Origin of the sequence: Mycobacterium sp. 1274756.6 (assembly GCF_001668625.1) — a bacterium.
Lineage (GTDB): Bacteria > Actinomycetota > Actinomycetes > Mycobacteriales > Mycobacteriaceae > Mycobacterium.
In genome coordinates this window covers 1-56,279 of the sequence record NZ_LZLJ01000094.1, presented here as the reverse complement: position 1 = coordinate 56,279, position 56,279 = coordinate 1, and the positions used below count along the sequence as shown (strand labels likewise).

Sequence of the window (56,279 nt, the reverse complement as noted above, 5' to 3'; positions counted from 1 at the left end):
CTCAACGAGTTCGGCGGGCATTTCATGATCACCCCGGAGATGCGGGCCGCCTCCGAACGCTTCGCCGAGCGGGCCCGCGGCAGGCGGGGCCGATGAACCTGCTGCTCTCGACTGTGCTGCCGAGCCGGGCCGGGCTGGCCGCCGCCGAACGCTACGACGACCCGCCGGAGCTGCGCGCCCTGCCCGAGGAGGAGCCGCTCATCGAACGCTCGGTGCCCAAGCGGCGCAACGAGTTCATCACGGTGCGGGCGTGTGCGCGGGCGGCGCTGGCGGAGCTGGGCCTGCCCCCGGTGCCGATCCTCAAGGGCGACAAGGGCCAGCCCCGCTGGCCCGCCGGGGTGGTCGGCAGCCTCACCCACACCGCGGGCTACCGCGGTGCGGTGGTCGCCCGCGACGGCGAGGTGCGCTCGGTGGGCATCGACGCCGAACCGCACGACGTGCTGCCCGGCGGGGTGCTCGACGCGATCAGCCTGCCCGCCGAACGCGACGCCATCGCCGCCCTGCCCGCCGGCCTGCACTGGGACCGGATCCTGTTCTGCGCCAAGGAGGCAACGTATAAGGCCTGGTTCCCGCTGACGCAGCGGTGGCTGGGCTTCGAAGACGCCCACATCACGTTTGAGACCGACGAGACCGGCAGCGCGGGCAGCTTCACCTCCGAGATCCTGATCGATCCGGCCGCACGCAGCGGGCCGCCGCTGACCGTGCTGCGCGGCCGCTGGTCGATCGGGCGGGGCCTGGTCCTGACGGCGATCACGCTGTGAACACGACCGGACCCGGGCTGGTGATCGTCGACAAGCCGGCCGGCATGACCAGCCACGACGTGGTGGCCCGCTGCCGCCGCTTCTTCGCCACCCGCAAGGTCGGCCACGCCGGCACCCTCGACCCGATGGCCACCGGGGTGCTGGTGATCGGGGTGGAACGCGCCACCAAGATCCTCGGGCTGCTCACCGCCGACGCCAAGGCCTACACCGCGACCATCCGGCTGGGCCAGACCACCAGCACCGAGGACGCCGACGGCGAACTGCTCTCAACAATCCCGGCGGGCCGGCTCGACGAGACCGCGATCGAGGCGGCGATCGCCGGGCTGCGCGGCGACATCGCGCAGGTCCCCTCGGCGGTCAGCGCCGTCAAAGTCGACGGCCAGCGCGCCTACCGACTGGCCCGGGAGGGCCGCGAGGTGCGGTTGGCCGCCCGCCCGGTGCGCATCGAGCGCTTCGAGGCGCTGGGGCTGCGCCGCAACGCCGACACCATCGACCTGGATGTCGCGGTGGAGTGCTCGGCGGGCACCTACGTGCGGGCGCTGGCCCGCGACCTGGGGGAGCGGCTCGGCGTCGGCGGGCACCTCACCGCGCTGCGGCGCACCCGCTCGGGCCGGTTCGGGCTGACCGAGGCCCGCACGCTGGAGCAGCTGGCCGACCAGCCGTCGCTGAGCTACACCCTGGATGCGGCCTGCCTGCAGGCGTTTGCGCGCCGCGACCTGACCGACGCCGAAGCCGAGTCGGCCGGACACGGCCGGGCGCTGGGTGCGGCCGGCATCGACGGCATCTACGCGGCGACGGCGTCCGACGGCCGGGTGATCGCCCTGCTCGAAGACGCCGGGGAGCGCACCCGCTCGGTGGTGGTGATCCGCCCGGCCACGCTGTAGGCCGAAGATACGTTCCGGACGGTATCCAACCGCGGTGGGTTAGGGTGGGCCGGCAGGCCCGCGCGGAAGGACCGACGATGGCGACCGGCGTCGAGGAGCAACGGATGCGACGCACCCAGGCCGAACGCAGCGCGGCGATGCGCACCCGACTGCTCGACGCCACCATCGACTGCCTGGTCTCCTACGGCTATGCCGGCACCACCACCCCGCGCATCGCGGAAACCGCCGGGGTCACCCGCGGCGCCCAGATCCACCACTTCCGGTCCAAGGAGGACCTGGTCGTCGCCGCCGTGGAACACCTGGCCCAGCAACGGGTGCAAAGCGCGGTCCGCGACGTCGGCCGGGTCCGCTCGAGCCCCGACCCGGTCGCGGCCGTGCTGGAATTCCTGTGGGAATCCCACCAGGGGCCGCTGTTCGTCGCGACCATGGAACTGTGGGTGGCCGCCCGCACCGACCCGGTGCTCGCCGGGCACATCGCCCGGATGGAGCCGATCGTCAACAGCACGCTGATCGCGGCGATCGCCCAGCTGCTGCCCGAGCACCCCGCCCAGAAAGAACTGCGCAACCTGGTCTACACCGCCATGGACGTGCTGCGCGGCATCCTGGTCGCCGGGTTCGTCGACGGCGACACCGACCGGGCCCGGCGGCGCTGGGAGCGGGCCTGCACCGACCTGCGCGCGCTGATGGCCGACCGGATCCCGCCGTTGTCGACCGGTCAGCCGGCGCGGAACAGATAGTCCTCGAGCCGGAAACTGCGGCTGCGCCAGGCCACCTCCAGCGAGGTCGCCGGGCGCAACGGCACGTCGCCGTGCTTGTCGAAGTAGTAACTGTTGGCCGCCGCGCAGCTGTCCTGCCAGAAGATCTGCCCGCGCCTGCGGCGCATCATCTCGGCGAAGAACCGGTCGTTGGCCTCCCGGGACACCTCGACGTAGTCGGCGCCGCGAGTGCGGGCATGCCGCAGACACCGCATGATGTGGTCGGTCTGGGCCTCGATCAGGTTGAAATACGACGACCCGTTGTAGCCGTAGGGGCCGATGATCGAGAAGTGGTTGGGGTAACCGGGCACACTGACCCCGTGGTAGGCCTGCAGCCGGTGCTCGTCCCAGAACGCGCCCAGCTCGGTGCCGTCCAGGCCACGCAGCGCATAGGTCGGCATGTTGTCGGGGTCCATCACCTTGAAACCGGTGGCGAAGATCAGCACGTCGAGGTCGTGCTGGGTGCCATCGGGTTGGGCGCCATCGTCCACCCGCACCCCGGCCTGGTTGATCGCGGTGATCGGGGTGGTCTCCAGGAACACGTTGGGCCGGTTGAAGGTGGCCAGGTAGGAGTTGTGGAAGCTGGGCCGCTTGCAGCCCAGCCCGTAGCGCGGGGTGAGCTTGTCGCGCACCTGCGGATCGCGCACCTGGCTGCGCAGATAGCGCCGGGCCAACGCGTGGCTGATCGGCAGGAACCGGGGGATCGCGCTTTGGTAGTGCGCGGGGATGGGGAAGGTGAACTCCACGAACAGCTGGGCGGCCAGCCATGAGCCCCACTGCGCGGCGGGCACCCGGTCGAGCAGCCACTGCGCCGGACGGGGCAGGGCCACATCGGGTTTCGGCAGGCACCAGATCGGGGTGCGCTGGAACACGGTGAGCTGCCCGACGTCGGCGGCGATCGCCGGGATCACCTGCACCGCGGAGGCGCCGGTGCCGATGATGCCGACCCGCTTGCCGCGCAACGACTGGTCGTGGTCCCAGCGGGCGGTGTGCATGGTGGCCCCGCCGAACTCGGTCGCGCCGGGGATGTCGGGGATGACCGGTTGGGTCAGGATCCCGCAGGCGTTGATCACGAACCGCGCCGTGCACCGGTCGCCGGTGGCGGTGGTCAAGCGCCACCGGCGGCGGTCGGCGTCGAACTCCGCAGCGGTGACGGTGGTGTTGAACCGCAGCCGCGGGCCCAGCCCGTATTTGGCGACGCAGTGGGTGGCGTAGGCCTTGAGTTCGTTGCCCGGGGCGTAGGTGCGCGACCAGTCCGCGCGCTTCTCGAAGGAGTACTGGTAGCAGAACGACGGGATGTCCACCGCGATGCCCGGATAGGTGTTCCAGTGCCAGGTCCCGCCGACGTCGTCGCCGGCCTCGAGGATGACGAAGTCGTCGAAGCCGGCCCGAGCCAACTTGATCGCCGCGCCGATACCGGCGAAACCGGCGCCGATCACCACGATCTCGTGGTCGAGGGACTCGATCTCGGGGTCGGTCGGAGCCTCGGCTCGGGGAGCGGGCATGGACCCTCGCTTTCGTCGCGACGTGCGCGCCGGTAGGTATCTACCGCGGCGCGCGGTGAGCCAACCCAGGCAATCGAAACTGCTGCCATTTGTCAATGGCAACGTCACGGTGTCGCGAACCGGTCGGTGAAGACGCTGCTCGCAACGGTTCTACACCGATTCGGGCGCCGCGGCCGGCGAACGCGGCGGCGCGACGCGCGGCCCCGCACCGTTTACACAAATACATTCCGGTGTGTATGTTTCATGCCACGGCGTCGCTGGACGTCTGGCCGCAACGGCGCGCCGGCTACCGGAAGGAATCGCATGGCAAACAGAGTGTTCGTGATCGGCGTCGGCATGACGAAGTTCGAGAAGCCGGGCCGCCGGCGGGGCGAGGACGGCTCGGCCTGGGACTACCCGGACATGGCCCGGGAGTCCGGCACCAACGCCCTGGCCGACGCGGGCATCGACTACACCGCGGTCGAGCAGGGCTACGTGGGCTACGTCTACGGGGAGTCCACCTCGGGGCAGCGCGCCCTCTACGAGCTGGGGATGACCGGGATCCCGATCGTCAACGTCAACAACAACTGTTCGACCGGTTCCGCCGCGCTGTACCTGGCCGCCCAGGCGATCCGCGGTGGCCTGGCCGACTGCACCATGGCGCTGGGCTTCGAGAAGATGAAACCCGGCTCGCTGGAAGCCTCCTACGACGACCGGGCCCAGCCGATGGAGAAACACATCCTGGCGCTGGCCGAGATCTCCGAGGTGCTGTTCCCGCCCGCGCCGTGGATGTTCGGGGCGGCCGGACGCGAGCACATGAAGGAACACGGTTCCACCGCCGAGCATTTCGCCAAGATCGGCTACAAGAACCACCAGCATTCGGTGAACAACCCGTACGCGCAGTTCCAGGACGCCTACACCCTCGAGGACATCCTGGCGTCGCGGATGATCTACGACCCGCTGACCAAACTGCAGTGCTCACCGACCTCCGACGGCTCCGGAGCGGCGATCCTGGCCTCCGAGCGGTTCGTCGACCGGCACGGCCTGGCCGACCGGGCCGTGGAGATCGTCGGACAGTCGATGACCACCGACTTCGCCTCCACCTTCGACGGCACCGCCAAGAACCTGATCGGCTACGACATGAACGTCCAAGCCGCCCGCCGCGTCTACGACCAGTCCGGGCTGGGGCCGGAGGACTTCCAGGTCATCGAGTTGCACGACTGTTTCTCGGCCAACGAACTGCTGCTGTATGAAGCGCTGGGGCTGTGCGCCGAGGGCGACGCACCCAAGCTCATCGACAACAACGACACCACCTACGGCGGCCGGTGGGTGGTCAACCCGTCCGGTGGGCTGATCTCCAAGGGCCACCCGCTGGGCGCCACCGGCCTGGCGCAGTGCGCCGAGTTGACCTGGCAACTGCGCGGCACCGCCGAGAACCGCCAGGTCGAAGCCGTCACCGCGGCGCTGCAGCACAACATCGGCCTCGGCGGCGCCGCCGTCATCACCGCCTACCAGCGCGCCGAACGCTGATCCGACCCATCACCCTCGATCCACCACCTCGACTCCGAAGGAGAAACCCATGGGACACATCGAAGCCACCAGACAACTCTCGGTCAGCCCGCAGGCGCTGTGGGACACCATCAGTGACCTCGCCGGCTGGGACAAGTGGTTCACCATCCACGAGAAGTGGCTGGCGGAACCGCCTGCGACGCTCAGCGAAGGCGACACTCTGGTCGCCAAGATCGTGATGCTCGGCATGGCCAACAAGATCGAATGGAAGATCGAGCAGGTCGACGCCCCGACGACCCTGCGGATGTCCGGAACCGGGATGGCCGGGGTGAAGTGCAACTTCGAATTCTCCGTCACACCGGCCGGCGACGGGTCGGAGTTCACCGTGGCCGGGGACTTCGAGGGCGCCCTGATCAAGGGTGCGCTGGGCAAAGCGGTGGAGAAGGACGGGGCCAAACAACTCGACAAGACCCTGGCTCAACTCGAGGCGCTGGCCGCCCAGGCGGCCTGACCGATGACCGATTCCGCACTCGACCAGGACCTCGCGTTCGACGACAGCGCCCTGAACACCTGGTCCGACGAGGACCGTTTCGAGGTCACCGCCGAACGCATCGTCGCCTACGCCGAGGCGACCAACGACCCGATCGCGGCGCACCGGGCCGGCGACATCGCCCCGCCGGTCTTCGCGATCGTGCCGGTCTTCGAATCCCTGCTCGTCCCCGCCGTCGAGGTCGCGCCGGTGGAGTTGATCCCGCGCGTCGTGCACGGCGAGCAGGACTTCCGCTTCCACCGCCCGATCCGCCCGGGGGACCGGCTGGTCTCCCGCGGCCGGATGACCGGCTATGAGGGGCTGGAGAACGGCACCCGCGCAGCCATCCACCTGGAATGCCGCACCGAGGACGGCGAACTGGTCAACGAGCAGTATGTGACGTGTTTCTTCCGCGGGCACAACGCGGGCAAGAAGATCGGCGAGTTGAGCCCGCCGCACAAGTTCGATCCCACGCTGCGCGAGCGGCCTCCGGCGGCCCACGTGGTGCAGCACGTCGACGACGACCAGACCTTCCGGTACGCACCGGCGGCCGGTGACCCGATGCCGATCCACCTGGACGAGGAGGTCGCGCGAGACGCCGGGCTGCCCGGCATCATCGCCCACGGGCTGTGCACGATGGCGTTCACCTCATGGGCGGTGCTCACCGAGGTGGGCGGCTCAGATGTCAACCGACTCAAGCGGTTAGCGGTCCGGTTCGCCAAGATGGTGCTGCCGGGCGACGACTTGGAGACCGCGATCTGGAAGGTGGGTTCGGCGGGCGGCGCCACCAGGTACGCCTTCGAGACGGCCCGGGTGGGCGCCGACGAATTCGCCATCACCGACGGCCTGGCCGTCCTCACCGACTAGACACCCGACCAGACACCGTCGCAACACACAAGGAGACAAGCCATGGGAGCTTTGGAAGGGCGCGTCGCGATCATCACCGGCGCCGGTCGCGGCATCGGACGCGAGCACGCGCTGCTGTTCGCCCGGGAGGGCGCGGCCGTGGTGGTCAACGACCTCGGCGGCGACAACACCGGCGAAGGCGCCGACGCCGGGCCGGCCCAGCAGGTGGTCGAGGAGATTGTCGCCGCCGGCGGGCGGGCGGTGGCCAACACCGACAGCATCGCCGACTGGGACGCCGCCGCCGGCCTGGCCGCCCAGGCGGTCGCGGAGTTCGGCCGGCTCGACGTGCTGGTCAACAACGCCGGCATCCTGCGCGACGCGTTCCTGGCCGGCATGACCGAATCCCAGTGGGACGCCGTCATCGACGTGCACCTCAAGGGGCATTTCGCGATGCTGCGCCACGCCGCGGAGTACTGGAAAGCCCAAGCCAAGGCCGGTGATCAGCCCAACGCCGCGGTTATCAACACCGCCTCGGGCTCGGGGGTGACCCTGCCCAACGCCGGACAGGCCAACTACGGCGCGGCCAAGGCCGGGATCGCCGCGCTGACGCTGATCGCCGCGGAGGAACTCGACCGCTACGGGGTACGGGTCAACGCCATCGCCCCGATCGCGCGCACCCGGCTCACCCTGGCCACCCCCGGCATGGGTGCGCTGATGGCCGAACCGGACGACGGGGAACTGGACCTGTTCGCCCCGGCCAACATCTCCCCGCTGGTGGCCTATCTGGCCACCGAGAAATGCCCGGTCACCGGGACGGTCTTCGCCGTGCAGGGCGGGGCCATCTCGCGGCTGTCCGGCTGGCATGACACCGAGACCATCGAAACCGACGGGCTCTGGGAGATCGACGACATCGCCGCCCGGCTGCCCCAGTAGCGCCGGCCGGAACGACGACAGGAGAACGACGAATGTTCGAGTGGTCCGAGACCGACATCATCATGCGCGACACGATGCGCGCGTTCATCGACAAGGAGATCCGCCCACACCTCGACGACCTGGAGACCGGTGCGCTGTCGCCGTACCCGATCGCGCGGAAACTGTTCAGCGAGTTCGGCCTCGACGTGATGGCCGGCGAAGCCGTCAAGAACATGCTCGAGAAGCAGCGCGCCAAGGCCGACGGCGCCCCGGCCGCGGAGAAGTCGGAGTCCGGCGGGCTCGGTGACATGGCCGGTCAGCTGTCGATGGCCGCGGTGCTGGTGGCCGAACTGTCCGGGGTGAGCATCGGGCTGCTGTCCACCGTCGGGGTGAGCCTGGGGCTGGGCGCGGCCACGATCATGAGCCGCGGCACCCTGGCGCAGAAGGAGCGCTGGCTGCCCGAGCTGATGACGCTGGAGAAGATCGCCTGCTGGGCGATCACCGAACCCGACTCCGGTTCGGACGCCTTCGGCGGCATGACCACCACGGTGCGCCGCGACGGCGCGGACTACATTCTCACCGGGCAGAAGACGTTCATCACCAACGGCCCCGACGCCGACGTACTGGTGGTCTACGCCAAACTCGACGACGGTTCGGGCACCGACCGCCGCAACCGCCCGGTGCTCACCTTCGTGCTCGACGCCGGCATGCCGGGGCTCACCCAGGGCAAGGCGTTCAAGAAGATGGGCATGATGTCCTCGCCGACCGGGGAGCTGTTCTTCGACCGGGTGCGCCTGTCCCCGGATCGGCTGCTCGGGGAGACCGAACAGCACGGCGGCGGTGACGGCCGGGAGAGCGCGCGGGCCAACTTCGTCGCCGAGCGGGTCGGCATCGCGCTGATGGCGCTGGGCATCATCAACGAATGCCACCGGCTCTGCGTGGATTACGCCAAGACCCGCACCCTGTGGGGGCAGAACATCGGCCAGTTCCAGCTGATCCAGCTCAAACTCGCCCAGATGGAGGTGGCCCGGATTAACGTGCAGAACATGGTCTTCCAGACGCTGGAGCGGCTGCAGGCCGGCAAGATCCCCACCCTGGCCGAGGCGTCGGCGATGAAGCTGTACTCCTCGCAAGCCGCCACCGACGTCGCGATGGAGGCGGTGCAACTGTTTGGCGGCAACGGCTATATGGCCGAATACCGGGTGGAGCAGCTGGCCCGCGACGCCAAATCACTGATGATCTACGCCGGCAGCAACGAGGTGCAGATCACCCACATCGCCAAGGGGTTGCTGACGGACTGACCGGCGCGGTGCGGAGCACAACGATGAGAACGCCGTTGCGCGGGCGGGTAGTCGCGATCACCGGCGGCGCACGCGGGAGCCCGAGTGCGCGGTAAAGCGGTCCTGGTCACCGGTGGCGCGCACGGCATCGGAGCCGCGGTGGCGCGTGAGCTGTCCGTGCTGGATGCCCGGGTGGCGGTCGTGGACCGCGACCCCGCTGCCGCGCCGGGCCGGCGGTCAGCGGTTACCTGGCGGCCAAGGCCGGGGGGCCGTGGGGTTCAGCAGTAGAGCTCCTCGAAGCGGGCGATCGAACGCTCGATGTCACCTCTGACGGCTCGCACCGCGGCGGCCCCGATGGGCCCGAACAGCGGACGACCACCCATGTCGATGCGCACCGTGAACCGTGACCGCTCACCCGCGGCCGCGACGCGCAGGGCCAACGCATATTTGGTGCCACCCACCCCTGCGCCGGTGATCTCCAGCAGGGTGGGCGGATCGACCTCGCGGACCGTCCAGGTGACCCGGTTGCGCATTCCCTTGGCGCCGGCGACCCCCACCAACGTCGTTCCGACGGTCAGCTCTTCGGGCAGCTCGCAACGCCACCCCTGGTGCATCGTCAGCCAGTCGCTCAGTTCGGCCAGATTCGAAGCGTGGCTCCACACCCGATCGGCCGAGAGCGGCAGTTCGCGGGAAAGCTCCAGTTTGGCCACCCCCGAATCGTAAGGCAGCAAGCGTCGCTGCGACCGCAGCTCGGCGACCGAACCGTGCGCTGTGCACCGGCGGCCGGCGGCGGAGCCGACCGGTTGCGGTGTCGCGGGCCGGTCGGCGCGCGGCCCGCCACGCGGGATGCGAGGATGGAAACCATGACAGATATACCCAGCGCAGGCTCGATCCCGGTCTCGGAGGTGACCGGCGATCCGGTGGTGCGCGTCGCCGCCGACGCCACCGTCGCCGATGTCGCCCAGGCCATCATCCACGGCGAGGTGGGTGTGGTCATCGTCGGCGCCGACGAGCGGCCGACCGCGCTGGTCAGCGAGCGGGACGTGGCGGCGGTGGTGGCCGCTGGTGACGACCCGGCCACCGTCCGGGCGATCGACGTGGCCAGCAAGCACCTCATCTGGTGTGACGCGGACACCACGATCGACCAGGCGGCGGTGCGGATGATGAACCACTACATCCGCCACATCCTGGTGGAGCGCAGCGGGGTGCTGATCGGGATCGTCTCGGCGCGCGACCTGCTCGGCGTCTACGGCGCCGACGCGAAAGCCAACCCGCTGTAGGCGAAAAAGGCCTACACCACCCAGATCGCTTGCGCGGCCGGGCTGCCCAGTTCCACCGTGGAGCGGCTGCCGTCGGCGGCGGTGATCGCCACCGACGTCATGCCGGCGAACTCGCGGCGGGTCACCACCTGCAGCCGGGAGTCCAGGTTGATCCCCACATCGGTGAAGTAGCGCAACATCTCCGGGTCGGCGTCGGAGATGCGCGCCACCGTCCCGGACTCGCCGTCGGCGCAGTCCCACAGCAGGCGGGCCGGGGCGTCGGGCACCTGACCGTCGGCCGCCGGGATCGGGTCGCCGTGCGGGTCGCGCTGCGGGTAGCCCAGTTTCGCGTCGATGCGGGCCATCAGCAGATCCGAGACCGCGTGCTCGAGCACCTCGGCCTCGTCGTGGACCTCATCCCAGCTGTAGCCGAGTTCGTTGACCAGATAGGTCTCCAGCAGCCGGTGCCGGCGCACCATCGCCACCGCGGCGCGCCGACCCGACTCGGTCAACGTCACCCCGCCGTACTTCTCGTGGTCGACCAGGCCCTGGTCGGCGAGCTTGCGGATGGATTCCGAGGCGGTGCTCGCCGACACCCCCAACCGGTCGGCCAGCAGCTTGGTGCTGACCCGCTCGGGCGCCCACTCCTGCGCGGTCCAGATGACCTTCAGGTAATCCTGGGCGACCGTCGTCAGCGCACTGCTCGGATCCTCGGTAGCCACACCGCTGAGTGTAGGCAACCGGGCGGCATCGTAGGCTTGCGACGTGCAACGGTGGCGTGGGCAGGATGAGATCCCCACGGACTGGGGGCGATGTGTGCTGACCATCGGTGTGTTCGACGGGTTGCACCGCGGCCACGCCGAGTTGGTCGCGCGCGCGGTCGAATCCGGTCGGGAACGCGGTGTCCCGACGGTGCTGATGACCTTCGACCCGCACCCGATGGAAGTGGTCTACCCCGGCAGCCACCCCGCCCAGCTGACCACCCTGACCCGGCGCGCCGAACTGGCCGAGCAGGCCGGGGTCGACGTGTTCCTGGTGATCCCGTTCACCACCGACTTCATGAAGCTCACCCCGGAGCGCTACATCCACGAGCTGCTCGTCGAGCGCCTGCACGTGGTGGAGGTGGTGGTCGGGGAGAACTTCACCTTCGGGCGCAAGGCCGCCGGCGACGTCGACACCCTGCGCCGCGGCGGGGAACAGTTCGGGTTCGCGGTCTCGGCGGTGTCGCTGGTCACCGAGGAGCATCAGAAGGAGAGCGTCACCTACTCGTCCACCTATATCCGGGCCTGCGTGGACGCCGGCGACATGGTGACCGCCGCCGAGGCGCTGGGCCGGCCGCACCGCGTCGAGGGAGTGGTGGTGCGCGGTGAGAGCCGTGGCACCGACCTGGGTTTTCCCACCGCCAACGTGGCGCCCACCATGCACGCCGCCATCCCCGCCGACGGGGTGTACGCCGCCTGGTTCACCGTGCTGGGGGCCGGGCCGGTGACCGGTTCGGTGCACCCGGGCCGGGCCTACCCGGCGGCGGTGTCGGTGGGCACCAACCCGACGTTCTCCGGGCGGGAGCGCACCGTGGAGGCGTTCGTGCTCGACGAGTCGGCCGACCTGTACGGCCAGCACGTCGCGGTGGACTTCGTCGACCGGGTCCGCGGGCAGCAGAAGTTCGCGTCGGTGGACGCGTTGATCGCCGCGATGACCGCCGACACCGAGCAGGTGCGGGCCCGGCTGGCGATTACCTAGCCGGGCCGCGCCGCTGTTAGACTCCCCGGCGGCGTGCGCTGCGGGTCGCGGTGGCCGCGCCGAGAAGACCGTGATCGCGAACCCTACCGATGGAGATATCGTCGTGGCGCTGACCGCCGAGCAGAAAAAAGAGATCCTGGCCGAGTACGGCCTGCACGAGACCGACACCGGCTCGCCGGAGGCGCAGGTCGCGCTGCTGACCAAGCGCATCAAGGACCTCACCGAGCACCTCAAGACCCACAAGCACGACCACCACTCGCGGCGCGGGCTGCTGCTGCTGGTGGGCCGGCGGCGCCGGCTGCTCAAGTACGTCGCCGACGTCGACGTGGCGCGGTACCGCACGCTCATCGAACGGCTGGGGCTGCGTCGCTGACCCGCCGCGCCCGGCCCGGCATCCTGGCCGCGGCGCTGCTCCTGGCCGCCGGAACCGTCGGCTGCGCCGACACCGCCGCGGTCGCCGACCTGCGGGTCGGGGACTGCGTGAACCTCGGCGGCACCGCCGACCGGCCCCACGCGGTCGCGGTGGAGTGCGGCAGCCCGGAATCCAATTTCAAGGTCGTCGCCAAGATCCCGGCCACCCCGGCGGCGGGGGAGGCCTGTCCGGTCGACGTCGACTCGACGTTTTCGATGCGGGACGCGTTCAACCGCGCCGGCGGCACCGCCTGCCTGGACATCGACTGGGTGCTCGGCGGCTGCATGAGCGTGGACCCGGCGAGCAACGCCGACCCGGTGCGGGTGGACTGCCACGACGCGTCGGTGCGGCCGCGGCAGCGCGCCACCGAGATCCTCACCGCCGAGGCCGGCGCGATCGGCGCCGACCAGTGCGGCACCGGGCTGGGCTACACCTACACCGAACGCCGGTTCACGGTGTGCGTGGAGAACCTCGGCTGAGCGCCGAGGCGGCCGCGGGCCCGATGACGGGGCCCGGAGTGTAGAGTAAGGACGTTCTGCGTCGGTTCGGCGCGGGACATTCGGTGCGGTGTGCGCAACCTGTGTGCATCGTTCCGGCGTGTCACATCGGTGCTGCCGGCCCGGATACGGGCGGTCTTCGGTAGTGGCTGCCGGGCTCCCCGCGCGGGCAGGTCGGCCGCTTCGATCGATGGCCGCAGCCGCTATCGGGACGTCAGCCGAGGCCCGGCCGTGCGAGCGGGCGTGGCGGCGCGAAACCCCATCAGAATCCAGAGAGGCTGTACGGACGTCTATGTCTGTCGCTGAAATCGACCCCGGCGTGTTCGAATCGACCGCCACCATCGACAACGGGAGCTTCGGCACCCGCACCATCCGCTTCGAGACCGGCCGGCTGGCCCAGCAGGCCGCGGGCAGCGTCGCGGCCTACCTCGACGACGAGACCATGCTGCTGTCGGCGACCACCGCGGGCAAAACCCCCAAGGACCACTTCGACTTCTTCCCGCTCACCGTCGACGTCGAGGAGCGGATGTACGCCGCCGGGCGCATCCCGGGCTCCTTCTTCCGGCGCGAGGGCCGGCCGTCCACCGACGCGATCCTGACCTGCCGGCTCATCGACCGGCCGCTGCGCCCGTCGTTCGTCAGCGGGCTGCGCAACGAGATCCAGGTCGTCGTCACCGTGCTGAGCCTGGACCCCGACCAGCTCTACGACGTCGTCGCGATCAACGCCGCGTCGGCCTCCACCCAGCTGGCCGGCCTGCCGTTCTCCGGCCCGGTCGGCGCGGTGCGCGTCGCGCTCATCGACGGCACCTGGGTGGCGTTCCCCACCGTGACCCAGCTGGAGCGGGCCGTGTTCGACATGGTGGTGGCCGGGCGCACCCTCGACGACGGTGACGTGGCGATCATGATGGTCGAGGCCGAGGCCACCGACAACATCCTCGCGCTCGTCGAGGGCGGCGCCCAAGCGCCCACCGAGACCGTGGTGGCCGAGGGCCTGGAGGCGGCCAAGCCGTTCATCGCCGAGCTGTGCAAGGCCCAGCGGGCACTGGCCGACGCCGCCGCCAAACCCACCGGCGAATACCCGCTGTTCCCCGACTACGGCGAAGACGTCTACTACTCGGTGGCGTCGCTGGCCAGCGACGAACTGGGCAAGGCGCTGAGCATCGCCGGCAAGGCCGAGCGCAACGCCCGCACCGACGAGATCAAGGCCGAGGTCGCCGAGCGGCTCGCCGGCACCTACGAGGGCCGGGAGAAGGAGATCGGCGCCGCCTACCGCGCGCTGACCAAAAAGCTGGTCCGCCAGCGGATCCTGACCGACCACTTCCGCATCGACGGCCGCGGTGTCACCGACATCCGGGCGCTCGGGGCGGAGGTCGCGGTGGTGCCGCGGGCCCACGGCAGCGCCCTGTTCGAGCGCGGCGAGACCCAGATCATGGGCGTCACCACCCTCGACATGGTCAAGATGGCCCAGCAGATCGACTCGCTGGGACCGGAGACCTCCAAGCGCTACATGCACCACTACAACTTCCCGCCGTACTCGACCGGGGAGACCGGCCGGGTCGGCTCGCCCAAGCGCCGCGAGATCGGCCACGGCGCGCTGGCCGAGCGGGCCCTGATCCCGGTGCTGCCCAGCGTGGAGGAGTTCCCCTACGCGATCCGTCAGGTCTCGGAAGCGTTGAGCTCCAACGGATCCACCTCGATGGGCTCGGTGTGCGCCTCCACCCTGTCGCTGCTCAACGCCGGGGTGCCGCTGAAGGCGCCGGTGGCCGGCATCGCGATGGGGCTGGTCTCCGATGACGTGGAGCTTGAGGGCGGCGGCACCGAGCGCCGCTTCGTCGCGCTGACCGACATCCTCGGCGCCGAGGACGCGTTCGGCGACATGGACTTCAAGGTCGCCGGCACCCGGCAGTTCGTCACCGCGCTGCAGCTGGACACCAAGCTCGACGGGATCCCGTCGCAGGTGCTGGCCGGGGCGCTGTCGCAGGCCCGGGAGGCGCGGCTGACGATCCTGGACGTGATGTCCGAGGCCATCGACGAGCCCGACGAGATGAGCCCGTACGCGCCGCGGGTCACCACGATCAAGGTCCCGGTCGACAAGATCGGTGAGGTGATCGGGCCCAAGGGCAAGATCATCAACTCCATCACCGAGGAGACCGGCGCCCAGATCTCGATCGAGGACGACGGCACCATCTTCGTCGGCGCCACCGACGGGCCCAGCGCGCAGGCCGCGATCGACAAGATCAACGCGATCGCCAACCCGCAGCTGCCCAAGGTCGGGGAGCGGTTCCTCGGCACGGTGGTCAAGACCACCGACTTCGGGGCGTTCGTGTCGCTGCTGCCCGGCCGCGACGGTCTGGTGCACATCTCCAAGCTGGGCCGCGGCAAGCGCATCGCGCGGGTCGAGGACGTGGTCGGCGTGGGCGACAAGCTGCGGGTGGAGATCGCCGACATCGACAACCGCGGGAAGATCTCGCTGGTGCTGGTCGACGAGGACGCCGCGGAGACCGCCCCGGCCGATGCCGCCACGACCGGCAGCTGACGCCGGGCTGCTGCGCCGCACCACCGTGTGCGGCCTGCGGGTGGTCACCGAACACATCCCCGCGGTGCGCTCGGCGTCCGTGGGGGTGTGGGTCGGGGTCGGCTCGCGCGACGAGGGCGCCACGGTGGCCGGGGCGGCGCATTTCTTGGAACACCTGCTGTTCAAGGCCACCCCGAGCCGCACCGCGGCGCAGATCGCCCAGGAGATGGACGCGGTCGGCGGTGACCTCAACGCCTTCACCGGCAAGGAGCACACCTGCTACCACGCCCACGTGCTCGACACCGACCTGGCGCTGGCGGTCGAGCTGGTCGCCGACGTGGTGCTCAACGGCAGCTGCGCGGCCGCCGACGTGGAGCTGGAACGCGACGTCGTACTCGACGAGATCGCGCTGCGCGACGACGACCCCGAGGACGCCCTCGGCGACATCTTCGCCACCGCCCTGTTCGGCGACCATCCGATCGGGCGGCCGGTGATCGGCACCGCCGAGTCGGTGGCGGCGATGACCCGCGCCCAGCTGCGCTCGTTCCACACCCGCCGCTACACCCCGGACCGGATGGTGGTGGCGGTGGCGGGCAACGTCGACCACGACGAGGTGGTGGCGTTGGTGCGCCACCACTTCGGGGCGCGGCTGACCCGCGGGAAGGCCGCCGCACCGCCCCGCAAGGGCGCCGGCCGGGTGGCCGGGCGGCCGGGCCTGGCGCTGGTGCACCGCGACGGCGAACAGACCCACCTGTCGCTGGGGGTGCGCGCCCCGGGCCGGCACTGGCCGCACCGGTGGGCGCTGGCCGTCCTCAACAGCGCGCTCGGCGGCGGGCTGAGTTCGCGGCTGTTCCAACAGATCCGGGAGGACCGCGGGCTGGCCTACACGGTGTACTCGGCGGTGGAGACCTACGCCGACAGCTCCGCGCTGTCGGTGTACGCCGCGTGTCAGCCGGAGCGGTTCGCCGAGGTCGCGGCGGTGACGGCCGACGTGCTCGACGCGGTCGCGCGGGACGGGATCACCGAGACCGAATGCCGCACCGCCAAAGGGGCGCTGCGCGGCAGCCTGGTGCTGGGGTTGGAGGACTCCGCCTCGCGGATGCACCGGCTGGGGCGCACCGAACTCAACTACGGGCGCTACCGCAGCCTCGACCGGACGCTGCGCCAACTCGACGCGGTGAGCCTGCCCGAGGTCAACGCGGTCGCCCGCAGCCTGCTGCGCCGCCCCTACGGGGTGGCGGTGCTCGGCCCGCACCGCACCCGCCGGTCGCTGCCGCCGGTGTTGCGGGCGCTGGCCGACTGACCCGGCCGGTCCTCGGCCGTTGACTGACGACCGCCGGAGAATTCGGCGACAATCGACACCGATGTCGTCCTATGCGGCCGGACCCTCCAGCCCTCCGCTGCTGGAGGACACGATCGGCGCCAACCTCGAGCGGACGGTGGCGGCCGACCCGGACGCCGAAGCCCTGGTCGATATCGCCGCCGGCGTGCGGTGGAGCTACGGGGAGCTCAACGCCGAGGTCGACCGGGTCGCCCGGGGGTTGCTGGCGCTCGGCGTCGAGCGCGGCGAGCGGGTCGGGATGTGGGCGCCCAACTGCCCGCAGTGGGTGCTGGTGCAGTACGCCACCGCCAAGATCGGCGCGGTGTTGGTCAACATCAACCCCGCCTACCGGACCAACGAACTGGCGTATGCGCTCAACCAGTCCCGGGTGCGCACCCTGATCTCGGCGACCTCGTTCAAAGGCTCCGACTACACCGCGATGGTGGCCGCCGTGCGCGGCGACTGCCCGGCACTGCGCGAGGTGGTGTTCCTCGGCACCGACGGCTGGGACGCCCTGCTCGACGGCGGCGACCGGGTCGGTGCGGACCGGCTGGCCGCGCGCGCCGCCGCGCTGGACAACTCCGACCCGATCAACATCCAATACACCTCGGGCACCACCGGTTTCCCGAAGGGCGCGACGCTGTCGCATCGCAACATCCTCAACAACGGGTTCTTCGTCACCGAACTGCTCGGCCTGACCGCAACGGACCGGCTGTGCCTGCCGGTGCCGTTCTACCACTGCTTCGGGATGGTGATGGGCAACCTCGGGGCCACCAGCCACGGCGCCACGATCGTGCTGCCCGGCCCGGGTTTCGACCCGGCGGCCACCCTGGCCGCCCTGGAAGCCGAACGCTGCACCGCGGTCTACGGGGTCCCGACGATGTTCGCCGCGATGCTGGCCGAACCCGGCTTCGCCGAGCGTGACCTGACGTCGCTGCGCACCGGGATCATGTCCGGCGCGAATTGCCCGGCCGAGTTGGTGCAGCGATGCCGCGACGAGATGCACATGACCGGGGTGGCGATCTGCTACGGCATGACCGAAACCTCGCCGGTGTCGTGTCAGACCCGCTGCGACGACGATCTGGAGCGACGCACCGAGACCGTCGGCCGGGTCCACCCGCACGTGGAGATCAAGATCGTCGACCCGGCCACCGGCGCGACGGTGCCGCGCGGTCAGCCCGGCGAGTTCTGCACCCGCGGCTATTCGGTGATGCGCGGCTACTGGGCCGACGAGCAACTCACCGCCGCCATCATCGACGCCGAGGGCTGGCTGCACTCCGGGGATCTCGCGGTGATGCGCGAGGACGGCTACTGCACCATCGTCGGGCGCATCAAGGAGATGGTGATCCGCGGCGGGGAGAACATCTATCCGCGTGAGGTGGAGGAGTTCCTGCAAACCCATCCGGACATCGCGGACGCCGCGGTGGTCGGGGTCCCCGACGACCGCTACGGCGAGGAGCTGTGCGCCTGGGTCCGGCTTCGCCCCGGCGCGCCCGAGCTGGATGCCGCGGCGGTCGGGGAGTTCGCGCGCGGCAAGATCGCCCACTACAAGGTCCCGCGGTATGTCCGCGTCATCGCCGAGTTCCCGATGACGGTCACCGGCAAAGTGCGCAAAGTGGACCTGCGCAGCGAGGCGGTCCGGCTGCTGGGTCTGTAGTTCCGCCGCGCAAGACCGGCTCTCGGCAGTGGCAGACTGCAATGGTGGTGTTCAGACTCGAGGAACTGACGACCCCGGTGGTCGGCGCGCCGATGGCCGGCGGCCCGAGCACCCCGGAGCTGGCGGCGGCGGTGACCAACGCCGGCGGCCTGGGCTTTCTGGCCGGCGGGTATCTGAGCGCCGAGCGGTTCGCCGACACCATCGCGGCGGCCCGCGGCCTGACGTCGGGGCCGATCGCGGTCAACGTGTTCGTGCCGCAGCAGGATCATTCCGATGCCGGCGAGGTGCAACGCTACAGCGACGAATTGGCGGTCTGGGCCGAGCATTACGGCGCCCGGGTCGGTCAGCCCCGGCCCGGCGACGACGACGGGTGGGCCGCCAAACTCGACGTGATCGCCGAGACGGCGCCGGAGGCGGTGTCGTTCACCTTCGGCTGCCCGTCGGCGGCGGTGCTGGACCGGTTGCGGCGCCGCGGGGTGCTCACCCTGGTGACCGTCACCTCGGCGCAGGAGGCCGCGCAGGCAGTGCAGGCCGGAGCCGACGGGCTGGTGGTGCAAGGCCCGGGTGCGGGCGGGCACCGGGGCACCTTCCGGACCGGAGACGAGCCGAGCGCCGCGCCGCTGAGCACCCTGCTCGAGCGGGTCCGCGCGGTGGCCGAGGTGCCGCTGATCGCGGCGGGCGGGCTGGGCGCCGCCGCCGGGGTCGCCGCGGTGCTGGCCGGGGGAGCGGCGGCCGCCCAGGTCGGGACCGCGCTGCTACTGGCCGAGGAGGCCGGCACCAACCCGGTGCACCGCGCCGCACTGCAGAACTCGGCGTTCAGCGCCACCGTGGTGACCCGGGCGTTCTCCGGGCGGTACGCGCGCAGCCTGGTCAACGACTTCACCCGCCGGTTCGACCCGATCGCGCCGCCGCCAGCCCGGCTACGATATCGCCCGCCGCCCCCGCCCGGATAGCGCCGTGCGCGGTGCCGGCCCACAGACTGGCGCCGTGCGGGTCCCCGGCGGCCACCGCGGCCTTGCGGATCGGCGCGGTCAGCTGGTTCAGCTCCGGATACGCCGGCGGCGCGATCGGGTCGAACCGGCGGGCGATATCGTAGCCGGGCTGGCGGCGGGGTGAGCGGGGTCGACTAGAACGGCGGCGGCTCGTTGCGTTCGGCGACGTGGGCCGCGTTGAGGTTGCGCTCCACGTTGATGCGGTGGGCGCGGTCCTGCCACCGGGGGCGTTTTCGCAGCGGCATCATCAACCCGCGCTGCCCGCCGGTGCGCGGCCCCGACATGCTCGCGGTCAATCGGCCGGTGGGCCGACACAGCCGCGGAAACAGCAGCCGACTTCCGGGGCTGGTGGTGTAGACGCGGCCGGTGGGACTGGTCCACTCGACGGTGCCGTCGGGATACTGAACGTCGCGCCACTCGGTCCAGAACGTCTTGAGCAAGTGATGTTTTCGGCATAACAGTTTGAGGTTCGACGGGTGGGTCAACCCGCCTTCGCCGTAGGCGATGGTGTGGTCGATGTCGCAGAACTCGGCCGGGTGATCGCAGCCCGGGAACCGGCAGGTCAGGTCGCGCAACCGGATGAACTCGGCCAGCCGCGCCGGCGGGCGGTAGCCGGGCTCGGGCGGAGCGGACGGATCCGGGAGCCGCACCGGGCGGATCGTGGCGCCGTTGCGGATCAACTCTGCCAGCAGCGGCGCGGGTAGCACCGGCCCGCCGAGCAGCAGCGCCGCGGGCGCGGTCGTGGCGGGCGGGTCCGGCTCGGGCAGCGGCGGATCGGTCAGCCGGAGGAACCCGCTCGGCGGCAGCGGGTGCTCGCCGCTGTTGTGCGGATCCACCGGGGTGTCCACCGTCGCCGCGTCGGCGAGCACATGGATGACCACGCCGGCGGGGCCCGCTGATGGCGCTGTCTCGCTCGCGGCCGGGCAGTGCGGGCCGCCGCAGCCGCAGACCAGCCGGTCACGCCCGGCGGCCAACGCGCCGAGGGCATCGGCGCGGCGTTGGGCGACGGTCCGCGGGTCGTCGTCGCAGACCTCGTGGGCCATCTGCATCAGCCGCCGGTCCAGGGTCGTGGCGTCGTGGGCGTACAACCTGCCCCACAGCGGGGTGGTGCCGTGGCGGCTGGCGCCGGTGTCGACGACCAGGTCGCGACAGCGCGAGCTCGCCCGGGTCTGGCGCAGCGCACCGGGGTCGTGCTCATCGATGATCGCGTCGATGGCCTGGGCCGTTTTGGTCGCCGACATCGGCCCGTAGCGCAGCGCATCCCGGGCTAGGGCGGAATCCACCCGGTCCAGCGCATCGGGATCCTTGATCAAGGCGCTGTGCCAAGAAATGGTGGACACCAGTTGGGCGCTGAGCCGGCCTTCGGCGAACAGCTTCGCGACCTTGGGCAGCCGGTTGCGCAGCGCGGTGGCCAGATACATCTGCCCGGAGGCTTTGCCGTGGCTGATGCGCAGGGCGGCGGCCACCTCGGCGGCGGTGGCGTCCCAGTCGTCACAGGACCAGAGTTCGCGTTCGGTGACGGCCCCGGCGCGCCGGGCGGTGAGCTCGGCGATGGCGGCCAGGCGCCGCGCCGCGGCGGCCGCCTCGATCCGGGCCCAGCCGCTGATCGCCGCGACCACGCTCGCGTCGTCGGACTGGGGTAGCTCTTCAAGGGCCAGCGGCAATGCATCGAACATACGTTCGATTGTAGCGCGTTCCTCCGACACGTGCTTTCTGTCAGTGCCACTCTGTGGCGCGCCATCCTCTGGCGACGCCGTGATCGTGGCGACCAACAACGACGTTGGGTCGGCGCACGTGCCGGTGGCGGGCTGTCGGGGTTCTTCTAGTCAGTAATTTTGCCGCACCGGAGGCGGGCGGAGGCTTCTTCACACGTGCGGTCCCGATGGAAAATTGCCCCGCCGGGCACTTGGAAGTCCATTGTGCGACCCGCCGTGTCTTTGGGTCGGCCTTCAGTTTCAACGCGGGGAATAGTCCTTTTTCAAGCCCACGCATTTAGGCCGGTAGGGCACCGGGCCAGTGCAGGTAGTGGAAGGATGGCGGGATAACTGTGGGCCAAGAAAACGGGTGGCGTGAAATGGGAACAAAGCGACAGTCGAAAGGGGCGTGTTCAATCTGCTATCAGACTTTCACGCTGAACAGCAGGGGAGTCATCCCTTGGCATTGTGGTCCACTAGTAGGGGAATGTGCTGGCACTGGCCGGCCGCCGAAAGCGGCGCGACGGGTACCAAATGGAAATCCGTCAGACAGTAAAGTTGATTTCGAGGTCAGCACAAGACGAAGTAGTGGACATCCCGGGACTGGGCGACGTCGATAGAGAACGCGTTGCCGGTGACGCCACTGCTTGTCGTCTCTTCGGGCTCGGCAGGTGCTCAAAATTCGGCGGCAAGGCACCAAGCATGCATTCGGTTCTCGCACATTCCGCCGACCTCAAATTTTCCAGCAGGCCACGTTGTGCACTGCACCTACGGGCGTGCCGGGTCGGCGCAGAGCGTTGCGGCCGCCGGCTCGGGCAGAAACCCGACCGCGGCCAGCTTCGCGCCGACGTCGTGCAGGCGCGGCTGGAGGTGCAGGGCGGTGAGGTACTCGGTGCGGGCCTCGGTCAGCCGGCCGGCGCGGGCCAGCAGCACCGCCCGCCACAGCGGCGGCTCGGGGTTGGCGCCCAGGGCGGGCTCGGCCCGGCGGGTGCCGGCGCTGACCGCCTCGACCAGCCCGGCGGGCAGGTCGGCGGCGCCGTCGACGATCAGGGCGAACGCGGCCCCCACCGCGGTGGTGGCCTCGTGTCGGGCCAGGAGCCGGTCCAGCTCGGCCACCGCATCGACGGCGTCGTCGACGCGCAGGTCGACCAGCACGCCGCCGTCGGGTTGGCGGTCGCCGGCGACGACCCGCAGCGCCGCGGCCTGGCTGCCGCGCACATCGCCGCCGGCGTCCTCGCCCGCGCGCAGCACCGCCAGCAGTCGGCGTGCCAGATCCGCCGGCGCGTCCGGATCGGTCAGCACCGCCGCCATCGCGTCGAGCACCTCCTCGCCGGCGAGCATGTTGCCCTGCACGCTCCAGCCCGGTCCGCGCCGCGCGCCGGCGGCCGGGATGCAGCGCTCGCCGGTGTGGACGGCGACCTGTCCGGCCGTGTCGACCATCGCCACCTGACGTAGCTCCGGGGCGACATCGGCCGCCAGCAGGTCCTGCAGCGCCTCGGGGGCGGTTGCGCCCGCGGCCAGCGCGGCAATGCCCTGGGCGCCGTAGCGCGGATCGGGGATAGCCTGGCTGGCCACCGCTCCGACGCCGGCTCGGGCCCACGGCACCACCGCCCCGACGGCGAGGTAGTGGGACTGGGCGGCCACGCCGAACGCCCCGCTGGCCGGGTCGCGCAGGACAACCGAATAGGTCATGGGCCGAATTGTTCCAGCCGGTCGGTGCGCGGCGCGCCCCAAGCCCTTCCCAGTACCGACGGTCCCGGGTATACTTCAAAACACTTTATGTCCACATCGCAGACAAAACACCCGTATATGTAAAGATATCTGCGGGGCGACACCAGTCAGGAGGTCGGAATGCTCACCGTCGACGACCGGTCAGCGGGCCCGCACGACGGATCCCTGGACCACGAACGCATCGTGCTGCAGGCCCGTGACGTGGCCTTCGACTGGGCGGACCTGCCGGTGCACTACGTGCCGGGCGAACCGTTCACGACCCACTTCTGCAACGTGCTGCACCTGCTGCTGCCCGCCGGCGAAGAGTTCTTCGTCGAGGTGTTCAAGCAGGCGCTGCCGCTGATCCGCGACGAACAGCTGCGCCTCGACGTGCAGGGGTTCATCGGCCAGGAGGCGCTGCACTCGCAGGCCCACGCCGGGGTGGTCGACTACTTCGCCGCCAACGGCATCGACATGACACCGTTCACCGACCAGATGCACTGGCTGTTCGACAAGCTGCTGGGCGACCGGCCGCGGTGGAGCATCCGGCGCCAGCGGGCCTGGCTGCTGGAACGGGTGGCGCTGGTGGCCGCCATCGAGCACTACACCGCGATCCTGGGGGAGTGGATCCTCGACACACCCGCCCACGACGCCGTCGGCACCCACCCGGTGATGCTGGACATGCTGCGCTGGCACGGCGCGGAGGAGGTCGAGCACAAGGCCGTCGCCTTCGACGTGATGAAACACCTGCAATCCGGCTACTGGCGCCAGGTGCGTACCCAGCTGCTGGTCACCCCGCTGATGCTGCTGCTGTGGGTGCGCGGGCTGCGCTACATGTACCGCGTCGACCCGGAGTTGCCGGCCGGCGTCAAACCCCGCTGGCGGGACTGGTTCACCTCCGCGCGTCGTGGCCTGGTGCCCGCGCCCTGGCGCTTCCTGCGGGTGATCGCCGCCTACTACCGGCCCGGTTTCCACCCGTCCCAACTCGGCGGAATCGAGAAGGCCGTCAACTATCTCGCGGTCTCCCCGGCCGCCCGAGCCACCCACTGAGGCCCCGATGACCGACCCGACACCCATCACCGTCACCGCGTCCGACGGGATCGCGCTGGCCGTGCACCGCTACACCGACGTCGACCCCGGCCGGCCGACGATCCTGGCCGTGCACGGCTACCCCGACAACCACCACGTGTGGGACGGGGTCGCCGAGGAACTGCTCCGCAGCTACCCGGACCGCTACAACGTCGTCGCCTTCGACGTGCGCGGCGCCGGCGAGTCGGCGGTGCCCGGCGACCGGTCGGCCTACCGGCTGCCGCAACTGGTCGCCGACATCGGCGCGGTCATCGCCGAACTCGGCGTCGACGAGGTGCACCTGCTCGGCCACGACTGGGGCTCGATCCAGGGCTGGGCGGCGGTCACCGACCCCGAGCTGGTCGCCAAAATCGGCTCCTACACGTCGATCTCGGGTCCGCACCTGGACTACGCCGGGAAGTTCCTGCGCTCCGCGCGCACCCCGGGCGGGGTGGCCGACGTGGCCAAGCAGGCCGTGTCGTCGGGCTACATCTGGCTGTTTTTGACCCCGCGGCTCCCCGAAGCGATCTTCCGCTCCGGCCTGGGACAGCGGGTCATCACCGGACTGGAACGCATCGGCCGCTCCAGCACCCGCAGCCAGGACCGCGACCCGGCGCGCACCGACAAGGACTTCCTCAACGGGCTGAACCTCTACCGCGCCAACATGCCCGGCGCGCTGTTCGCCCCGACCCGCGAACTGCCCGAGGCCAGGGTGCCGGTGCAGGTCCTGGTGCCGCGCAAGGACCTGTTCGTCAGCCCGGCGCTGCAGCGGTTCACCGGCTCGATCCCGCCCGGCGGCCGGGTGGTGCCCATCGAGGGCGGGCACTGGGTGATCACCAGCCGCCCCGACGTCATCGCCCGGCTCACCGCCGAATGGGTCGACCGGGCCGTGGCGGCGGCGACGGTGCCCGCCGGTGTGCCGCACGGGCTTCGCGGCGAGGTCGCCGGGAAGACCGCACTGATCACCGGGGCCGGAGCAGGTATCGGCCGGGCCACCGCGATCGAGTTCGCCCGGCAGGGCGCGCGCACCGTCGTCATCGTCGACCGGGATCGCGACGCCGCCGCCGACACCGCCGCCGCCGTGCGAGCCGCGGGCGCCGACGCGGCGGTCTACCAGGTCGACGTCACCGACGACACCGCGATCAACGCGCTTGCCGCCCAAGTGAAATCCGAACACGGCGTCATCGACATCCTGGTCAACAACGCCGGCATCGGGATGGCCGGCCGCTTCCTGGAGACCTCCGCGCAGAACTGGGACGACATCCTGGCGGTCAACCTGCGCGGAGTGCTCAACGGCTCCCGCGCGTTCGCCGAGCAGATGGTCGAACGCGGCGAGGGCGGCACCATCATCAACGTGGCCTCCGCGGCGGCGTTCCTGCCGTCGAAGTCGATGGTGGCCTACGGCACCACCAAGGCGGCGGTGCTGGCGTTCAGCGAATCGCTGCGCGCCGACCTGGCCGACGACGGCATCACGGTCACCGCCGTCTGCCCCGGCTTCGTCAACACCAACATCGCCAAGAACACCGTCTACGCCGGGATGAGCGCCGACGCGCAGGACCGCGCGCGGGAGAAGGCGGATGCCGCCTACCGGCGCCGCAACTACACGCCCGAGGCCACCGCCAAGGCGATCGTCAAGGCGGTGCGGACCGGCCCGCCGGTGTTGCCGATCGCCCCGGAATCCCGGCTCGGCTACGCGATGCGCCGGATCAGCCCGACCGCGGTGCGGCTGCTTGCCCGCCTCGACCTGCGGCAGACCTAGGAGAACCACTGTGGCGCAACCACTGTGGGAGACCCGGCCCACCGATCTGTACGGCAGGCGTAAACGCGACCGGTTGTTCACCGCGTTGTGGGGGCTCGGCGTCGTCTTCGGCGGCATCACCTCCGCCTCCTGGTGGAAACCGTCCAAGGTGACCCCGGTGCCGCGCACCCTCACCGCGGTGGTCACCAAACGCGAGATGCTCGCCCCCGACGTGGTCGGGCTGACCCTCGCCGACCCCGACGGCGGCCTGCTGCCCAGCTGGACCCCCGGCGGGCACATCGACGTGCGGCTGCCCTCGGGCCTGCGGCGCCAGTATTCGCTGTGCGGCCCGCCCGGCCGGCGCAGCGACTACCGCATCGCGGTGCGCCGCCTCGATGACGGCGGCGGGGGCTCGGTCGAGATGCACGAGGCGTACGCCGAGGGTGACACCCTGGTCTTCGAGGGGCCCCGCAACGCATTTCATCTCGGCAGCGGCGAGGACGACGTGCTGTTCGTGATCGGCGGCATCGGCGTCACCCCGATCCTGCCGATGATCATCGAGGCGCACGCGCGCGGGATCAACTGGCGCGCCGTCTACGCCGGGCGCAGCCGCGAGTTCATGCCGCTGCTCGACGAGGTGACCGCGGTGGACCCCGAGCGGGTCACGGTCTGGTCCGACGCGGAGCGCGGCGGGTTCGCCACCGTCGCCGACCTGCTCGCCGACGCCGGCCCGCGCACCGCGGTGTACGTCTGCGGGCCCAGCGGGTTGCTGGAAGGCGTGCGCGCCGCCCGCGACGCCCACGCCGACGCCCCGCTGCACTACGAACGGTTCAGCCCGCCGCCGATCGTCGGCGGGGTGCCCTTCGAGTTGGAGTTGGCCCGCTCCGGGCGGGTGCTGCAGGTTCCCGCCGACCGGTCGGCACTGGCGGTCATGCTCGACATCGAACCCACCACCCCGTACTCCTGCCAGCAGGGCTTCTGCGGCACCTGCCGGGTCGGGGTGCTCGACGGCGAGGTCGACCGGCGCGGCCGCGCCGCCGAAGGCGAGGACGACATGCTGGTGTGCGTGTCGCGGGCGCGGGGCGGACGGATCGTCGTCGACCGCTGAGCCGCGGCCGATAGGCTGGGGCCATGCGAGTCGGAGTGCTGGGAGCCAAGGGCAAGGTCGGGGCGACGATGGTGGCGGCGGTGTCATCCGCCGAGGACCTGACGCTGTCCGCCGAGGTCGACGCCGGCGACCCGCTGAGCCTGCTCACCGACTCCGGCACCGAGGCCGTGATCGACTTCACCCACCCCGACGTGGTGATGGACAACCTGAAGTTCTTGATCGACAACGGGATTCACGCCGTGGTCGGCACCACCGGGTTCACCGCGCAACGCCTGGAACAGGTGCGCACCTGGCTGGCCGACGCGCCGGAGACCGGGGTGCTCATCGCCCCGAACTTCGCGATCGGCGCGGTGCTGTGCATGCACTTCGCGACCCAGGCGGCCCGGCACTTCGAGTCGGTGGAGGTCATCGAACTGCACCACCCGCAGAAGGCCGACGCCCCCTCCGGCACCGCGATGCGCACCGCGCAACTGATCGCCGAGGCCCGCACCGGCCTGCCGGCCAACCCGGACGCCACCAGCACCGCGCTGCCGGGGGCTCGCGGCGCCGACGTCGACGGGGTGCCGGTGCACTCGGTGCGCATGACCGGGATGGTCGCCCATCAGGAGGTGCTGCTCGGCACGATGGGCGAGACGCTGAGCATCCGCCACGACAGCTACGACCGCACCTCGTTCGTGCCCGGGGTGCTGCTGGCCGTGCGCGGCATCGCGGCCCGCCCCGGCCTGACCCTCGGCCTCGAACCACTCCTCGACCTGCGATGACTGACGACCCGGCGACCGACGACCCGGCGACCGACGACCCGGCCCGCACCGGCACAGCGGGCGCGCTGCGCACCCAGCTGCTGATCGGGTTCATGTGCTTGGCCCTGCTGGTGTACTTCGCGCTGCTGGGGCGCACCGCGCTGCTGCTGATCGGCTCCGGGCGCCCGGCCGCCATCGGGCTGGGGCTGGCGGTGCTGATCCTGCCGGGCATCGGGCTGTGGGCGATGATCGCCACCCTGCGGGCCGGGCTCGCCCACCAGCGGCTGGCGCGGCTGGTCGCCCGCGACGGACTGGAACTCGACGTCAGCGCGCTGCCCCGGCGGCCGTCGGGCCGGATCAACCGGGAGGCGGCCGACGCGCTGTTCCACCAGGTGCGCGCCGAGGCCGAGGCCGACCCGGGTGACTGGCGCCGCTGGTACCGGCTGGCCCGCGCCTACGACTACGCCGGTGACCGCGGTCGGGCCCGGGCGGCGATGAAGAAAGCGGTGGCCATGCAGGAAGGACAGCGCGAACCGGAGGGCCGATGAGCAAGACACTGCTGATCATCCACCACACCCCGTCGCCGTTCTGCCAGGCGATGTTCGAAGCCGTCGTCGCCGGGGCCACCGACCCCGAGATCGACGGGGTGGAGGTGACCCGCCGTGCGGCACTGGAGGTTTCGGCCTCCGACATGCTCGCCGCCGACGGCTACGTGTTGGGCAGCCCGGCCAACCTCGGCTACATCTCCGGCGCGCTCAAACACGCCTTCGACACCACCTATTACCAGATCCTGGACTCCACCCGCGGCCGACCCTACGGGCTCTACCTGCACGGCAACGAGGGCACCGAGGGCGCCGAGCGGGCCGTCGACTCGATCACCACCGGGCTGGGCTGGGCCAAGGCCGCCGACTACGTGGTGGTGTCGGGAAAGCCGACCAAGGAACAGCTCGAGGCCTGCTGGGAGCTGGGCGGCACCCTGGCGGCCGGGCTGATGGAGTGAGCCCCGACCCGGTCGCAACCCTGATAGGAATACAGCGTTGCAGCCGGCGCCACCCGAGGAGACCCGATGCCCGCACTGTCCAGCTTGGCCTTGGGATCGGCGCCGCTGTTGGGCGGCGTGCTGCTCGGTGCCGCCGCGGGCAACCTGCGCGGCCCCGACCTGCGGGCGGGCCTCAAAGCCGACCTCGACCTGCTGGACCGGATCCCGGCCGATCAGGTCGAGCGCCGGGCCGGCCTGCAGCGCAGCATCGACGACCGCATCGACGACCTGGTGGCCGCCGCCGACCAACGGCGGGCGCTGCGGGCCGCGCTGACCGGCTATCAGGGCAACTGGCGTGACCTGGTGCTGTTCGTCTGCACCGTGCTGTTCGCCGTCATCTGGTGGAACATCGACCACGGCCGCGACGACTGGCTGGCCCTGTTCGTGGTGCTGGTGGCGCTGGCGGTGCTGACCGCGGTCTACGCGGCGCGCGGCGTGGTCCGCGCCGCCGCCGGGGTGCTGCGCCGGCGCTGAACACCGCTCACCCGGACAGCTCCGCGGCGAAGAACTCGCGGGTGGCCTGCCAGTGCCGTTCGGCGGCGTCGGCGTCGAAGGGGGCGTTGTCGGGCACGGCGAAACCGTGCGCGGCCGGATAGGTCTCGATGCGGTGGCGCACCCCGGCGGCGGTCAGCGCCTCGCCCAGGGTGCGGGCCTGGGCGGCGGTGAACGCCGCATCCCCGGTGGCCCCGGCGACATAGACCGCCGCCCGGATCCGCCCGGCGGCCCGGTGCGGGCTGTCGGCGGCGTCGCTGACCAGCCCGCCGCCGTGGAACGACGCCGCAGCGCCCACCCGCTCGCCGAGCTGACCGGCCACCACCAGCGACATCCGCCCGCCCATGCAGTAGCCGGTGGTGCCGAACCGCTCGCCGCGCACCTCGGGCCGGCCGGCCAGGTAGTCGAAGAACGCGGCCGCGTCGCGGGCGGTCATCTCGGCGGTCACCCCGCGGATCATCGCGAAGATCCGGGCCCGCTCCTTGGGATCGGCGAACACCCCGGCCATGTCGAACGGCGCCCAGCCCGGCTGGCGGTAGTAGACGTCGGGCAGCAGCACCGCGTAGCCGTCGGCGGCCAGTCGGGCGGCCATCGCGGTGAAGGTGTCGCGCACCCCGCCGGCGTCGGGATACATCACCACCGCCGGCCACGGCCCGGCGCCGTCGTCGGCGGTGGTCAGGCTGACCGGGCACGCGCCGTCGGCGGTGTGCACCGTGTCGGTGATGGTGGGCATGGCGTCCCTTCTGCCGGTTGGTCACACCGTAAGCTGGGGCCGTGCCGATCGCGACCCCGTACGAGGATTTGTTGGCCCTGGTGCTCGAGCGGGGCACTCCCAAGGACGACCGGACCGGCACCGGCACCCGCAGCCTGTTCGGCCACCAGCTGCGCTACGACCTGGCCGCCGGGTTCCCGCTGATCACCACCAAGAAAGTGCACACCAAGTCGGTGATCTACGAGCTGCTGTGGTTTCTGCGCGGCGACTCCAACATCGGCTGGCTGCGCGACCACGGGGTCACCATCTGGGACGAATGGGCCTCGGACAGCGGCGATCTGGGCCCCATCTACGGGGTGCAGTGGCGGTCCTGGCCCACCCCCAGCGGCGAGCACGTCGACCAGATCACCGCCGCACTGGAGCTGTTGCGCACCGACCCGGACTCCCGGCGGATCATCGTCTCGGCCTGGAACGTCGGCGAGCTGGACAAGATGGCGCTGGCGCCCTGCCATGCGCTGTTCCAGTTCTACGTCGCCGACGGCGCCTTGAGCTGCCAGCTCTACCAGCGCAGCGCCGACCTGTTCTTGGGGGTGCCGTTCAACATCGCCAGCTACGCGCTGCTGACCCACATGATGGCCGCCCAGGCCGGGCTGAAGGTCGGCGAGTTCATCTGGACCGGCGGGGACTGCCACATCTACAGCAACCACGTCGACCAGGTCCGCGAGCAGCTCAGCCGCGCACCCCGGCCCTACCCGACACTGCGGCTGGCCGCGCGGGACTCGATCTTCGACTACACCTACGACGACATCACCATCGAGAACTACGACCCGCACCCGGCGATCAAAGCGCCGGTCGCGGTATGACCGGGCTGATCTGGGCGCAGTCGCGCACCGGGGTGATCGGCCGCGACGGCGGCATTCCCTGGCATCTGCCGGAGGACCTGGCCCACTTCAAACGGCTCACGCTCGGGGCCACCGTGGTGATGGGGCGGGCGACCTGGGAGTCGCTGCCCGCGGCGGTGCGCCCGCTGCCCGACCGGGACAACGTCGTGCTCAGCCGCGACCCCGGCTACCGCGCCGACGGCGCCCGCGTGGTGACCGACCTGCCCGCCGCGCTCGGTGCGCAGCCCGAGCGGGTCTGGGTGATCGGCGGCGCCCAGATCTACGCCCTGGCGCTGCCGCACGCCACCCGCTGCGAGGTCACCGAGGTCGACCTCGACCTGCCGCCCCGCCCCGGTGACACGATGGCCCCGGACCTCGACGCCTCCTGGCGGGCCGAGCCGGGGGAGTGGCAGACCAGCCGCACCGGGCTGCGCTACCGGTTCGTCGGCTACCGGCGGGCATGACGCGACTGAGTCGCGCGCAGGCGCGCCGCATCGCGGTGGACGCCCAGGGGTTGGCGGCCGGGCCGCCCGCCGCGCCGGTCACCGCGGCCAACCTCAAGCGGGTCATCGCCCGAATCCAACTGCTGCAACTGGATTCGGTGTCGGTGGCCGTGCGGGCGCACTACGCGCCGGTGTTCTCCCGGCTCGGCCCCTACGACCGGGGGCTGCTCGACCGGGCCGCCTGGGCGCACAGTGCGCGCTCACCGCGATTGCTGGTCGAGTACTGGGCGCACGAGGCCGCGCTGATGGCGGTGGCCGACTGGCCGCTGCTGCGCTGGCGCATGCGCGAGTACCGGTACGGCCGCTACCGCACCGAACTGCTGCGCGAGCACCCGCGGCTGGCCGAGGAGGTGCTGGGCGCCGTCGCCGAGCTCGGCCCGGCCACCGCCGGTCAGATCGAGGCGCACCTGCAGGCCGCGCCGCGCCGCGCCCGGGGCGCCTGGTGGCAGCGCAGCACCACCAAATGGGTGGCTGAGGCGCTGTTCGCCGCCGGCAAGCTCACCACCGCCACCCGGGTGGGTTTCGCCCGGCACTACGACCTGGTCGCGAACGTGCTGCCCGCCGCCGTGCTGGCCCGCGAGGTCGACGAGCCGACCGCGATCCGGGAGCTGGTCACCCGCGCGGCCGGCGCGCTCGGGGAGGCCACCGCCGCCGACCTGCGCGACTACTTCCGGCTCTCGGCCGCCCAGGTCACCCCGGCGATCCACGAGCTCGTCGCCGCGGGTGAGCTGGAACCGGTGGCGGTGCAGGACTGGTCGGCACCGGCGTATCTTCGTGTCGGCCAACGGGTTCCGCGCCGCGACCGCGGGACCGCGCTGCTCTGCCCGTTCGACCCGCTGATCTTCTTCCGGCCGCGAGTCGAACGGCTCTTCGGCTTCCACTACCGCATCGAGATCTACACCCCACCGGCCCGGCGGCGCTACGGCTACTACGTGTGGCCGTTCCTGCTCGACGGGGAACTGGTGGCCCGGGTGGACCTCAAGGCCGACCGGGCGGCCGGGGTGCTGCAGGTGGTCGGCGGGTTCGGCGAAGCCGGCATCGACCGTCCCGCGGTGGTGCGCGCGCTGGCCGGGCAGCTGGAGACCATGGCCGGCTGGCTGGGGCTGCGCGGGGTCCGGGTGGGGGAGCGCGGGGATCTGGTCGAGGCGTTGCGGGCGCTGACCTGACGACGCTCAGCCCTTGAAGTAGACCAGCTGATGGGTGCTGGCCAGCAGCCGGCCGGAGCGGCTCCACACGTGCGCGCTCTGGTCGAAGTAGCCGCGGTTGAAGCGGTGGGCGCGGGCACTGGCCAGCACGAAATCCCCACCCACGGCGTCGAGTTCGGCGGCATCGGTGTGGAAATAGGTGGTCAGCGAGATCGTCCCGGCCGGCAGGAACGTGCCGCGGCGCAGGAACACCCGCGGATAGAACACGTCGCACACCGCGGCCAGGGCGGCGAAGTCCAGCGGTCGGCCCGCCGCGTCCCGCACCCACAGCGTGGTCGTCGAATCGGCTTCGGCGCGGCCGCCCAGCGGCACCGGCCCGGCGACGAAGCGCATGTCGTAGCGGCGGGCCCATTCGATGCCGTCGGGCAACCCGGTTGCGGCGATCCGCTCGGGTGGAGCCGCCGCCGGCGGGACGGCCTCGGTGTCGGCCCAGGTGTCGCGGTGGACGCCGAACACCGCGCTGGCGGTGGTCTTGACCTCCCCGTCCTGGTCGAGTTCGAGCAGCCAGTGCTGGTTGGTGCGGTTGGTGCGGGCCACCCGGGCGGTGATGGCGTAGTCGCCCTCGGCGATCGGGGCGGCGAAGTTGACGGTGAGGGCCAGCGGGTCACCGGCCCGCTCGGGCTGCAGCTGCACGGCGTGCAGCAGGGCGGCGGCGGTGATGCCGCCGAACGGGCCCACCATGTTGGCCCACGCCGGGAGGGTGCGCCCGCGCAGCCGGCCCGGCTCGGCGGCCTGCGCGGCGATGGCGTCGTCGAACGGGTGGGATGCTGCGGTCACGTCGGGTCCTCCGGGAACGGTCGATGGGCCGGCCCCATCGTGCCGGATGCCGCCGCGCGGCGGTCAGGGGAGCCGAGCCCGCCGGCGAGGGCGGCGAAGGCCGCGTCCAACAGCGCGACGAGGTCGGCGCTGTCGTCGGCGGCCCAGGCCCGCAGGGCGGTGGCCGAGGCCGCCAGCGCCGCGGTGGCTTGCGCCGTCGCCGCCAGATCCGGTTCGGCCAGCCCGGCCCGGGCGGCCAGCCCGCCGGCGAACAGCGCCACCGTCGACTCCTGGGCGATCCACAGCCGCGACCGCAGCGCGGGGGTGTCGAGCACCAGCCGCACCCGCGCCGCCATCGCGGCCCGGTCGACGGCCAGCACCTGCGCATAGGTCTGGCGCAGCGCGGCGTGCAACGCCACCAGCGGCGGCTCGTCGGCCGGCCGGGCGGCCAGCAGCCGCGCCATCAGCGGGTCGTAGTCGTCGGCCTCGACCACCGCCTCCTTCTGCGGGAAATGCCGGAAGAAGGTCATGTGCGACACCCCGGCGGCCGCGGCGATCTGCTCGACCGTGGTCGCCTCGTAGCCCTGTTCGGCGAAGAGCGCCAGCGCGTGCTGCTGGATGGCGCGGCGGGTGGCCGCCTTCTTGCGGGCGCGCCAGTCCGGGCTCACCGCGCCGGCCCCAGCGTTCGGTCCAGCCAGCCGCGCAGCCCGTCGGCGTCGCGGCCGCGCCAGCCCAGGTGCCCGTCCGGGCGGATCAGCAACGCCTCGTCGCCGCCGGCCAGGTGCTGCACCGCGCCGAGGCGGTCGGCGGCGAGCATCGCGAGTGGTTCGGGGCCGGCCAGCGCCCAGCCCGGGCCGACCGCGTCGTGCAACCGCACCGGCGTGCCGTCGGCGCGCTGGAAATCCCGGTCGGGCACCCGGTCGCCGGGGCGCGGGCGGCGCCAGCCCCGCCCGCCCAGCGGCCCGTGCCGGTAGGAGACCCGCAACTGGGAGGCTTCGGCGGTGATCAACCGCTGCACCCACTCCCGGTTGAGCAGCGGGACCGCGACCCGGTCGCGCAGCACCCGGGCGGCCCACCCACGTCCGAGCGCGCCCATCGTCACCTGGCTGGTCGAGGTCAGCACCGCCTCGGCGATCGGGCGGCGCTCGGCGGCATAGCTGTCGAGCAGGGCGGGCTCGGCGCGACCGGTCACCACCAGGGCCAGTTTCCAGGCCAGGTTCTCGGCGTCACCGATACCGGTGTTCATGCCCTGCCCGCCCAGCGGGCTGTGGATGTGCGCGGCGTCCCCGGCCAGCAGCACCCGGCCGCGGCGGTAGGCGGCGGCCAGCCGGCGCTGGATGCGGAACATCGACGTCCACTCGGCGGCGCGGATGACACCGCCGGCCTCCGCGGCCAGCCGGGCGCCCAAGTGCTCGACGATCTCGTCCGGTGTCGGCTCGTCGGGCCCGTCGGCCGGGGCGGTGCCCATCACCCGCCACAGCCGGTCGCCGGGCAGCGGGAACGCCGCCACCAGCTCGGTGCCGCGCAGCCAGGCGGCGGTGGCGTCGCGGGGCCGGTCGAGGTCGGCGCGGACGTCGGCGAGCAGGAACCGCTCGATCAGCGGCATCCCGGGAAAGTCGATGCCGGCGCTTTTGCGGACGGCGCTGCGGGCCCCGTCGGCGCCGACCAGCCAGCCGGCCCGCAGCACGGTGTCGTCGCCGAGGCGCACGGTGACCGCGTCGGGGTGCCCCTGCACCGCGGTGACCGGCCGGTTCCACTCCACCGCGCCGCCCAGGGCGGCCAGCCGGTCCCGCAGCGCCGCTTCGATCTCGGCTTGGGAGACCACCAGCACCGCCGGGGCGTGTTGGCGGTGCAACGCCCGGTCGATGCGCAGGCTGGCGATCGCGGAGCCGTCGACGAACACCTCCAGCCGGGAGATCGGCTGGGCCCGCTGCGGCAGGTCGCCCAGCGCGCCCAACCGGTCGAGGACCTCGATGCCGCGCGGTTGCAGGGCCAACGCCCGGGAGGTGGTCGCCGGGGCGGGCGCCGCGTCGACGACCCGCACCGCGACCCCGGCCGCGGCGAGCCCGCAGGCGGCGGCCAAACCGGTCGGGCCCGCCCCGGCGATCAGCACAGCGGTGTCCATCACACCTCCAGTGTTAGTCGATAACATGTTAGTGACTAACTATAGCGGAGCGGGCCGGTCCGCGACAGGGTGCCGCTAAGGTAAGGCGCCGTGGCCGAAACCGCATCGCTGCGGGTGCAGCTGATCGCCCAGACCCAGTTCAGCGCGCCGCCCGACATCGCCTGGGACGCCGACGCCGACGGCGGGCCCGCGCTGGTCGAGTTCGCCGGCCGGGCCTGCTACGAGAGCTGGTCGAAACCCAACCCGCGCACCGCCACCAACGCCGCCTACCTCAAACACCTGCTCGACGTGGGGCACTTCGCGGTGTTCGAGCACGCCAGCGTCAGCTTCTACATCACCGGGATCTCCCGGTCCTGCGCGCACGAACTGCTGCGCCACCGGCACCTGTCGTTCTCCCAGCTCTCCCAGCGCTACGTCCCCGAGGCGTCCCGGGTGGTGCTGCCGCCGGGCCTCGAGGACGACGCGGAGCTGCAGGGGCTGCTCACCGCCGCCGCCGACGCCGGTCACGCCGCCTACACCGCGCTGCTGGAGCGGCTGGAGCCGCGCTTCCCGCAAACCGCCGGCGGGCGCAAACAGGCCCGCCAGGCCGCCCGCGCGGTCCTGCCCAACGCCACCGAGACCCGGGTGGTGGCGACCGGCAACTATCGGGCCTGGCGGCATTTCATCGCGATGCGCGCCAGCGAGCACGCCGACCTGGAGATCCGGCGACTGGCGATCGCCTGCCTGCGGCAGCTGGCCGCGGCGGCGCCGGCCGCGTTCGCCGACTTCGAGATCAGCGCGCTGCCCGACGGCACCGAGGTCGCCACCTCGCCCTTGGCGACCGAGGCGTGAGCCGCTGGCGACCGGAGCCCTGAGCCTCTGGCGACCGGGGCGCGAGCCGTTGCGGGTAATCTCTGTCCCGTGAGTACCAGCGGATTCGACGCCCGTGCGCAGTTGGGCACCGTGTTGACGGCGATGGTGACCCCGTTTCACCCGGACGGATCGCTGGACATCAAGACCGCGGTACGGCTGGCCACCCACTTAGTCGACTCCGGCTGCGACGGCCTGGTGCTCTCCGGCACCACCGGGGAGTCGCCGACCACCGACGACTTCGAGAAGATCCGGCTGCTGCGCGCGGTGCTCGAGGCCGTCGGCGACCGGGCGCGCATCATCGCCGGCGCGGGCAGCAACGACACCTCCCACAGCGTGCAGCTGGCCCGGTTCTGCGCCGCCGAGGGCGCCCACGGGCTGCTGGTGGTGACCCCGTACTACTCGCGTCCGCCGCAATCCGGGCTGATCGGGCACTTCACCGCGGTCGCCGACGCCTCCGACCTGCCGGTGCTGCTCTACGACATCCCGCCACGCTCGATCGTGCCGATCGCCTCGGAGACCATCCTTGCGCTGGCCGCCCACCCCAACATCGTCGGGATCAAGGACGCCAAGGCCGACCTGCACGCCGCCGCGCAGCTGATGGCCGAGACCGGCCTGGCCTACTACTCCGGCGACGACGCGCTGAACCTGCCCTGGCTGGCGATGGGCGCGGTCGGCTTCATCAGCGTCTGGGGGCATTTCGCCGCCCGGCCGTTGCGTGACATGCTCACCGCGTTCAACGCCGGCGACATCGAGACCGCCCGCAAGATCAACGTCGCCCTCGGCCCGCTGGCCGCCTCCCAGGTGCGGCTGGGCGGGGTCACCATGTCCAAGGCCGGGCTGGGACTGCTCGGCCTGGACGTCGGCCCGCCACGGCTGCCGCAGGTCCCCGCCACCGCCGAGGAGATCGCGGCGCTGGAGGCCGACATGCGGGCGGCCGGGGTGCTGCGGTGACGCGCGGATGAGCAAGACGTTGAAACCGCCCGGGCCGCTGGAGGCCGGGGGGCTGCGGGTGACCGCGCTCGGCGGCATCGGGGAGATCGGCCGCAACATGGCCGTCCTGGAACACCTCGGCCGGCTGTTGATCATCGACTGCGGGGTGCTGTTCCCCGGCCACGACGAGCCCGGCGTCGACCTCATCCTGCCCGACCTGCGCCACATCGCCGACCGGCTCGACGACGTCGAGGCGCTGGTGCTCACCCACGCCCACGAGGACCACATCGGGGCGATCCCGTTCCTGCTCAAACAGCGCCCGGACATCCCGATCGTCGGCTCCCGGTTCACCCTGGCCCTGGTCGCCGCGAAATGCCGCGAACACCGGATCAAGCCGGTCTTCCAGCAGGTCGCCGAGGGGCAGCGCAGCACGCACGGCGTCTTCGAGTGCGAGTACTTCGCGGTCAACCACTCGATCCCCGACGCGTTGGCCATCGCCGTGCACACCGGGGCGGGCACGATCCTGCACACCGGCGACATCAAACTCGACCAGTTGCCGCTGGACGGCCGGCCCACCGACCTGCCCGGGATGTCCCGGCTCGGCGCGGCCGGGGTGGACCTGTTCCTGTGCGACTCGACCAACGCCGCCATCCCCGGCGTCAGCCCCTCGGAGAGCGAGGTCGGCCCGACGCTGCACCGGCTGATCCGGGGCGCCGACGGCCGGGTCATCGTGGCGTGCTTCGCCTCCAACGTCGACCGGGTGCAGCAGATCATCGACGCCGCGGTGGCGTTGGGCCGGCGGGTGGCGTTCGTGGGCCGTTCGATGGTGCGCAACATGGATATTGCCCGCGAGCTGGGGTTCCTGCGCGTCGACGAGGCCGACGTGATCGATATCGGTGCCGCCGAACAGCTTCCGCCCGACCGGGTGGTGTTGATCACCACCGGAACCCAGGGCGAGCCGATGGCCGCGCTGTCGCGCATGTCGCGCGGCGAGCACCGGTCCATCACGCTGACCGCCGGGGACCTGGTCGTGTTGTCGTCCTCGCTGATCCCGGGCAACGAGGAAGCCGTCTACGGGGTGATGGACGCGCTGGCCAAGATCGGCACCCGCGTGGTCACCAACGCCGATGTGCGCGTTCACGTCTCCGGCCACGCCTACGCCGGTGAGTTGCTGTTCCTCTACAACGGGATTCGGCCCCGCCACGTGATGCCGGTGCACGGCACCTGGCGGATGCTGCGGGCCAACGGCGCGCTGGCCGCCCGCACCGGGGTGCCCGATGACGCGATCCTGTTGGCCGAGAACGGGGTCAGCGTGGACCTGGTGGGCGGCCGGGCCCGTATCGCCGGGGCGATCCCGGTCGGCAAGATGTTCGTCGACGGGCTGATCACCGGCGACGTCGGCGACGCCACCCTCGGGGAGCGGCTGGTGCTGTCCGCCGGGTTCATCGCGGTCACCGTGGTGGTGCACCGCGGCACGGCGAAGGTGGCCGCCCCGCCGCACCTGCACTCGCGCGGCTTCTCCGAAGACCCCAAGGCGCTGGATCCGGTGACCCGCAACGTCGAGGCCGAGCTGGAATCCCTGGCGGCGCAGAACGTCACCGATCCGGCCCGGATCGTGCAGGCGGTGCGGCGCACCGTGGGCCGCTGGGTGGGGGAGACCTACCGGCGTCAGCCGATGATCGTGCCGACGCTGCTGGAGGTCTGAGCCGCGCAACCGTTGCGCGTCCAGCTTTTTCGCGCCCAGCCTTTCGGGGCTCAGTCTTTTCGCGCTCAGTCTTTCCGCGCGTAAGCCACCCATTCGATCTGGGAGGCGCTGAGGTCGCGCCCGGCGGGCCGCACGTACCGCTCGAGCATCTCCTGCGGGCCGAGCTGGTCGACCAGCTGCCAGCCGTAGCCGGCGAGGAAATCGGCGACCTCCTCCGGGTTGAGCCCGAACTTCCACACCTGGCGGCGCTGCCGGAACCGGCGGTACAGCGCCTTCGCGCCGTAGAGCGCCATCCCGTCGATGAAGTCGCGCCGGATGTAGGTGAACACCAGCCGGCTGCCCGGCGCGGCCGGCTGCAGACCGGCCAGCACCGAACGCACCGCCGACTCGGTGAGGTACTGGCTGACGCCCTCGCAGATGAAGAAGACCCGGAAGTCGGTGTTGTAGCCGTGCTCGGCCATCGCGGTGAGCACGTCGTCGCGTTCGAAGTCGACGGCCACCAGGCGCACCGACAGCGGCAGCTCGCCGAGCACCCGGCGCACGGTGGCGGCCTTGCGGGCGATGTTGACCGGCAGGTCCACCTCGAAAACCGGGATGCGCTTGCGGCGCACCAGCCGGTAGGCGCGGGTGTCCAGACCGGCGCCGAGGATGACCACCGCGTCGATGTCGTCCAGCGCCGCCTCGAGGGCGTCGTCGATGAAGCGTTTGCGGCAGGCCAGGTTGGCCCACAGCCCCGGACCGGAGCGCTGGACCGTGTTGATCAGCAGGCGGCGGACCGCGGCCGGCCGGGCGGCGCGCACCAGCCAGCGCAGCCGCGCCGGCAGGAACAGCTCGGCGAGGTCGTCGTCGACCAGCCGGCGCGGCGCGGCCTCGTGTTGTTCGATGGCCGCCAACACCATCGGGCCCGTAGCGGTCTCGGCGGCGGGGTTGTGCGCCATCGGCCTCCCTCCGGCGGTTACGGCGCGAGCCGGCCCTTGGCCGGATCCCCCGCGGGCACCGGCTCGAGCAGCTTCATCTCCGGCGGCCCGTCGAGGTGGTCGCGCAACTGGGTGAACATGCCGGTGACCGCCGGGGCGCTGCCGTGGGCGCGCAACGCCTCGGCGTCGGCCCACTGCTCGATGAACACGAACGTGTTCTCGCGGCGGTGCAGGGCATAACGGTCGCAGCCGGGCTCGGTGTGCACCTCGGCGACGGTCTTGGTCAGGATCTCCAGGACCGTCTCGACGGATTCGGGTTTGGCGGTCAGGCTGGCGACCACGACAACAGGCATGCGGGGACTCCTCGACGTCGACGGCGGTGACCTCGATCACGCCGGTCACCCCGGCCACCCTATCGGGCCCGTCACCGGCCGGTCGGCGGCCGGTTTCCCGGTGACCAGTGTGGCGCATGGTGCCAAAGAGGCGCTAGCGACTAGGCTGGCAGGCATGCCGAGTAAGACCGCCGCCCGATCAGGAGCCCGAACGAGCAGGTCGAAGGCCGCACCGCGAAACGGGTCCCGACCGGCCCGCAGGCCCGCACCGCCGCGCCGCCCCGCCAACCGGCGCCGCGGCTCGCGGTTCGCCGCCGCGACGGCGGCCTGCGGCCGGGCCGGCCGCGCCTCCTGGCTGATGGTCGCCCGCGGGGTCGGCGGAGCCGCCCGGTCGGTGGGCCGCGCCCGCGACATCGACGCCGGTCACCGCCGCGACGGCATCGCCCTGGGCCTGCTGGCGCTGGCGGTCGTGGTCGCGGCGAGTTCCTGGTTCACCGCCGCCGGCCCGGCCGGGCAGTGGATCGACGCCGGACTGCGCACCCTCATCGGTTCGGCGGTGGTGTTGGTCCCGGTGGTGGCCGCGGCGCTCGGGGTGGTGCTCATGCGCAGCGAACCCGACCCCGACGCGCGCCCCCGGCTGGTGCTCGGTGCGGCCATGGTCGCGCTGCCCGCGCTGGGGGTGTGGCACCTGTGGGCCGGCTCCCCGCAAGACCCGCCCGGCCGGCAGCACGCCGCCGGCTTCGTCGGCTTCGCCATCGGCGGGCCGCTCGCCGACGGCCTGACCGCCTGGATCGCCGCACCGCTGCTGGTGCTCGCCGCCCTGTTCGGGGTGCTGCTGCTCACCGGCACCACCATCCGGGAGGCCCCGGAGACCATCCGGGCGATGTTCTCCACCCGCGGCTTCCACGGCGCCTACGACGAGGACGGCGACTACGAGGACTACGACGACTATGCCGACCACGGCGGCGATGGCGGCGACTTCGACGACGACTACCCGGCGCTGGCGGCCGGTCCCCGCGACCGCGGTCGGTTCGCGCCGCCGGAGGACTTCTCCGACGGCTACTACGACGACCCGGCGACCTACGCCGAACTGCAGGACGACCCCGCCCCGGCCTGGGCGTCGGGCAGCCCGCAGGACAACTACCCGCTGGAGGAGCCGGCCGCACCGGCACCGCAGGCACCGCGGCGCAAGCGCGCCGCCCGCAAACCCGCCGAGCCGGCGGCCGCCGACACCCTGGCTCTCGACCGGGTGGTCGAGGGCCCCTACACGCTGCCGTCGCTGAAGCTGCTGGTCGCCGGGGACCCGCCGAAGAAACGCTCGGCGGCCAACGACCAGATGGCCGACGCCATCACCACGGTGCTCCAGCAGTTCAAGGTCGACGCCGCGGTCACCGGCTGCACCCGCGGACCCACCGTCACCCGCTACGAGGTCGAGCTCGGCCCCGGGGTGAAGGTGGAGAAGATCACCGCGCTGCAGAAGAACATCGCCTACGCCGTGGCGACCGAGAGCGTGCGGATGCTGGCCCCGATCCCCGGCAAATCCGCCGTCGGCATCGAGGTGCCCAACACCGACCGGGAGATGGTGCGGCTGTCCGACGTGCTCACCGCGCCGTCCACCCGCCGCGACCACCACCCGTTGGTGATCGGGCTGGGCAAGGACATCGAGGGCGACTTCATCAGCGCCAACCTCGCCAAGATGCCGCACCTGCTGGTCGCCGGCTCCACCGGGTCGGGGAAGTCCAGCTTCGTCAACTCGATGCTGGTCTCGCTGCTGGCGCGGGCCACCCCCGAAGAGGTCAGGATGATCCTGATCGACCCGAAGATGGTGGAACTGACTCCCTACGAGGGGATTCCGCACCTGATCACGCCGATCATCACCGAGCCGAAGAAGGCGGCCGCGGCGCTCGGCTGGCTGGTGGAGGAGATGGAGCAGCGCTACCAGGACATGAAGGCCTCGCGGGTGCGCCACATCGACGACTTCAACGCCAAGGTGCGGTCCGGGGAGATCACCACCCCGCTCGGCAGCAAGCGCGAATACCGGCCGTACCCGTATGTGGTGGCCATCGTCGACGAGTTGGCCGACCTGATGATGACCGCCCCGCGCGACGTCGAGGACGCCATCGTGCGGATCACCCAGAAGGCCCGGGCGGCGGGCATCCACCTGGTGCTGGCCACCCAGCGGCCGTCGGTGGACGTGGTCACCGGGCTGATCAAGACCAACGTCCCGTCCCGGCTGGCGTTCGCGACCTCCTCGCTGACCGACTCGCGGGTCATCCTCGACCAGGCCGGCGCCGAGCGGCTGATCGGCATGGGCGACGGGCTGTTCCTGCCGATGGGGGCGAGCAAGACGGTGCGGCTGCAGGGCGCGTTCATCACCGACGAGGAGATCCATGCGGTGGTGACCGCCTGCAAGGAACAGGCCGAGCCGGAGTACACCGACGGGGTCACCGCGGCCCGGGCCGGCGGCGAGCGCAAGGACGTCGACCCCGACATCGGCGACGACATGGACGTCTTCCTGCAGGCCGTCGAGCTGGTGGTGTCCAGCCAGTTCGGCTCCACCTCGATGCTGCAGCGCAAGCTGCGGGTCGGGTTCGCCAAGGCCGGCCGGCTGATGGACCTGATGGAAACCCGCGAGATCGTCGGGCCCTCGGAGGGTTCCAAGGCCCGCGAGGTGCTGGTCAAACCCGACGAGCTGGCCGCGACCCTGGCCTCGATCCGCGGTGTCGGGGCGGCCGACGACGACCTCGACGACGAGCTCGACTGACAGCCGAGCGACCCGCGGGGCCTCTCGGCGCGCCGCGCTCCGGTATAAACGGTGCGACGACGGCGGGAGGACCCACGTGCACACACGGCTCGCTCTGGTCGCGCTGGCGGGCGCGGTCACCCTGGTGGGATGCCAGTCGAACCAGCCCGAGGAGGCCGGGCCCCCTGCCCGGTCGGCGGCGGCCCTGGACACCGGTGCCTACTCCACCGAACCGGGGGCGGCGCCGGGGCCGGCGGGCGCGGACGGCGCCGCGGTCGAGGCCCGGCGCATGGCCGACCACGTCACCGGTGCCTGGCAGGTCGACGACGCGCTGACCGGGCGCACCCCGCTCATCGCGACCCTGCGGACCGGGCCGGTCGGCGCCGGGCCGGAAAGCCTGCGCCAGGTGCTGCCGCGCGGGCTCGACAACGTCGCCGCCGCACACGGATTCGTCACCGGGTTCAGCAGTTACCGCTCGGCGGTCGACGACGACGCGGTGAACCTGACCAACGCGGTGCTGCGGTTCCCCGGCCCGGACGCCGCCGCCGCGGCAGCCGGCGAGATGGCCGACGCGGTCGAGGACTCCTACACCCCGGTGGCCGTGGAAGGCCGAGCCGAAACCCGGGCCCGCATCGACCACGACGGAACCCGGGTCTTCGCCGAAAGCTTCACCCCGCACGGCCCGTTCGTGCTCTACCAGTCGGTGGTCACCGGCACCGATCCGACCGCCCCGGGCGACGTGGCGCTGGCCCTGATCGGGCAGGTCCTCGATGCGCAGGAGCCGCTGATCGATGCGTTCGAGGCCACCGAGGTGACCGCGCTGCCGCAACTGCCGAAGGACCCGAGCTCAGAGTTGTTGGCGCGCACCCTGAGCGCGCCCGGAAACAAGGTGCCCGGATTGAGCGCGGGGGTGTGGCGCGCGGCCGGCTGGCTGCACTTCGAGGACGACCCGATCAGCGCCGCACCGCTGTTCGACGACGCCGGAGTGGACTGGGTGGCCCAGCTGCTGGCGACGGTCTATCAGGCCCGCGACGAGCACGCGGCGACCCACCTCGCCGGCGGGCTGGTCGAAGCGATCACCGCGCAGCCCGACGTCATCGCGCTCAGCGGTGTCGACGGACTGGCCGACGCGCGCTGCTTCGAACGCACCGAAGGAGCGGCCGCGCCGAGCGATCCGCCGTCGGTGCAACGGATGGCCTGGCACGTCAAATGCGTCGCCCACACCGACCGGTATGCGTTCACCACCTTCTCGGACACCGAAACCGACGCCAAACAGCAGCTTTCCGCGCAGTATCGGATACTGTCCGCGCACTGAGCCGGTCCGGCGGCCGGAATGGGCGCTAATGGGAAAAACTGCGGGACACCCCTGCCCGATCTGGTTAAGCTTTGACCGGCTCCCCGGGAGTTTGCCCTGCGGCACCGCCGCGAACCCTACAAAGGAGATGTCTATGAAGCTCCGGTTACGAACCGGTGTGGCTGCCACGTCCGTATTCATCGCGGCGGCACTCGCGCTCTCCGGTTGCACCTCATCGGACTCCGGAACGAAAGAGAAGGAGAGCGGAACGGAGACCAGCTCCGACGCCGCGCAGCTGATCGAGGACGCCGCCGAGGCGATGAGCGGTGTCACCGGTCTGCACCTGAAGCTCACCACCGAGGGCAAGGTGCCCAACCTGGCGGTCAAGCAGCTCGAAGGCGACGTGTCCAGCGACCCGCAGACCACCGCCACCGGCAACGCGACCCTGATCGTCGGCCAGAAGGACGTCGAGGCCAAGTTCGTCTACGTCGAAGGCCACCTGTACTCCGATGTGGGGGACCCGGGCGGGAAGTTCACCGACTTCGGCGACGGCGCTTCGATCTACGACGTGTCGACGATCCTGGACCCGAGCAAGGGCCTGGCCAATGTGCTGACCAACCTCAAGGACCCGAAGATCGAGGGCACCGAGGACATCGACGGCACCGAGACCACGAAGGTCACCGGCACCTCCTCGACCGATGACATCGCACTGCTGGCCGGGGCCCGGCTGGCGCCCAAGGAAGAGGAATCCATGCCCACCACGGTGTGGATCGCCGACGACGGCACCAACCACCCGGTGCGGGTGCAGATCATCCCGGCCGAGGACGCCATGGTGACGTTGAACCTCTCGGAGTGGGGCAAGCAGGTCGAAGCGACCAAGCCGCCGATGTAAAGCCATGGAAATCACCGTGAACCCCAACCGTATTCAACAACTTCCGGATCACCGGAGCGAGAAAGGAACCGCCATGGCAAAGGCTGCTCTTCGACGACGGGTCGCAGCCGTAATGGCTAGCTTCGCGACGGTGGTCGGGCTCACCGTCGCAGTGGCTCCCGCCGCGGACGCCGCCACCTACTGGGGGGCGATCGCCTACTCGCCGTCCACCGGTTCGGGTGGCCGCGCGTGGGATCACCCCACCAAGGAGTCGGCGAACAGCATGGCCTTGAGCTACTGCGGGTACACCGACTGCAAGGTGTTGGTGAGCTTCACCGACTGCGGTGCGGTCGCCGAGAACGCCACCAGCCTGCAAGGTGGGTACGGGCGAACGCTTCTGGAGGCCATGAACGACGCGATGGGCCGTCTTCCGGGCAGCTGGATTCTGACCTGGGCCTGCAACTAGCACGCGATGCCGCTGGGGTACGGGCGAACTGGCCCGTACCCCAGCGGTTTTTCGCCACCGGCGGTGTCTGTTTCGAGCTAGGGAGTTGACGTGAGCCGTGCACCCCGGCGAGACCCGGCGTGCTACCCGTCGCGGCCGGCGCCGGCCAAGGACTCTGGCTGGATCAACGCGCTGCTGGGCAGTGTGATCGCGGTCTGCCTGGCCGCCGCCGCGGCCATCCTGCTGCTGGGCTTCTGGAAGCCCGGGTTCTTCATCCACACCAAAATCCGGGTCGCCGACGTCCAGGCGGCGGTCGGCCAGATCCTCACCGACGGCACCACCGGCTATGGGCTGGACAACGTCTCGGTGCTCGGCTGCAACGACGGCCGTGACCCCACGGTCACCCCGGGCGCCACCTTCACCTGTGCGGTCACCGTCGGCGGTGACCAGCGCACGGTGACGGTCACGATCGAGGACCGCGACGGCAAATACGGGGTCAGCCCGCCCCGCTGACCGGTCGTGCCCAACTTCTGCGGAAAGCCCGGCGGGCGGGCCAGTATTCTTCATACGCCCCGGTCGCCGACGAAGCCACGGCGGTGCCGGGACCATCCGGCGAGAGGTTGCCAATGACACTGCGCGCTCCCCACCGCGTCCCCCGACCGATCGCGGCGGCGCTGGCCGCTACCTGCGCGGCGGCGGCGCTGCTGGCCGGTTGCACCAATTACGTGTCCGGCCAGGCGGTGTCGATGATGTACGACCCGTTCTACGTCGGCGGGCTGCCGGTCACCGACGGACCCAGCGGGCAGCGCCCCGACGCGGTCGCGCCGACCGGCACGGTGGAGAACACCGACGACGGCGAGATCGACCGGCTGGCGCTGCTGTCGGTCAACGACGTCGAGCAGTATTGGCAGCACGCCTATCCCGAGTACTTCGACAGCCCGTTCGTCCCGGTCGAAACCCTGTTGTCCTACGACTCCACCGATCGGCGCAGCCCCAAGGTCTGCGGCTCGAAGACCTACAACGAGCCCAACGCCATGTACTGCCCGCCGGACAACCTGATGGCGTGGGACCGCGGGGTGCTGGTGCCGGCGGTGAAGAAATACTTCGGGGAGATGGCGGTCGCCGGACTGGTGGCCCACGAGTACGGGCACGCGGTCCAGCACACGGCCGATCTGGTCACCAAGCGCAGCCCCGGAATCGTGTTGGAACAGCAGGCCGACTGCTTCGCCGGCGGGTACCTGCGCTGGGTCACCGAGGGCAGTTCCCCGCGGTTCGCCCTCAACACCGGCGACGGGCTGTCCCGGGTGCTGGCGGCGGCGATCGCCGGACGCGACCCGGTCCTGACGCCCAAGACCGAGGACCTGCTGCTGGAGGAGTACGGGCACGGCACGGCGCTGGATCGGGTCAGCGCGGTCCAGATGGGCTTCGACAGTGGGCCGCGAGCCTGCGCCGCAATCGATCTGACCGAGATCCGGGAGCGGCGCGGGGATCTGCCGATGTCACTGCAGCCGGACTCCCGCGGCGGCCTGCAGACCGGGGAGGTGCCCATCGACGAGGAGACCCTCGCCGACCTGATCGAGGTGCTGGGCGAGATCTTCCCGCTCGCCCAACCGCCGGTGCTGTCCTACGCCGCACCGGACTGCCCGGATGCGCAGGCCAGCCCGCCCGCCTCGTACTGCCCGGCCAGCAACACCATCACCCTCGACCTGGCCGTGCTGCAGCAGATGGGCGTGCCCGGGGACACCGAGCAGGGCGTGCTGGTGCAGGGCGACGACACCGTGCTGTCGATCGTGATGTCACGGTACGCGCTTGCCGTGCAACGCGAACGCGGGCTGCCGCTGGATTCACCGCGCACGGCGATGCTCACCGCGTGCTTGACCGGGGTGGCGCACCGCGAGATGTCCACGCCGGGACGCAAACTCGCCATCACCGCGGGCGACCTCGACGAAGCGGTCGCGGGGCTGTTGACCAACGGCCTGGTCGCCAGCGACGTCAACGGCGGCGTGGTGCCGGCCGGCTTCACCCGGATCACCGCGTTCCGGTCCGGGGTGGTCGGCGACGAGCAGCAGTGTTTCGGCCGGTTCGGCGCCGGTTAGCCGGCATCGCGGCTCAGTTGATGGAGAGCTGCGCGACGAGGTTCTCCAGGGCGGCCGCCGCCTCCGGGCCGACCTCGCGCTCCGCCTCGGCGGCCATGATGACCTCAAGCGGCAGATCGGCGGCGTTGGCGGTCTCGGCGACGCTGAGATCGGCCTGCTGGCGCACCGCATAGAGCCGCTGGCCCAGGGTGGCCGACGGCGACTTGACCGCCCGCAACATCAGGTCGTGGTAGTGGCGTCGCACCGTGCTCAACGCGAGCACCACCGACGGGGTGCCCTTGGCGTTGCGGGCGGCGTTGGCCGCCACCGACTCCAGCTTGCGCAGATCGGCCAGCACCGCGGTGATCTTCCGGGTGAACTCCGGGTCGGAGACCGCGGGCAGGTCGGCCACCGCGGCGTTGATGGTGTGCATCGCCAACTCCACCGCCTCGGCCATCAGCGGCGCCCGCACACTGTCGGTGACCACCTCGGTGGTCTCGCGGTCCGGGTCGGGGGTGGCGCCGCTGCGGATCCGCGAGATCGTGCCCGGCGGCCACTGCAGCACCTCCTCGAGTTTGGCCAGCGTCGACCGGCGCGGCCAGCTGCGGCCCTTCTCGAACGAGATGAGGGTGCCGGCGTTGATGACCTTGTCCCGGGCCAGGCTGCGCTGGGTGATCTCGAGCTCGCGGCGCCGGGCGGCCACCGCCCGGCCGGCCCGCGCGAACGCCGGGTCGGCGTCCTCGAGTTCGGTGGAGAACTCGGTGGTCGACACCGTCTGGGTGCTGGCCGACATCTGCGCCACCGGGGTCATGCCGGTGGCCTCCAGCGGCGCGCTGGGGGTGAACGTCACCGGGATTCCCCGGGCGTCCCCGAGATGGATGGTGGCGGGCCCGCTGATGAACACCGAACTGCGTCGCACGCCATCGACGTACATGCCGTTGGTGCTGGTGTCGATGGCCTGCCAGCCCTCGGCGTGCGGCTCCAGCCGCACGTGCGAGCGCGAGATCCGGTCGTCGGGGATGCGCACGGCGGCCTCGGGGTCGCGTCCGATGATCGCCGGCCCGCCGGTGGGGGCCAGGATGTGGCGTTCGGAGCCGATCTGGACGGCGAGGGTGGGGGCGGGGGCCGACAGGGGCCGCTCGCTCATGGGGTGCTCCCTCCTCGTCGGACGCCCGATCGTCTGCGGCGGCCTGGATCGGCGCGGATCGACGAGCGCTGCCGCAACAACTCGAGCTACGACAAAACCGAGCCGGTTCTCCGCAGATGCTACATGTATACCGCACTTCGGGGCGCCATCCCCGCGCGGTAAACCGGCCCGAACCGTAGCGTTCCGTAGCGTTCCGGTCCCCTCGGGGCCCGTCCGGCGCCCGTCTGCCGCCCGGGTCCAGTGCGAGTCCCGCCCGCGGTGACCCGCTATCCGCGCTGGTCACAGCTACTAATCGTGGCACTGCTCCAGGTCGATCCAAAAAGTCGTAGCAAAACGTAGCGATAATTGTTGCGCTACGGCACTGCTACGGTTACAGTTGGGGCGCGCTGGTGCGAAGGGCATCGGAGCACCGGAAGCACCGGACCGACCTGAGGAGGAGTCATGACCGAAACCATTGCCACCGGGACCGTGCCGGGCAAGGGCTTCGTACCGGCGTGCGCCGCCGACCCCGAGCGGTGGACCACCCACCCCGACGAGGGCGCCAAGGCCCTGTGCCGGGCCTGCCCGGCCCGCTGGCTCTGCGCGCGGGAGGCCTGGGAGACCCCGGGGGCGCAGGGGCTGTGGGCCGGGATCGAGATCCCGGAGTCGGGTCGGGGCCGCGACTTCGCGCTGCGCAAACTGCGCTCGCTGGCCGAATTCGGTGGGTCGCCGGTGCGGCCGGGATATCGTGCACAACGGATCGCCGCGCTGGCCAGCCTGTTGGCGTCATGACCCGGGTGCCGCGTCGCGGGTGAGGAAAGGACGATCGGTTCGATGACCGACACCAACGCACCGCCGTTGACGGTGTGGCTGGGCACGGCGATGTACTCGTTCCGGCCCGGTCAGGAGATCACCGTCGGCCGCAGCGCCCAGTGCGACATCTGCCTGGACGCCCCGGAGATCGCCGAGTGGGTCTCCCGCGTCCACGCCGTGATCCGGGTCGAGAACGGCCGATGGACCGCCGTCGACCAGAGCCGCAACGGCATCTTCGTCGACGGGGAGCGCATCACCACGGTGGTGTTGCGCGACGGTGAAACCATCGCGATCGGCGCCCCGGCCGGCCCGCGGTTGCGGTTCGCTCTCGCCCCGCACCCGGCCCGCCTACCCCAGCCGGCCCGCCCGGCGCAACCGGTGCGCGCACCGCAGCAGGTGGGGCCGCCGTCGCAACCGCTCCCGGCGGGGGCGGCGGTGCGGCCGTCGACCCGGCGCCCGGGGCCCCCGCCGCCGGAACCGCCGCCCGGGCCGACCCCGCCACCGGGACCCGCACCGGCCGGCGCCAAGGCGGCGCCGCAGACCGTCATCGCCCGGGTGATGACCCGCCCGGAGCAGCCCGCGCCGGGCGCGGGGGAGCGGATCACCGGGGCGGTGCGCCGCCTGGTGCCGCCCCGGCTGGTGCAACCGCCGCCCGGCGCCGAGACCATCGGCCGGCTGGAGTCCAACGCGATCGTCGTCGACGACGCGCTGGCCTCCCGGGTGCACGCCTCCCTGACCCGCACCCAGGCCGGCCTGGAGATCCTCGACAACCGCAGCAGCAACGGCACTTTCGTCAACGGCCAACGCGTCGACCGGGCGGTGCTGCACGACGACGACGTGGTCACCATCGGCAACACCGACCTGCTGGTCGCCGGCGGCACCCTGCGACCCCGCCCGGTGGCGCCGGACACCGCCGGTCTGCAGGTGCTGGGGGTGGGGCTCGACGTCGAGCAGGCCACGCTGCTCACCGACGTGTCCTTCACCGCGCGGCCGGGCAGCCTCACCGCGGTGATCGGGCCCTCCGGGGCCGGGAAATCCACCCTGATCAAGCTGATCGGCGGGGCGATCGCCCCCAGCGCCGGGCTGGCCGTCTTCGACGGCCACGACGTGCACGCCGAATACGCCTCGATGCGGTCCCGGATCGGGATGGTGCCCCAAGACGACGTGGTGCATCCGCGGCTCACCGTCGACCAGGCGCTGCGCTACGCCGCCGAGCTGCGGCTGCCGCCGGACAGCACCCGCGACGACCGCCGGCAGGTGGTCGGCCGGGTCCTCGACGAACTCGAGCTGACCGAACACCAGAACAAACGCATCGACAAGCTCTCCGGCGGCCAGCGCAAACGGGTCTCGGTGGCCATGGAGCTGCTCACCGGCCCGTCGCTGCTCATCCTCGACGAGCCGACCTCCGGGCTGGACCCGGCGCTGGACCGGCAGGTGATGACCATGCTGCGCCAGCTCGCCGACGCCGGCCGGGTGGTGCTGGTGGTCACCCACTCGCTGACCTACCTGAACATGTGCGACCAGGTGCTGCTGCTGGCCCCCGGCGGCAAGACCGCGTTCGCCGGCCCGCCGGCGCAGGTCGGCACGGCGATGGGCACCACCGACTGGGCCGACATCTTCTCCCGGATCAGCACCGACCCCGACGGCGCGCACCGCGACTACCTCGACCGCCATCCCGCCGTCGTCCCCCAGGAACCCTCCCTGGAGGCCACCCCGCTGGGCTCCCCCCCGAGCACCAGCATCAGCCGCCAGTTCCGCACCGTTGCCCGACGCCAGGTCCGGCTCATCGGCGCCGACCGGGGCTACTTCCTGTTCCTGGCGCTGCTGCCGTTCGTGCTCGGCGTGCTCTCCCTGGTGGTTCCCGGCCGCGCCGGGCTGGGCCGCGCCAACACCGACGCCGCCGGCGAACCGGTGCAGATCCTGGTGCTGCTCAACATCGCCGCGGTGTTCCTGGGCACCGCGTTGACCATCCGCGACCTGGTCGGGGAGCGCTCGATCTTCCAGCGCGAGCAGGCGGTCGGGCTGTCGGCCTCGGCCTACCTGGGCGCCAAGATCCTGGTCTACAGCATCGCCGCGGCGATCCAGACCGCGGTGGTCACCGCGATCGTCGTCGCGGGCAAACAACCGCCCGCCTACGGCGGGGCGCTGCTGGGGGAGGGCACCGGCCGGGCGGTCCTCGAGTTGTACCTGGCGCTGGCGCTGACCGCGATCGTCTCGGCGGTGATCGGGCTGGCGCTGTCGTCGCTGGCCCGCTCCGCCGAACAGGTGCTGCCGATGCTGGTCGGCGTGGTGATGATCTCGATGGTCTTCGCCGGCGGGCTGGTCCCGGTGACCAACCGCGGCGGGCTCGACCAGTTGTCCTGGCTGCTGCCGGCCCGGTGGGGTTTCGCCGCCACCGCGGCGACGGTGGACCTGCGCAACGCGGCGCTGCGCGCCCCGGCCGACGACCGGCTGTGGTGGCACGAGCCGAACTGGTGGCTGCTGGACATGGCGGTGCTGGCGGTGATGGCGCTGCTGTGGGCGGTGTTCGTGCGCTGGCGGCTGCGGCTGACCGCGATGGCGCGGGCCCAGGGCGCCCCCGCCGCCCGCAGCACCCGCCGGCGGGTGCTGGTCGGTTCGGCGGTGGTGGTGCTCGCCCTCGCCGCGCTGGTCGCCGTCGTCTTCGGCCGCGGCCTGCCCGGCCGGTCGGCCACCGCCGACGACGACGCGGAGAACCGCACCGTCGCCGCCGACGACCTCGGCGAACTGCTGCCCGGCCCCGCGGAGATCGAACCGCTGCTACCGGCCGCCGGGCTGGTCGTCGAGGACCTCATCGTCCCGGTGAAGGGGGAGAACGTGGTGCCCCGCGAATGCACCGGCGCGGCTACCGCGGGCTCCTCGACCACCTACAGCGGCATCCCGATGACCGGGATGGCCGCGCAGCGGCTGCGCGAGGACACCCCCGAGCCGGGGCCGCCGCGGGTGCTGCAGGTGGCGACCGCGTTCCGGTCCGAGAAGGCCGCCGGCGATTTCCGCGACCGCCAGCAGAAGGCCTGGACCCGCTGCACCGGCAAGACGGTCACCGCCACCGCGGTCGACGGCGCCACCAGCACGTCGCTGATCGGGGAGGTCCGCGCCGACGGCGGCATGCTCACCGTGGACAACACCGATCCGGGCCGGCCCGGCTGGTTGTGCCGGCGGGCCATGACCACCCGGGAGAACGTGGTGATCGACGTGCTGGCCTGCGGGGAGGGCGTCGCCGAGGACGCCGCCACCGCGATCGCCACCCGGATCGGCGACAACGTGCAGTGAGCCGGCGCGGGCGCGGTCAGCAGCGCTCGTAGCGCTGCGCCAGCTCCTTCTCCAGCGGCTGCGGCTCGTGGCCGTCCTTGTGCCGGTAACAGCCGCCGACCACCAGCTCGATATTGGTGGCCGGTCCCCAGACGTACAGCGCGGTGGGATGACCGAAGCGGGGCAGCAGCGCCGCCACATCCCGGGTGATGCGCTGGGTGTCGGCCTCGTCCTCGTGGTTGGCGCCCGGACCGAGATCGATCTCGATCTTGGTCTGCGCCTGGTCGTCGTCCTGCGGCGGGCGGGTCACCCCGCTGACCTCGTAACGCGGGTCGACCGCGCGGCTGATGTCGCCCCAGAGCGCCCGCACCGCGTCGGTGGGCGGGTCGGGCGTGGCGGCGTAGGTGCGGGGCCGCTCGACCTCACCGACCGCCAGGCTGAGCTGCCAGGTCACCTCGGCCAGCGCCGGGTGCTCCTGCTGCAGCCGGCGGGCGGCCGCCTCGGTCGCGTCGGGTTTGAGGGTGATCGCGATGTTGCGGCTGTCGGCCGTTCCGCCCCAGGTCGGCTGGCCCAGGTACACCGACTGGCTCACCGGGGAGCGCACCGCGGTCAGCCACACCGCGATGCTGTCGGCGACATCGGCGGCGCCGGGGTTGGCCGGCGGGTCGGACTTGCCGAACTCGAAGAGCGCCTGGGAGTACTGCGGCAGCGCCGGGCTCTTCTGCCGCTTGGAGGCCGGGTAGCGGACCCGGAAATCGACCTTGTGGCCGGCCATGCCCTTGCGGTTGAGCTGTTCGACGAAGGTGCGACCCAACTCGGTGGCCTGCGGCTCGGTGACCTCCCGGTCGAGCATCACGGTCAGCCGGAACACCCGCCCGCTTTCGTAGCTGGCCTTGTAGTCCAGGTCGGTGCTCGACACCCCCGGCATGTTCTGGATCTGGGTATAGATGGAGTCGGCGTCGGTGCGGCGATCCACACAGGCAGCGACCGGCCAGAGCAGAGCCGCCGCCAGCGCGACCGAGGTCAGCTTTCTCACGCGCCCGAGCCTAACGGTGCCCCCCGCGGCTGCGCGGGCCGCTCACAGGATCAGCAGCATCCGGGTATTGCCCAACGTGTTGGGCTTGACGTAGCTGAGGTCGAGGAACTCCGCGACACCCAGGTCATAGGAGCGGCACATCTCCTCGAACACCTCGGCGGTGACCGGGGTGCCCTCGATCTCGGTGAAGCCGTGCCGGGCGAAGAACTCGGTCTCGAACGTCAGCACGAACAGCCGGCTCAGCGCCAGCTCCCGGGCCACCTCGGTGAGCCGGTCGACGAGGGCGTGCCCGATGCCGCGGCCGGTGACCGCCGGTGCGACCGCCACGGTCCGGACCTCGCCGAGATCGGACCACAGCACATGCAGCGCACCGCAGCCGATCACCTCACCGGCGGACTCGGCCACCCAGAACTCCTGCACCGACTCGTAGAGGGTGACCAGGTTCTTCTCCAGCAGGATCTTGCCCGCGTAGGTGTCGACGAGCCGCTTGATGGCCGGCACATCGGTGGTGCGGGCGCGCCGGATCGTCGGCTCGGTCGGCGACGGCGCCGCTGCTGCCTCCACGCGTGCAGACTATCGGCTTGAGCTGGCGGAATCGGGAACCGATATTGTGTTGCCCGTGTCGGGCCAACCTCATACCGGTTCAGCGGCGCCGCAGGTGCGGGTGGCCAACGTCGCCAACATGCTCACGGTGCTGCGCCTGGTGCTGGTGCCGGTCTTCCTGGTGGCGCTGTTCGCCGGTGACGGCCACGAGACGCCGTGGCGGATCGCCGCGTTCACGATCTTCGCCGTCGCGGTGATCACCGACCGGCTCGACGGGGCGCTGGCCCGCTCGCTGGGCATGGTCACCGAGTTCGGCGCGCTGGCCGACCCGATCGCCGACAAGGCGCTGATCGGCGCTGCGCTGATCGGCCTGTCGGTGCTCGGCGACCTGCCGGTGTGGGTGACGGTGCTGATCCTGTCCCGCGAGATCGGGATCACCGTGCTGCGGCTGGCGGTGCTCTACCGCGGGGTGATCCCGGCCAGCCGGGGCGGCAAACTCAAAGCCCTGGTCCAGGCCGTCGCGATCGGGTTGTTCGTGCTGCCGGTGTCGGGCAGCTGGCTCACGCTGGCCTGGACGGTGATGCTGGTGGCGCTGGTGCTGACCGTGGTCACCGGCATCGACTACGTCGTCGCGGCGGTCCGCGACACCGCCCGCGCCCGCGGCTGAGCGGCGCCGGGAACCCGGGCGCCGCCGCGGGCGTTGACCGAAGTGAACCCCGGGGCCGATCGACATAAGGAGAGCGTCATGACGGTACTGCTGCGCGAGGTGATCGGCGACGTGCTGCGCCGGGCCCGCACCGCGCAGGGGCGCACCCTGCGGGAGGTCTCCGACTCGGCACGGGTGAGCCTGGGCTACCTCTCCGAAGTGGAGCGGGGCCGCAAAGAGGCCTCCAGTGAGTTGCTGAACGCGATCTGCGGCGCGCTGGATGTGCCGCTGGCCACGGTGCTGGCCTCGGCCGGTGACCGGGTGGCCCAGCAGGACCGGACGGCCGGCGCGACGCACATCGACCCGGCCACCAAGATCGTCATCCCGCCGGTCGGCGCGCTGACCACGGTCTGACCCGCCGGCGCGGGCAGAACCGGATAAATTGGGCCCCGGACAAGCGATCGACAACCGATGGCCTCCCGATGGGCCCGACAACCGAACCGAAGGCGGAGCTAACCGATGGCCAACCCGTTCGTCAAGGCGTGGAAGTACCTGATGGCGCTGTTCAACGCCAGGCTCGATGAGCACGCCGACCCCAAGGTGCAGATCCAGCAGGCGATCGAGGAGGCGCAGCGCACCCACCAGGCGCTGACCCAGCAGGCCGCCCAGGTGATCGGCAATCAGCGGCAGCTGGAGATGCGACTGAACCGCCAGCTCGCCGAGATCGAGAAGCTGCAGGTCAACACCCGGCAGGCGGTGACGCTGGCCGACCAGGCCAGTGCCGCAGGCGACCAGGCTAAGGCCGCCGAATACAACAACGCCGCCGAGGCCTTCGCGGCGCAACTGGTCACCGCCGAGCAGAGCGTGGAAGACCTCAAGGCCCTGCACGACCAGGCGCTGTCGGCGGCCGGGCAGGCCAAGAAGGCGGTGGAACAGAACGCGATGATGCTGCAGCAGAAGATCGCCGAGCGCACCAAACTGCTCAGTCAGCTCGAGCAGGCCAAGATGCAGGAACAGGTCAGCGCGTCGCTGCGGTCGATGAGCGAACTGGCCGCTCCCGGCACCACCCCCAGCCTCGACGAGGTCCGCGACAAGATCGAACGCCGCTACGCCAACGCGCTGGGCGCCGCCGAACTGGCCCAGGACTCGGTGCACGGCCGGATGCTGGAGGTCGAGCAGGCCACCGTGCAGATGGCCGGGCACTCCCGGCTGGAGCAGATCCGGGCCTCGATGCGCGGTGAGGCGCTGCCGGCCGGTGACACCGCCACCCCACCGGCCGCGGCCCCCGAGACACCCCGGTCGGCGCCGGCCGCACCGCCGGCCCGCGACCCGGAAAACCCGCTGGGACAGTAGGGACCGGCGATGGTGGCGGGACTAGAGCGCGGCGCCGGGCAGTGGCGGATGCTGCTGCGCCGCGGGTTGCGCGGCGCGGTGACGCTCGCCGACCTGGCGATCCAGCGCTTCAACGCCGCCACCGAGCCGCGGGCCCGGCTGTTGCGGCAACGCCGCCGGGCGCTGCGCTGGGGGCTGCTGGCCGCCGGCGCCAGCCTGTTCTGG

The 56,279-nt window shown here is 71.5% G+C and carries 56 protein-coding genes and 2 pseudogenes (1 of these 58 running past the window's edge); 43 read left to right on the top strand and 15 right to left on the bottom strand.

Features of this window, described 5'->3' with window-relative positions; translation table 11 throughout:
• From pptH to A5643_RS16760, 4 genes are all read left to right on the top strand, one after another.
• A protein-coding gene (gene pptH / locus A5643_RS16775) for an ACP phosphodiesterase PptH (RefSeq protein WP_066858235.1) crosses the window boundary here: on the top strand, window positions 1-96 show its 3' end. 867 nt of this gene lie to the left of the window's left edge; only the last 96 of its 963 coding nucleotides appear in the window; its start codon lies off the left edge, out of view; it ends in the stop codon at window positions 94-96.
• Window positions 93-761 carry a 4'-phosphopantetheinyl transferase PptT gene (pptT, locus tag A5643_RS16770; protein WP_066858231.1) on the top strand — a complete coding sequence of 223 codons (669 nt, stop codon included), beginning with the start codon at window positions 93-95 and terminating at the stop codon, window positions 759-761. The genes pptH and pptT overlap by 4 nt, the downstream gene beginning before the upstream one ends.
• Window positions 758-1,645, top strand: coding sequence for a tRNA pseudouridine(55) synthase TruB (truB, locus tag A5643_RS16765; RefSeq protein ID WP_082949028.1), 888 nt, complete (start codon window positions 758-760; stop codon window positions 1,643-1,645). The genes pptT and truB overlap by 4 nt, the downstream gene beginning before the upstream one ends.
• Before the next feature lie 77 nt (window positions 1,646-1,722).
• Complete coding sequence (locus A5643_RS16760; RefSeq protein WP_066858229.1) at window positions 1,723-2,382, top strand: TetR/AcrR family transcriptional regulator; 660 nt, start codon at window positions 1,723-1,725, stop codon at window positions 2,380-2,382.
• On the opposite strand, the gene A5643_RS16755 is transcribed toward A5643_RS16760, so the two are convergent.
• Window positions 2,361-3,905 (bottom strand): flavin-containing monooxygenase, encoded by a 1,545-nt coding sequence (locus A5643_RS16755; protein WP_066858226.1) that lies wholly within the window; start codon window positions 3,903-3,905, stop codon window positions 2,361-2,363. The genes A5643_RS16760 and A5643_RS16755 overlap by 22 nt on opposite strands.
• 303 nt (window positions 3,906-4,208) lie before the next feature.
• On the opposite strand from A5643_RS16755, the gene A5643_RS16750 reads away from it, so the two are divergent.
• The 6 genes from A5643_RS16750 (at window position 4,209) to A5643_RS17910 (ending at window position 9,248) form a co-directional block, all read left to right on the top strand.
• Window positions 4,209-5,414, top strand: a complete 1,206-nt coding sequence (locus tag A5643_RS16750; RefSeq protein ID WP_066858223.1) for a lipid-transfer protein — start codon at window positions 4,209-4,211, stop codon at window positions 5,412-5,414.
• Between the two features lie 49 nt (window positions 5,415-5,463).
• The gene (locus A5643_RS16745) at window positions 5,464-5,904 is read left to right on the top strand and encodes a type II toxin-antitoxin system Rv0910 family toxin (RefSeq protein ID WP_066858220.1); all 441 of its coding nucleotides are present in this window, start codon (window positions 5,464-5,466) and stop codon (window positions 5,902-5,904) included.
• 3 nt (window positions 5,905-5,907) lie between these two features.
• A complete protein-coding gene (locus A5643_RS16740) occupies window positions 5,908-6,789 on the top strand; it encodes a MaoC/PaaZ C-terminal domain-containing protein (protein WP_066858217.1) in 882 nt (293 codons plus the stop codon).
• Window positions 6,790-6,831: 42 nt separating this feature from the next.
• Entirely contained in the window at window positions 6,832-7,701 is an 870-nt protein-coding gene (locus tag A5643_RS16735; RefSeq protein ID WP_066858214.1) for an SDR family oxidoreductase, read from the top strand.
• A gap of 32 nt (window positions 7,702-7,733) precedes the next feature.
• Entirely contained in the window at window positions 7,734-8,981 is a 1,248-nt protein-coding gene (locus tag A5643_RS16730) for an acyl-CoA dehydrogenase family protein (protein ID WP_066858210.1), read from the top strand.
• An 84-nt stretch (window positions 8,982-9,065) separates the two neighbouring features.
• Complete coding sequence (locus A5643_RS17910; protein WP_082949027.1) at window positions 9,066-9,248, top strand: SDR family NAD(P)-dependent oxidoreductase; 183 nt, start codon at window positions 9,066-9,068, stop codon at window positions 9,246-9,248.
• Here A5643_RS17910 and A5643_RS16725 read toward each other — a convergent pair.
• Complete coding sequence (locus A5643_RS16725) at window positions 9,239-9,670, bottom strand: type II toxin-antitoxin system Rv0910 family toxin (RefSeq protein ID WP_066858208.1); 432 nt, start codon at window positions 9,668-9,670, stop codon at window positions 9,239-9,241. The two genes, A5643_RS17910 and A5643_RS16725, sit on opposite strands and share 10 nt — an antisense overlap.
• Before the next feature lie 153 nt (window positions 9,671-9,823).
• Between A5643_RS16725 and A5643_RS16720 the strand changes: the two genes are divergently transcribed.
• Window positions 9,824-10,240, top strand: a complete 417-nt coding sequence (locus A5643_RS16720) for a CBS domain-containing protein (RefSeq protein ID WP_066858272.1) — start codon at window positions 9,824-9,826, stop codon at window positions 10,238-10,240.
• Window positions 10,241-10,251: 11 nt separating this feature from the next.
• Here the strand turns inward: A5643_RS16720 and mntR are convergent, their stop codons facing one another.
• The gene (mntR, locus tag A5643_RS16715; RefSeq protein WP_066858205.1) at window positions 10,252-10,941 is read right to left on the bottom strand and encodes a manganese-binding transcriptional regulator MntR; all 690 of its coding nucleotides are present in this window, start codon (window positions 10,939-10,941) and stop codon (window positions 10,252-10,254) included.
• Window positions 10,942-10,984: 43 nt separating this feature from the next.
• Between mntR and A5643_RS16710 the strand changes: the two genes are divergently transcribed.
• The 7 genes and pseudogenes from A5643_RS16710 to A5643_RS16680 all read left to right on the top strand — a co-directional run.
• Entirely contained in the window at window positions 10,985-11,959 is a 975-nt protein-coding gene (locus tag A5643_RS16710) for a bifunctional riboflavin kinase/FAD synthetase (protein WP_066858202.1), read from the top strand.
• A gap of 103 nt (window positions 11,960-12,062) precedes the next feature.
• Window positions 12,063-12,332, top strand: coding sequence for a 30S ribosomal protein S15 (gene rpsO / locus A5643_RS16705; protein ID WP_066858199.1), 270 nt, complete (start codon window positions 12,063-12,065; stop codon window positions 12,330-12,332).
• Window positions 12,329-12,850, top strand: coding sequence for an LppU family putative lipoprotein (lppU, locus tag A5643_RS16700; protein WP_502686251.1), 522 nt, complete (start codon window positions 12,329-12,331; stop codon window positions 12,848-12,850). Before rpsO ends, lppU begins: the two co-directional genes overlap by 4 nt.
• 310 nt (window positions 12,851-13,160) lie before the next feature.
• Window positions 13,161-15,404 carry a polyribonucleotide nucleotidyltransferase gene (locus A5643_RS16695; RefSeq protein WP_082949026.1) on the top strand — a complete coding sequence of 748 codons (2,244 nt, stop codon included), beginning with the start codon at window positions 13,161-13,163 and terminating at the stop codon, window positions 15,402-15,404.
• Window positions 15,382-16,686 (top strand): M16 family metallopeptidase, encoded by a 1,305-nt coding sequence (locus A5643_RS16690; RefSeq protein WP_066858193.1) that lies wholly within the window; start codon window positions 15,382-15,384, stop codon window positions 16,684-16,686. The genes A5643_RS16695 and A5643_RS16690 overlap by 23 nt, the downstream gene beginning before the upstream one ends.
• Window positions 16,687-16,747: 61 nt before the next feature.
• Window positions 16,748-18,361, top strand: a complete 1,614-nt coding sequence (locus A5643_RS16685) for an AMP-binding protein (protein ID WP_066858190.1) — start codon at window positions 16,748-16,750, stop codon at window positions 18,359-18,361.
• Window positions 18,362-18,405: 44 nt separating this feature from the next.
• Window positions 18,406-19,269, top strand: a pseudogene (locus A5643_RS16680) (nitronate monooxygenase); the annotation flags it as partial.
• Here the strand turns inward: A5643_RS16680 and A5643_RS18960 are convergent.
• From A5643_RS18960 to A5643_RS16670, 3 genes are all read right to left on the bottom strand, one after another.
• Entirely contained in the window at window positions 19,241-19,396 is a 156-nt protein-coding gene (locus A5643_RS18960; RefSeq protein ID WP_353612579.1) for a hypothetical protein, read from the bottom strand. The pseudogene A5643_RS16680 and the gene A5643_RS18960 sit on opposite strands and share 29 nt — an antisense overlap.
• Before the next feature lie 91 nt (window positions 19,397-19,487).
• Window positions 19,488-21,029 carry an HNH endonuclease signature motif containing protein gene (locus A5643_RS16675; protein ID WP_066858184.1) on the bottom strand — a complete coding sequence of 514 codons (1,542 nt, stop codon included), beginning with the start codon at window positions 21,027-21,029 and terminating at the stop codon, window positions 19,488-19,490.
• Window positions 21,030-21,815: 786 nt separating this feature from the next.
• Window positions 21,816-22,739, bottom strand: coding sequence for a DUF1028 domain-containing protein (locus A5643_RS16670; protein ID WP_066858181.1), 924 nt, complete (start codon window positions 22,737-22,739; stop codon window positions 21,816-21,818).
• A gap of 159 nt (window positions 22,740-22,898) precedes the next feature.
• Between A5643_RS16670 and A5643_RS16665 the strand changes: the two genes are divergently transcribed.
• The 7 genes from A5643_RS16665 (at window position 22,899) to A5643_RS16635 (ending at window position 28,924) form a co-directional block, all read left to right on the top strand.
• Window positions 22,899-23,807 carry a metal-dependent hydrolase gene (locus tag A5643_RS16665; RefSeq protein WP_066858178.1) on the top strand — a complete coding sequence of 303 codons (909 nt, stop codon included), beginning with the start codon at window positions 22,899-22,901 and terminating at the stop codon, window positions 23,805-23,807.
• Between the two features lie 7 nt (window positions 23,808-23,814).
• Window positions 23,815-25,584 (top strand): SDR family oxidoreductase, encoded by a 1,770-nt coding sequence (locus A5643_RS16660; protein ID WP_066858174.1) that lies wholly within the window; start codon window positions 23,815-23,817, stop codon window positions 25,582-25,584.
• Between the two features lie 10 nt (window positions 25,585-25,594).
• Window positions 25,595-26,671, top strand: a complete 1,077-nt coding sequence (locus A5643_RS16655) for a PDR/VanB family oxidoreductase (RefSeq protein WP_066858171.1) — start codon at window positions 25,595-25,597, stop codon at window positions 26,669-26,671.
• Window positions 26,672-26,694: 23 nt separating this feature from the next.
• A complete protein-coding gene (dapB, locus tag A5643_RS16650; protein WP_066858168.1) occupies window positions 26,695-27,432 on the top strand; it encodes a 4-hydroxy-tetrahydrodipicolinate reductase in 738 nt (245 codons plus the stop codon).
• A 92-nt stretch (window positions 27,433-27,524) separates the two neighbouring features.
• The gene (locus A5643_RS16645; protein ID WP_066858266.1) at window positions 27,525-27,959 is read left to right on the top strand and encodes a hypothetical protein; all 435 of its coding nucleotides are present in this window, start codon (window positions 27,525-27,527) and stop codon (window positions 27,957-27,959) included.
• On the top strand, window positions 27,956-28,411 hold the full coding sequence (locus tag A5643_RS16640; protein WP_066858165.1) for a flavodoxin family protein: 456 nt from the start codon (window positions 27,956-27,958) through the stop codon (window positions 28,409-28,411). Before A5643_RS16645 ends, A5643_RS16640 begins: the two co-directional genes overlap by 4 nt.
• 66 nt (window positions 28,412-28,477) lie before the next feature.
• Window positions 28,478-28,924, top strand: coding sequence for a hypothetical protein (locus A5643_RS16635; RefSeq protein ID WP_066858162.1), 447 nt, complete (start codon window positions 28,478-28,480; stop codon window positions 28,922-28,924).
• A 7-nt stretch (window positions 28,925-28,931) separates the two neighbouring features.
• Here A5643_RS16635 and A5643_RS16630 read toward each other — a convergent pair whose 3' ends face one another.
• Entirely contained in the window at window positions 28,932-29,675 is a 744-nt protein-coding gene (locus tag A5643_RS16630; RefSeq protein WP_066858159.1) for a dienelactone hydrolase family protein, read from the bottom strand.
• A gap of 41 nt (window positions 29,676-29,716) precedes the next feature.
• Between A5643_RS16630 and A5643_RS16625 the strand changes: the two genes are divergently transcribed.
• Genes A5643_RS16625 through A5643_RS16615 form a run of 3 tightly spaced genes read left to right on the top strand, consistent with a single transcriptional unit; the run spans window position 29,717 to window position 32,204 of the window.
• Window positions 29,717-30,517 (top strand): thymidylate synthase, encoded by an 801-nt coding sequence (locus A5643_RS16625; protein ID WP_066858156.1) that lies wholly within the window; start codon window positions 29,717-29,719, stop codon window positions 30,515-30,517.
• On the top strand, window positions 30,514-30,999 hold the full coding sequence (locus tag A5643_RS16620) for a dihydrofolate reductase (protein ID WP_066858154.1): 486 nt from the start codon (window positions 30,514-30,516) through the stop codon (window positions 30,997-30,999). The genes A5643_RS16625 and A5643_RS16620 overlap by 4 nt, the downstream gene beginning before the upstream one ends.
• Window positions 30,996-32,204, top strand: a complete 1,209-nt coding sequence (locus A5643_RS16615; protein WP_066858150.1) for a winged helix-turn-helix domain-containing protein — start codon at window positions 30,996-30,998, stop codon at window positions 32,202-32,204. The genes A5643_RS16620 and A5643_RS16615 overlap by 4 nt, the downstream gene beginning before the upstream one ends.
• 6 nt (window positions 32,205-32,210) lie before the next feature.
• On the opposite strand, the gene A5643_RS16610 is transcribed toward A5643_RS16615, so the two are convergent.
• Genes A5643_RS16610 through A5643_RS16600 form a run of 3 tightly spaced genes read right to left on the bottom strand, consistent with a single transcriptional unit; the run spans window position 32,211 to window position 35,124 of the window.
• Complete coding sequence (locus tag A5643_RS16610) at window positions 32,211-33,020, bottom strand: acyl-CoA thioesterase (RefSeq protein WP_066858147.1); 810 nt, start codon at window positions 33,018-33,020, stop codon at window positions 32,211-32,213.
• A complete protein-coding gene (locus A5643_RS16605) occupies window positions 33,017-33,667 on the bottom strand; it encodes a TetR/AcrR family transcriptional regulator (RefSeq protein ID WP_066858144.1) in 651 nt (216 codons plus the stop codon). Before A5643_RS16605 ends, A5643_RS16610 begins: the two co-directional genes overlap by 4 nt.
• Window positions 33,664-35,124 (bottom strand): FAD-dependent monooxygenase, encoded by a 1,461-nt coding sequence (locus tag A5643_RS16600; protein ID WP_066858141.1) that lies wholly within the window; start codon window positions 35,122-35,124, stop codon window positions 33,664-33,666. The genes A5643_RS16605 and A5643_RS16600 overlap by 4 nt, the downstream gene beginning before the upstream one ends.
• Window positions 35,125-35,214: 90 nt before the next feature.
• Here A5643_RS16600 and thyX point away from each other — a divergent pair, with 90 nt between their 5' ends.
• The 3 genes from thyX to A5643_RS16585 all read left to right on the top strand — a co-directional run bounded on the left by thyX (window position 35,215) and on the right by A5643_RS16585 (window position 38,611).
• Window positions 35,215-35,955: an FAD-dependent thymidylate synthase gene (gene thyX, locus A5643_RS16595; RefSeq protein ID WP_066858138.1), complete on the top strand. Its 741-nt coding sequence runs from the start codon at window positions 35,215-35,217 to the stop codon at window positions 35,953-35,955.
• 69 nt (window positions 35,956-36,024) lie between these two features.
• Window positions 36,025-36,927, top strand: a complete 903-nt coding sequence (gene dapA / locus A5643_RS16590) for a 4-hydroxy-tetrahydrodipicolinate synthase (protein ID WP_066858135.1) — start codon at window positions 36,025-36,027, stop codon at window positions 36,925-36,927.
• A 7-nt stretch (window positions 36,928-36,934) separates the two neighbouring features.
• The gene (locus A5643_RS16585; RefSeq protein ID WP_066858132.1) at window positions 36,935-38,611 is read left to right on the top strand and encodes a ribonuclease J; all 1,677 of its coding nucleotides are present in this window, start codon (window positions 36,935-36,937) and stop codon (window positions 38,609-38,611) included.
• Window positions 38,612-38,676: 65 nt separating this feature from the next.
• Here A5643_RS16585 and A5643_RS16580 read toward each other — a convergent pair whose 3' ends face one another.
• Entirely contained in the window at window positions 38,677-39,549 is an 873-nt protein-coding gene (locus A5643_RS16580; protein WP_066858129.1) for an SAM-dependent methyltransferase, read from the bottom strand.
• 17 nt (window positions 39,550-39,566) lie between these two features.
• Complete coding sequence (locus tag A5643_RS16575; RefSeq protein WP_066858126.1) at window positions 39,567-39,881, bottom strand: putative quinol monooxygenase; 315 nt, start codon at window positions 39,879-39,881, stop codon at window positions 39,567-39,569.
• 154 nt (window positions 39,882-40,035) lie between these two features.
• On the opposite strand from A5643_RS16575, the gene A5643_RS16570 reads away from it, so the two are divergent.
• The 6 genes from A5643_RS16570 (at window position 40,036) to A5643_RS16545 (ending at window position 47,309) form a co-directional block, all read left to right on the top strand.
• Complete coding sequence (locus A5643_RS16570; RefSeq protein WP_231995649.1) at window positions 40,036-42,624, top strand: DNA translocase FtsK; 2,589 nt, start codon at window positions 40,036-40,038, stop codon at window positions 42,622-42,624.
• Between the two features lie 76 nt (window positions 42,625-42,700).
• A complete protein-coding gene (locus tag A5643_RS16565) occupies window positions 42,701-43,918 on the top strand; it encodes a DUF7373 family lipoprotein (protein ID WP_066858123.1) in 1,218 nt (405 codons plus the stop codon).
• A gap of 157 nt (window positions 43,919-44,075) precedes the next feature.
• Window positions 44,076-44,789, top strand: coding sequence for an LppX_LprAFG lipoprotein (locus A5643_RS16560; RefSeq protein WP_286143681.1), 714 nt, complete (start codon window positions 44,076-44,078; stop codon window positions 44,787-44,789).
• A gap of 73 nt (window positions 44,790-44,862) precedes the next feature.
• A complete protein-coding gene (locus A5643_RS16555; protein ID WP_066858117.1) occupies window positions 44,863-45,234 on the top strand; it encodes a DUF4189 domain-containing protein in 372 nt (123 codons plus the stop codon).
• A 90-nt stretch (window positions 45,235-45,324) separates the two neighbouring features.
• Window positions 45,325-45,726: a DUF4333 domain-containing protein gene (locus A5643_RS16550; RefSeq protein WP_066858114.1), complete on the top strand. Its 402-nt coding sequence runs from the start codon at window positions 45,325-45,327 to the stop codon at window positions 45,724-45,726.
• Window positions 45,727-45,839: 113 nt separating this feature from the next.
• Window positions 45,840-47,309 (top strand): neutral zinc metallopeptidase, encoded by a 1,470-nt coding sequence (locus A5643_RS16545; RefSeq protein ID WP_066858111.1) that lies wholly within the window; start codon window positions 45,840-45,842, stop codon window positions 47,307-47,309.
• Between the two features lie 13 nt (window positions 47,310-47,322).
• On the opposite strand, the gene A5643_RS16540 is transcribed toward A5643_RS16545, so the two are convergent.
• The gene (locus tag A5643_RS16540) at window positions 47,323-48,435 is read right to left on the bottom strand and encodes an FHA domain-containing protein (protein ID WP_082949024.1); all 1,113 of its coding nucleotides are present in this window, start codon (window positions 48,433-48,435) and stop codon (window positions 47,323-47,325) included.
• Between the two features lie 441 nt (window positions 48,436-48,876).
• Between A5643_RS16540 and A5643_RS16535 the strand changes: the two genes are divergently transcribed.
• Window positions 48,877-49,206 (top strand): WhiB family transcriptional regulator, encoded by a 330-nt coding sequence (locus A5643_RS16535; RefSeq protein WP_066858109.1) that lies wholly within the window; start codon window positions 48,877-48,879, stop codon window positions 49,204-49,206.
• Between the two features lie 42 nt (window positions 49,207-49,248).
• Complete coding sequence (locus A5643_RS16530; protein ID WP_066858106.1) at window positions 49,249-52,518, top strand: FHA domain-containing protein; 3,270 nt, start codon at window positions 49,249-49,251, stop codon at window positions 52,516-52,518.
• Window positions 52,519-52,534: 16 nt separating this feature from the next.
• Here A5643_RS16530 and A5643_RS16525 read toward each other — a convergent pair whose 3' ends face one another.
• The gene (locus A5643_RS16525) at window positions 52,535-53,533 is read right to left on the bottom strand and encodes a hypothetical protein (RefSeq protein WP_066858103.1); all 999 of its coding nucleotides are present in this window, start codon (window positions 53,531-53,533) and stop codon (window positions 52,535-52,537) included.
• Window positions 53,534-53,575: 42 nt separating this feature from the next.
• Window positions 53,576-54,097, bottom strand: a complete 522-nt coding sequence (locus A5643_RS16520; RefSeq protein ID WP_066858100.1) for an amino-acid N-acetyltransferase — start codon at window positions 54,095-54,097, stop codon at window positions 53,576-53,578.
• A 55-nt stretch (window positions 54,098-54,152) separates the two neighbouring features.
• Between A5643_RS16520 and pgsA the strand changes: the two genes are divergently transcribed.
• The 4 genes and pseudogenes from pgsA to A5643_RS16500 all read left to right on the top strand — a co-directional run.
• Complete coding sequence (gene pgsA, locus A5643_RS16515) at window positions 54,153-54,743, top strand: CDP-diacylglycerol--glycerol-3-phosphate 3-phosphatidyltransferase (protein WP_066858098.1); 591 nt, start codon at window positions 54,153-54,155, stop codon at window positions 54,741-54,743.
• Window positions 54,744-54,821: 78 nt separating this feature from the next.
• A complete protein-coding gene (gene clgR / locus A5643_RS16510) occupies window positions 54,822-55,136 on the top strand; it encodes a transcriptional regulator ClgR (RefSeq protein WP_066858095.1) in 315 nt (104 codons plus the stop codon).
• A 105-nt stretch (window positions 55,137-55,241) separates the two neighbouring features.
• Window positions 55,242-56,075 (top strand): phage shock protein PspA, encoded by an 834-nt coding sequence (gene pspA / locus A5643_RS16505; RefSeq protein WP_066858092.1) that lies wholly within the window; start codon window positions 55,242-55,244, stop codon window positions 56,073-56,075.
• Between the two features lie 9 nt (window positions 56,076-56,084).
• Window positions 56,085-56,279 (top strand): annotated as a pseudogene (locus A5643_RS16500) (phage shock envelope stress response protein PspM); the annotation flags it as partial.

Coding starts and splice junctions, on each gene's coding strand:
- A5643_RS16540 (WP_082949024.1), bottom strand. CDS start 48,435: ATGAGCGAGCGGCCCCTGTCGGCCCCCGCCCCCACCCTCGCCGTCCAG.
- A5643_RS16685 (WP_066858190.1), top strand. CDS start 16,748: ATGTCGTCCTATGCGGCCGGACCCTCCAGCCCTCCGCTGCTGGAGGAC.
- A5643_RS16585 (WP_066858132.1), top strand. CDS start 36,935: ATGAGCAAGACGTTGAAACCGCCCGGGCCGCTGGAGGCCGGGGGGCTG.
- A5643_RS16745 (WP_066858220.1), top strand. CDS start 5,464: ATGGGACACATCGAAGCCACCAGACAACTCTCGGTCAGCCCGCAGGCG.
- A5643_RS16555 (WP_066858117.1), top strand. CDS start 44,863: ATGGCAAAGGCTGCTCTTCGACGACGGGTCGCAGCCGTAATGGCTAGC.
- A5643_RS16735 (WP_066858214.1), top strand. CDS start 6,832: ATGGGAGCTTTGGAAGGGCGCGTCGCGATCATCACCGGCGCCGGTCGC.
- dapB (WP_066858168.1), top strand. CDS start 26,695: ATGCGAGTCGGAGTGCTGGGAGCCAAGGGCAAGGTCGGGGCGACGATG.
- A5643_RS16675 (WP_066858184.1), bottom strand. CDS start 21,029: ATGTTCGATGCATTGCCGCTGGCCCTTGAAGAGCTACCCCAGTCCGAC.
- A5643_RS16615 (WP_066858150.1), top strand. CDS start 30,996: ATGACGCGACTGAGTCGCGCGCAGGCGCGCCGCATCGCGGTGGACGCC.
- pspA (WP_066858092.1), top strand. CDS start 55,242: ATGGCCAACCCGTTCGTCAAGGCGTGGAAGTACCTGATGGCGCTGTTC.
- A5643_RS16695 (WP_082949026.1), top strand. CDS start 13,161: ATGTCTGTCGCTGAAATCGACCCCGGCGTGTTCGAATCGACCGCCACC.
- A5643_RS16645 (WP_066858266.1), top strand. CDS start 27,525: ATGTGCTTGGCCCTGCTGGTGTACTTCGCGCTGCTGGGGCGCACCGCG.
- A5643_RS16545 (WP_066858111.1), top strand. CDS start 45,840: ATGACACTGCGCGCTCCCCACCGCGTCCCCCGACCGATCGCGGCGGCG.
- A5643_RS16575 (WP_066858126.1), bottom strand. CDS start 39,881: ATGCCTGTTGTCGTGGTCGCCAGCCTGACCGCCAAACCCGAATCCGTC.
- A5643_RS16665 (WP_066858178.1), top strand. CDS start 22,899: ATGCTCACCGTCGACGACCGGTCAGCGGGCCCGCACGACGGATCCCTG.
- A5643_RS16720 (WP_066858272.1), top strand. CDS start 9,824: ATGACAGATATACCCAGCGCAGGCTCGATCCCGGTCTCGGAGGTGACC.
- A5643_RS16600 (WP_066858141.1), bottom strand. CDS start 35,124: ATGGACACCGCTGTGCTGATCGCCGGGGCGGGCCCGACCGGTTTGGCC.
- A5643_RS16670 (WP_066858181.1), bottom strand. CDS start 22,739: ATGACCTATTCGGTTGTCCTGCGCGACCCGGCCAGCGGGGCGTTCGGC.
- A5643_RS16620 (WP_066858154.1), top strand. CDS start 30,514: ATGACCGGGCTGATCTGGGCGCAGTCGCGCACCGGGGTGATCGGCCGC.
- A5643_RS16740 (WP_066858217.1), top strand. CDS start 5,908: ATGACCGATTCCGCACTCGACCAGGACCTCGCGTTCGACGACAGCGCC.
- pptT (WP_066858231.1), top strand. CDS start 93: ATGAACCTGCTGCTCTCGACTGTGCTGCCGAGCCGGGCCGGGCTGGCC.
- A5643_RS16730 (WP_066858210.1), top strand. CDS start 7,734: ATGTTCGAGTGGTCCGAGACCGACATCATCATGCGCGACACGATGCGC.
- A5643_RS16690 (WP_066858193.1), top strand. CDS start 15,382: ATGCCGCCACGACCGGCAGCTGACGCCGGGCTGCTGCGCCGCACCACC.
- A5643_RS16660 (WP_066858174.1), top strand. CDS start 23,815: ATGACCGACCCGACACCCATCACCGTCACCGCGTCCGACGGGATCGCG.
- clgR (WP_066858095.1), top strand. CDS start 54,822: ATGACGGTACTGCTGCGCGAGGTGATCGGCGACGTGCTGCGCCGGGCC.
- A5643_RS16635 (WP_066858162.1), top strand. CDS start 28,478: ATGCCCGCACTGTCCAGCTTGGCCTTGGGATCGGCGCCGCTGTTGGGC.
- A5643_RS16755 (WP_066858226.1), bottom strand. CDS start 3,905: ATGCCCGCTCCCCGAGCCGAGGCTCCGACCGACCCCGAGATCGAGTCC.
- A5643_RS16570 (WP_231995649.1), top strand. CDS start 40,036: ATGCCGAGTAAGACCGCCGCCCGATCAGGAGCCCGAACGAGCAGGTCG.
- A5643_RS16535 (WP_066858109.1), top strand. CDS start 48,877: ATGACCGAAACCATTGCCACCGGGACCGTGCCGGGCAAGGGCTTCGTA.
- A5643_RS16580 (WP_066858129.1), bottom strand. CDS start 39,549: ATGGCGCACAACCCCGCCGCCGAGACCGCTACGGGCCCGATGGTGTTG.
- A5643_RS16760 (WP_066858229.1), top strand. CDS start 1,723: ATGGCGACCGGCGTCGAGGAGCAACGGATGCGACGCACCCAGGCCGAA.
- A5643_RS16630 (WP_066858159.1), bottom strand. CDS start 29,675: ATGCCCACCATCACCGACACGGTGCACACCGCCGACGGCGCGTGCCCG.
- A5643_RS16750 (WP_066858223.1), top strand. CDS start 4,209: ATGGCAAACAGAGTGTTCGTGATCGGCGTCGGCATGACGAAGTTCGAG.
- A5643_RS16640 (WP_066858165.1), top strand. CDS start 27,956: ATGAGCAAGACACTGCTGATCATCCACCACACCCCGTCGCCGTTCTGC.
- A5643_RS16530 (WP_066858106.1), top strand. CDS start 49,249: ATGACCGACACCAACGCACCGCCGTTGACGGTGTGGCTGGGCACGGCG.